Annotated in this window: 59 protein-coding genes, 7 tRNA genes, 1 pseudogene and 1 riboswitch (1 of these 68 only partly in view); of the genes and pseudogenes, 56 read left to right on the top strand and 11 right to left on the bottom strand. The window is 40.2% G+C overall.

Translation table 11 applies throughout. The features are described from left to right. The 10 genes from N8M93_RS02405 to N8M93_RS02360 all read left to right on the top strand — a co-directional run. On the top strand, window positions 1–210 hold the final stretch of the coding sequence (locus N8M93_RS02405; RefSeq protein ID WP_261129485.1) for a Na/Pi cotransporter family protein. 1422 nt of this gene lie to the left of the window's left edge; 210 of the gene's 1632 nt are visible here — the last part of the coding sequence; its start codon lies beyond the left edge, outside the window; it ends in the stop codon at window positions 208–210. Between the two features lies 1 nt (window position 211). Beyond that, window positions 212–694 carry a DUF456 domain-containing protein gene (locus N8M93_RS02400; RefSeq protein WP_261129484.1) on the top strand — a complete coding sequence of 161 codons (483 nt, stop codon included), beginning with the start codon at window positions 212–214 and terminating at the stop codon, window positions 692–694. Window positions 695–828: 134 nt separating this feature from the next. Next, window positions 829–903 (top strand) — tRNA-Asn (locus N8M93_RS02395). A gap of 1 nt (window position 904) precedes the next feature. Then, window positions 905–981, top strand: a tRNA-Met gene (locus N8M93_RS02390). Between the two features lie 17 nt (window positions 982–998). After that, window positions 999–1074: transfer RNA gene (locus N8M93_RS02385), tRNA-His, on the top strand. A gap of 31 nt (window positions 1075–1105) precedes the next feature. Then, a tRNA-Ile gene (locus tag N8M93_RS02380) sits at window positions 1106–1182 on the top strand. Window positions 1183–1192: 10 nt separating this feature from the next. Beyond that, window positions 1193–1285: transfer RNA gene (locus tag N8M93_RS02375), tRNA-Ser, on the top strand. Between the two features lie 261 nt (window positions 1286–1546). Further along, window positions 1547–1623 (top strand) — tRNA-Met (locus N8M93_RS02370). A 133-nt stretch (window positions 1624–1756) separates the two neighbouring features. Then, window positions 1757–1832: transfer RNA gene (locus tag N8M93_RS02365), tRNA-Phe, on the top strand. A 321-nt stretch (window positions 1833–2153) separates the two neighbouring features. Next, entirely contained in the window at window positions 2154–2765 is a 612-nt protein-coding gene (locus N8M93_RS02360; protein WP_261129483.1) for a superoxide dismutase, read from the top strand. Between the two features lie 428 nt (window positions 2766–3193). On the opposite strand, the gene N8M93_RS02355 is transcribed toward N8M93_RS02360, so the two are convergent. Next, a complete protein-coding gene (locus N8M93_RS02355) occupies window positions 3194–3529 on the bottom strand; it encodes a hypothetical protein (protein ID WP_261129482.1) in 336 nt (111 codons plus the stop codon). A 120-nt stretch (window positions 3530–3649) separates the two neighbouring features. Here N8M93_RS02355 and N8M93_RS02350 point away from each other — a divergent pair, with 120 nt between their 5' ends. The 7 genes from N8M93_RS02350 (at window position 3650) to phoU (ending at window position 11788) form a co-directional block, all read left to right on the top strand. Next, on the top strand, window positions 3650–4912 hold the full coding sequence (locus N8M93_RS02350) for an MFS transporter (protein WP_261129481.1): 1263 nt from the start codon (window positions 3650–3652) through the stop codon (window positions 4910–4912). A 107-nt stretch (window positions 4913–5019) separates the two neighbouring features. Then, complete coding sequence (locus tag N8M93_RS02345; protein ID WP_261129480.1) at window positions 5020–7053, top strand: penicillin-binding protein 2; 2034 nt, start codon at window positions 5020–5022, stop codon at window positions 7051–7053. A 300-nt stretch (window positions 7054–7353) separates the two neighbouring features. Then, window positions 7354–8307 (top strand): PstS family phosphate ABC transporter substrate-binding protein, encoded by a 954-nt coding sequence (locus tag N8M93_RS02340; protein ID WP_261129479.1) that lies wholly within the window; start codon window positions 7354–7356, stop codon window positions 8305–8307. A 134-nt stretch (window positions 8308–8441) separates the two neighbouring features. Continuing rightward, entirely contained in the window at window positions 8442–9374 is a 933-nt protein-coding gene (gene pstC, locus N8M93_RS02335; protein WP_261129476.1) for a phosphate ABC transporter permease subunit PstC, read from the top strand. Between the two features lie 2 nt (window positions 9375–9376). Then, window positions 9377–10261, top strand: a complete 885-nt coding sequence (pstA, locus tag N8M93_RS02330; RefSeq protein ID WP_261129474.1) for a phosphate ABC transporter permease PstA — start codon at window positions 9377–9379, stop codon at window positions 10259–10261. 89 nt (window positions 10262–10350) lie between these two features. After that, window positions 10351–11115, top strand: coding sequence for a phosphate ABC transporter ATP-binding protein PstB (gene pstB, locus N8M93_RS02325; RefSeq protein ID WP_261129672.1), 765 nt, complete (start codon window positions 10351–10353; stop codon window positions 11113–11115). A gap of 13 nt (window positions 11116–11128) precedes the next feature. Further along, window positions 11129–11788, top strand: coding sequence for a phosphate signaling complex protein PhoU (phoU, locus tag N8M93_RS02320; RefSeq protein ID WP_261129473.1), 660 nt, complete (start codon window positions 11129–11131; stop codon window positions 11786–11788). Between the two features lie 372 nt (window positions 11789–12160). On the opposite strand, the gene N8M93_RS02315 is transcribed toward phoU, so the two are convergent. Then, a complete protein-coding gene (locus N8M93_RS02315; protein WP_261129472.1) occupies window positions 12161–12646 on the bottom strand; it encodes a hypothetical protein in 486 nt (161 codons plus the stop codon). Window positions 12647–12659: 13 nt separating this feature from the next. Further along, window positions 12660–12863 (bottom strand): hypothetical protein, encoded by a 204-nt coding sequence (locus tag N8M93_RS02310; protein ID WP_261129471.1) that lies wholly within the window; start codon window positions 12861–12863, stop codon window positions 12660–12662. 329 nt (window positions 12864–13192) lie between these two features. Between N8M93_RS02310 and N8M93_RS02305 the strand changes: the two genes are divergently transcribed. The 10 genes from N8M93_RS02305 to N8M93_RS02260 all read left to right on the top strand — a co-directional run bounded on the left by N8M93_RS02305 (window position 13193) and on the right by N8M93_RS02260 (window position 23735). Beyond that, window positions 13193–13837, top strand: coding sequence for a DUF4912 domain-containing protein (locus tag N8M93_RS02305; protein ID WP_261129470.1), 645 nt, complete (start codon window positions 13193–13195; stop codon window positions 13835–13837). A gap of 11 nt (window positions 13838–13848) precedes the next feature. Then, complete coding sequence (locus N8M93_RS02300; protein ID WP_261129469.1) at window positions 13849–16632, top strand: 1,4-alpha-glucan branching protein domain-containing protein; 2784 nt, start codon at window positions 13849–13851, stop codon at window positions 16630–16632. Window position 16633: 1 nt separating this feature from the next. Next, window positions 16634–17851, top strand: coding sequence for an NDP-sugar synthase (locus tag N8M93_RS02295; RefSeq protein WP_261129468.1), 1218 nt, complete (start codon window positions 16634–16636; stop codon window positions 17849–17851). A gap of 197 nt (window positions 17852–18048) precedes the next feature. Next, on the top strand, window positions 18049–18198 hold the full coding sequence (rpmG, locus tag N8M93_RS02290; RefSeq protein WP_221565576.1) for a 50S ribosomal protein L33: 150 nt from the start codon (window positions 18049–18051) through the stop codon (window positions 18196–18198). 75 nt (window positions 18199–18273) lie between these two features. Next, complete coding sequence (locus N8M93_RS02285) at window positions 18274–18846, top strand: 5-formyltetrahydrofolate cyclo-ligase (RefSeq protein ID WP_261129467.1); 573 nt, start codon at window positions 18274–18276, stop codon at window positions 18844–18846. Window positions 18847–18876: 30 nt separating this feature from the next. Next, on the top strand, window positions 18877–19470 hold the full coding sequence (locus N8M93_RS02280) for a molybdenum cofactor guanylyltransferase (protein WP_261129466.1): 594 nt from the start codon (window positions 18877–18879) through the stop codon (window positions 19468–19470). A 553-nt stretch (window positions 19471–20023) separates the two neighbouring features. Continuing rightward, entirely contained in the window at window positions 20024–21397 is a 1374-nt protein-coding gene (gene nhaC, locus N8M93_RS02275) for a Na+/H+ antiporter NhaC (protein ID WP_261129465.1), read from the top strand. 174 nt (window positions 21398–21571) lie between these two features. Then, a complete protein-coding gene (locus N8M93_RS02270; RefSeq protein ID WP_261129464.1) occupies window positions 21572–21775 on the top strand; it encodes a hypothetical protein in 204 nt (67 codons plus the stop codon). 358 nt (window positions 21776–22133) lie between these two features. Further along, window positions 22134–23234 (top strand): Xaa-Pro peptidase family protein, encoded by a 1101-nt coding sequence (locus N8M93_RS02265; protein WP_261129463.1) that lies wholly within the window; start codon window positions 22134–22136, stop codon window positions 23232–23234. 324 nt (window positions 23235–23558) lie between these two features. Beyond that, the gene (locus N8M93_RS02260) at window positions 23559–23735 is read left to right on the top strand and encodes a hypothetical protein (protein ID WP_261129462.1); all 177 of its coding nucleotides are present in this window, start codon (window positions 23559–23561) and stop codon (window positions 23733–23735) included. 49 nt (window positions 23736–23784) lie between these two features. On the opposite strand, the gene N8M93_RS02255 is transcribed toward N8M93_RS02260, so the two are convergent. After that, a complete protein-coding gene (locus tag N8M93_RS02255; RefSeq protein WP_261129461.1) occupies window positions 23785–24660 on the bottom strand; it encodes a hypothetical protein in 876 nt (291 codons plus the stop codon). A gap of 93 nt (window positions 24661–24753) precedes the next feature. Between N8M93_RS02255 and N8M93_RS02250 the strand changes: the two genes are divergently transcribed. The 10 genes from N8M93_RS02250 to N8M93_RS02205 all read left to right on the top strand — a co-directional run bounded on the left by N8M93_RS02250 (window position 24754) and on the right by N8M93_RS02205 (window position 35116). Next, on the top strand, window positions 24754–25806 hold the full coding sequence (locus N8M93_RS02250; RefSeq protein ID WP_261129460.1) for a M42 family metallopeptidase: 1053 nt from the start codon (window positions 24754–24756) through the stop codon (window positions 25804–25806). 458 nt (window positions 25807–26264) lie between these two features. Next, window positions 26265–27725 carry a spore germination protein gene (locus tag N8M93_RS02245; RefSeq protein WP_261129459.1) on the top strand — a complete coding sequence of 487 codons (1461 nt, stop codon included), beginning with the start codon at window positions 26265–26267 and terminating at the stop codon, window positions 27723–27725. Between the two features lie 245 nt (window positions 27726–27970). Beyond that, complete coding sequence (locus N8M93_RS02240) at window positions 27971–28162, top strand: YqgQ family protein (protein WP_261129458.1); 192 nt, start codon at window positions 27971–27973, stop codon at window positions 28160–28162. Between the two features lie 15 nt (window positions 28163–28177). Then, complete coding sequence (locus tag N8M93_RS02235) at window positions 28178–29143, top strand: ROK family glucokinase (RefSeq protein ID WP_261129456.1); 966 nt, start codon at window positions 28178–28180, stop codon at window positions 29141–29143. A gap of 481 nt (window positions 29144–29624) precedes the next feature. Beyond that, window positions 29625–31499, top strand: coding sequence for an LTA synthase family protein (locus N8M93_RS02230; protein WP_261129455.1), 1875 nt, complete (start codon window positions 29625–29627; stop codon window positions 31497–31499). A gap of 517 nt (window positions 31500–32016) precedes the next feature. Continuing rightward, window positions 32017–33207: a M14 family metallopeptidase gene (locus N8M93_RS02225; RefSeq protein WP_261129454.1), complete on the top strand. Its 1191-nt coding sequence runs from the start codon at window positions 32017–32019 to the stop codon at window positions 33205–33207. Between the two features lie 155 nt (window positions 33208–33362). Beyond that, complete coding sequence (locus N8M93_RS02220; protein ID WP_261129452.1) at window positions 33363–34250, top strand: N-acetyltransferase; 888 nt, start codon at window positions 33363–33365, stop codon at window positions 34248–34250. A gap of 89 nt (window positions 34251–34339) precedes the next feature. Beyond that, window positions 34340–34546, top strand: a complete 207-nt coding sequence (locus N8M93_RS02215) for a hypothetical protein (RefSeq protein WP_261129449.1) — start codon at window positions 34340–34342, stop codon at window positions 34544–34546. Further along, entirely contained in the window at window positions 34546–34917 is a 372-nt protein-coding gene (locus N8M93_RS02210) for an HIT domain-containing protein (protein ID WP_261129447.1), read from the top strand. Before N8M93_RS02215 ends, N8M93_RS02210 begins: the two co-directional genes overlap by 1 nt. Further along, window positions 34904–35116: a hypothetical protein gene (locus tag N8M93_RS02205; protein ID WP_261129445.1), complete on the top strand. Its 213-nt coding sequence runs from the start codon at window positions 34904–34906 to the stop codon at window positions 35114–35116. Before N8M93_RS02210 ends, N8M93_RS02205 begins: the two co-directional genes overlap by 14 nt. Before the next feature lie 168 nt (window positions 35117–35284). Here N8M93_RS02205 and N8M93_RS02200 read toward each other — a convergent pair whose 3' ends face one another. Further along, window positions 35285–36808, bottom strand: coding sequence for a BCCT family transporter (locus N8M93_RS02200; protein WP_261129443.1), 1524 nt, complete (start codon window positions 36806–36808; stop codon window positions 35285–35287). An 860-nt stretch (window positions 36809–37668) separates the two neighbouring features. Here N8M93_RS02200 and N8M93_RS02195 point away from each other — a divergent pair. From N8M93_RS02195 to N8M93_RS02185, 3 genes are read left to right on the top strand one after another with little or no spacing between them, the layout of a single operon-like run. After that, complete coding sequence (locus N8M93_RS02195) at window positions 37669–38373, top strand: phosphate ABC transporter ATP-binding protein (protein ID WP_261129441.1); 705 nt, start codon at window positions 37669–37671, stop codon at window positions 38371–38373. A gap of 6 nt (window positions 38374–38379) precedes the next feature. Beyond that, window positions 38380–39150, top strand: a complete 771-nt coding sequence (locus N8M93_RS02190) for an ABC transporter permease (RefSeq protein WP_261129439.1) — start codon at window positions 38380–38382, stop codon at window positions 39148–39150. A gap of 12 nt (window positions 39151–39162) precedes the next feature. Then, entirely contained in the window at window positions 39163–39465 is a 303-nt protein-coding gene (locus N8M93_RS02185; RefSeq protein WP_261129438.1) for an MTH1187 family thiamine-binding protein, read from the top strand. A 54-nt stretch (window positions 39466–39519) separates the two neighbouring features. On the opposite strand, the gene N8M93_RS02180 is transcribed toward N8M93_RS02185, so the two are convergent. Then, window positions 39520–39705 carry a DUF2759 domain-containing protein gene (locus N8M93_RS02180; RefSeq protein ID WP_221565548.1) on the bottom strand — a complete coding sequence of 62 codons (186 nt, stop codon included), beginning with the start codon at window positions 39703–39705 and terminating at the stop codon, window positions 39520–39522. A 129-nt stretch (window positions 39706–39834) separates the two neighbouring features. Next, window positions 39835–40311: a hypothetical protein gene (locus N8M93_RS02175; protein ID WP_261129437.1), complete on the bottom strand. Its 477-nt coding sequence runs from the start codon at window positions 40309–40311 to the stop codon at window positions 39835–39837. A gap of 119 nt (window positions 40312–40430) precedes the next feature. Between N8M93_RS02175 and N8M93_RS02170 the strand changes: the two genes are divergently transcribed. Together N8M93_RS02170 and N8M93_RS02165 are read left to right on the top strand one after the other, a co-directional pair. Beyond that, window positions 40431–41072 (top strand): MBL fold metallo-hydrolase, encoded by a 642-nt coding sequence (locus N8M93_RS02170; protein WP_261129436.1) that lies wholly within the window; start codon window positions 40431–40433, stop codon window positions 41070–41072. Then, window positions 41069–42187, top strand: a complete 1119-nt coding sequence (locus tag N8M93_RS02165) for an SAM-dependent methyltransferase (protein WP_261129435.1) — start codon at window positions 41069–41071, stop codon at window positions 42185–42187. The genes N8M93_RS02170 and N8M93_RS02165 overlap by 4 nt, the downstream gene beginning before the upstream one ends. 223 nt (window positions 42188–42410) lie before the next feature. Here N8M93_RS02165 and N8M93_RS02160 read toward each other — a convergent pair whose 3' ends face one another. Further along, entirely contained in the window at window positions 42411–42656 is a 246-nt protein-coding gene (locus tag N8M93_RS02160) for a DUF2626 domain-containing protein (RefSeq protein WP_261129434.1), read from the bottom strand. A gap of 225 nt (window positions 42657–42881) precedes the next feature. Between N8M93_RS02160 and comGA the strand changes: the two genes are divergently transcribed. Genes comGA through N8M93_RS02115 form a run of 9 tightly spaced genes read left to right on the top strand, consistent with a single transcriptional unit; the run spans window position 42882 to window position 47633 of the window. After that, window positions 42882–44018 (top strand): competence type IV pilus ATPase ComGA, encoded by a 1137-nt coding sequence (comGA, locus tag N8M93_RS02155; protein WP_314728250.1) that lies wholly within the window; start codon window positions 42882–42884, stop codon window positions 44016–44018. After that, window positions 44005–45036: a competence type IV pilus assembly protein ComGB gene (gene comGB / locus N8M93_RS02150; RefSeq protein ID WP_261129433.1), complete on the top strand. Its 1032-nt coding sequence runs from the start codon at window positions 44005–44007 to the stop codon at window positions 45034–45036. The genes comGA and comGB overlap by 14 nt, the downstream gene beginning before the upstream one ends. Window positions 45037–45055: 19 nt before the next feature. Further along, window positions 45056–45370, top strand: a complete 315-nt coding sequence (comGC, locus tag N8M93_RS02145) for a competence type IV pilus major pilin ComGC (RefSeq protein ID WP_261129432.1) — start codon at window positions 45056–45058, stop codon at window positions 45368–45370. Continuing rightward, window positions 45336–45803, top strand: coding sequence for a competence type IV pilus minor pilin ComGD (gene comGD / locus N8M93_RS02140; RefSeq protein ID WP_261129431.1), 468 nt, complete (start codon window positions 45336–45338; stop codon window positions 45801–45803). Before comGC ends, comGD begins: the two co-directional genes overlap by 35 nt. A 43-nt stretch (window positions 45804–45846) precedes the next feature. Next, window positions 45847–46116, top strand: coding sequence for a hypothetical protein (locus N8M93_RS02135; RefSeq protein WP_261129430.1), 270 nt, complete (start codon window positions 45847–45849; stop codon window positions 46114–46116). Continuing rightward, window positions 46082–46543, top strand: a complete 462-nt coding sequence (gene comGF / locus N8M93_RS02130; protein WP_261129429.1) for a competence type IV pilus minor pilin ComGF — start codon at window positions 46082–46084, stop codon at window positions 46541–46543. Before N8M93_RS02135 ends, comGF begins: the two co-directional genes overlap by 35 nt. After that, on the top strand, window positions 46540–46920 hold the full coding sequence (comGG, locus tag N8M93_RS02125) for a competence type IV pilus minor pilin ComGG (protein ID WP_261129428.1): 381 nt from the start codon (window positions 46540–46542) through the stop codon (window positions 46918–46920). Before comGF ends, comGG begins: the two co-directional genes overlap by 4 nt. Next, complete coding sequence (locus N8M93_RS02120) at window positions 46920–47420, top strand: shikimate kinase (protein WP_261129427.1); 501 nt, start codon at window positions 46920–46922, stop codon at window positions 47418–47420. Before comGG ends, N8M93_RS02120 begins: the two co-directional genes overlap by 1 nt. 36 nt (window positions 47421–47456) lie before the next feature. Next, window positions 47457–47633 (top strand): YqzE family protein, encoded by a 177-nt coding sequence (locus N8M93_RS02115; RefSeq protein ID WP_261129426.1) that lies wholly within the window; start codon window positions 47457–47459, stop codon window positions 47631–47633. A gap of 114 nt (window positions 47634–47747) precedes the next feature. On the opposite strand, the gene N8M93_RS02110 is transcribed toward N8M93_RS02115, so the two are convergent. Together N8M93_RS02110 and N8M93_RS02105 are read right to left on the bottom strand one after the other, a co-directional pair. Beyond that, window positions 47748–48545, bottom strand: coding sequence for a YqhG family protein (locus tag N8M93_RS02110; RefSeq protein ID WP_261129425.1), 798 nt, complete (start codon window positions 48543–48545; stop codon window positions 47748–47750). Beyond that, window positions 48523–50202: a DEAD/DEAH box helicase gene (locus tag N8M93_RS02105; RefSeq protein WP_261129424.1), complete on the bottom strand. Its 1680-nt coding sequence runs from the start codon at window positions 50200–50202 to the stop codon at window positions 48523–48525. Before N8M93_RS02105 ends, N8M93_RS02110 begins: the two co-directional genes overlap by 23 nt. A 253-nt stretch (window positions 50203–50455) precedes the next feature. Beyond that, window positions 50456–50545: riboswitch (glycine riboswitch) on the top strand. Window positions 50546–50810: 265 nt separating this feature from the next. Between N8M93_RS02105 and gcvT the strand changes: the two genes are divergently transcribed. From gcvT to gcvPB, 3 genes are read left to right on the top strand one after another with little or no spacing between them, the layout of a single operon-like run. After that, window positions 50811–51905 carry a glycine cleavage system aminomethyltransferase GcvT gene (gcvT, locus tag N8M93_RS02100; protein ID WP_261129423.1) on the top strand — a complete coding sequence of 365 codons (1095 nt, stop codon included), beginning with the start codon at window positions 50811–50813 and terminating at the stop codon, window positions 51903–51905. A 19-nt stretch (window positions 51906–51924) separates the two neighbouring features. Further along, complete coding sequence (gene gcvPA / locus N8M93_RS02095) at window positions 51925–53268, top strand: aminomethyl-transferring glycine dehydrogenase subunit GcvPA (RefSeq protein WP_261129421.1); 1344 nt, start codon at window positions 51925–51927, stop codon at window positions 53266–53268. After that, on the top strand, window positions 53265–54728 hold the full coding sequence (gene gcvPB / locus N8M93_RS02090) for an aminomethyl-transferring glycine dehydrogenase subunit GcvPB (RefSeq protein WP_261129420.1): 1464 nt from the start codon (window positions 53265–53267) through the stop codon (window positions 54726–54728). The genes gcvPA and gcvPB overlap by 4 nt, the downstream gene beginning before the upstream one ends. Before the next feature lie 315 nt (window positions 54729–55043). On the opposite strand, the gene N8M93_RS02085 is transcribed toward gcvPB, so the two are convergent. Further along, complete coding sequence (locus N8M93_RS02085; RefSeq protein WP_261129419.1) at window positions 55044–55421, bottom strand: rhodanese-like domain-containing protein; 378 nt, start codon at window positions 55419–55421, stop codon at window positions 55044–55046. A 192-nt stretch (window positions 55422–55613) separates the two neighbouring features. Here N8M93_RS02085 and N8M93_RS02080 point away from each other — a divergent pair, with 192 nt between their 5' ends. Together N8M93_RS02080 and N8M93_RS02075 are read left to right on the top strand one after the other, a co-directional pair. Then, window positions 55614–56447, top strand: a complete 834-nt coding sequence (locus tag N8M93_RS02080) for a biotin/lipoate A/B protein ligase family protein (RefSeq protein ID WP_261129418.1) — start codon at window positions 55614–55616, stop codon at window positions 56445–56447. Window positions 56448–56820: 373 nt separating this feature from the next. After that, a pseudogene (locus tag N8M93_RS02075) lies at window positions 56821–57612 on the top strand (ribonucleotide reductase N-terminal alpha domain-containing protein); the annotation flags it as partial. Window positions 57613–57671 lie beyond the last annotated feature (59 nt).

The following is a 57671-nucleotide window of genomic DNA, read 5'->3' as shown; positions in this document are numbered from 1 at the left end:
GACAAGGAAAAAGCACGTAAAGTCGTTAAAATGGAAGATGCAATCGATAAAATGGAAAGAACATTGCGTAAGCAGCATATTTTACGCTTGAATGAAGGTAAATGCAGTGGCGCTGCTGGTATCGTCTTCGTTGATATCATCAGTAACCTTGAACGTATCGGAGACCATGCAGTGAATATCGCTGAGTATGTTTTAGGAGAAGATCAATAGCATGGCGACCATTGCCTGGCTGGTAATCGGAGCTTTATTTGTCCTTTCATTCATAGGACTTATATATCCGGTTTTACCAGCCTCTCTTTTTCTTATTACTGGTTTTCTTGTCTATGGATGGATGTTCAGTTTTGATCCATTAGGGTTATGGTTCTGGATCATTCAGGGAATACTGGTTCTTCTTTTATATGCCACTGATTATGCAAGTAACTATTTTGGTGTAAAGAAGAGGGGCGGAAGTAAGCATGCGATTTGGGGAAGTACGATCGGTATTATCGTCGGTCCATTCATCATTCCCATAATAGGGATCTTGATCGGTCCCTTTGTCGGTGCGATCGTAGGAGAGTTGATTCACCAAAAAGGTGATCTTAAACAAGCGATTCGTGTGGGTATTGGCTCTCTATTAGGATTTATCGGGGGGACAACAGTAAAGTTTATCATCCAACTCGGTATGGTCATCTATTTCTTTTTCCGTGTCTTATAAATTCGTATTGCATACAGGGACAGAACATGATATATTATTTCTTGTCCCTGTTTTGCTTTACTTGAAGAACGTCAAAAAAACATTGACAAACAGGGTGAAAAATGTTATTCTAAATCTTGTCGTTAAATTATTATTCCACAGTAGCTCAGTGGTAGAGCTATCGGCTGTTAACCGATCGGTCGCAGGTTCGAGTCCTGCCTGTGGAGCCATGGCGGTGTAGCTCAGCTGGCTAGAGCGTACGGTTCATACCCGTGAGGTCGGGGGTTCGATCCCCTCCGCCGCTACCATTTAATAAATTCGCATGGCGGTTGTGGCGAAGTGGTTAACGCACCGGATTGTGGTTCCGGCATTCGTGGGTTCAATTCCCATCAGCCGCCCCATCAACCCATCTTTACAAGTACATAATCCTTTGGACCCTTAGCTCAGTTGGTCAGAGCAGTCGGCTCATAACCGATTGGTCGTAGGTTCGAGTCCTACAGGGTCCACCACTTAACCAACGGAGGTATACCCAAGTCTGGCTGAAGGGAGCGGTCTTGAAAACCGCCAGGGGTGTAACAGCCCGCGGGGGTTCGAATCCCTCTACCTCCTCCATTTTTATTTTATAACATAGAATATCTTTTATCGTCGCGGGGTGGAGCACGTAGGAATAAGCTGCGTAGCATACGCTTCAGCGAACCGATCGAGTAACAGCTTGTAAAGTCTAACTGAGATCGGGTTGAGGAACGCTTTGAGTTGTCCCGACGCAGCTAGGATCGTCAGTGTAAGCTAGTAGAGGAAGGGACATGTAGGAACAACGTTTTTTAAACTTCAGCATCATTTTGGACAAACATCCGTCCATATACTTTTTATCGTCGCGGGGTGGAGCAGTCTGGTAGCTCGTCGGGCTCATAACCCGAAGGTCGTAGGTTCAAATCCTATCCCCGCAACCAAATTAAGTTCATTGCACAACGTCGATTAATCATACTTTCTGAACATATGGAGTGCCTGGAGGGTGCAAACAAATTAAGTTCATTGCACAACGTCGAAAAAGTAACGAAACCGATGGACAACATAACTACATATGGCTCGATAGCTCAGTCGGTAGAGCAGAGGACTGAAAATCCTCGTGTCGGCGGTTCGATTCCGTCTCGAGCCACCATCTTTAAACTTCTTGTGATTAAGGAGTTTTTTTATTTTTGTAGTTATTTTTGTATTTCTGTAGTTATTTATTTGTTTTTGTAGTTCTTCCCTTCATTTTTGTCGTTAATTTCAAATTTTTGAAATTTTCCTCTGATTTTTGTAGTTTTTGAAAATTACTACCTCAAAAAGTCTCGCCTAGAATGGTTTTTGACGTTGAAATAGCCTATCCCATCCTATACAGTGTTTTAAAATTGAATCCACTGGGTAATTTTGATATTGTAAGTATAAAGGCACAGTAAACGTGCTTGGGACTACATATTACTTAAAGGAGGAGATTCAATTGGCAAAACACGAACTACCTGCACTACCATATGAGTTCAATGCTTTAGAACCACACATCGACGAAGAAACAATGAAAATCCACCACGGTAAACACCACAACACTTACGTTACTAAGCTGAATGCTGCACTTGAAGAACATGCAGATCTTCAAGACAAAGGCATCAATGCTCTTGTCAGCAACTTGGACGCTGTACCAGAAAACATCCGTACAGCTGTACGTAACAATGGTGGAGGACACGCCAACCACACAATGTTCTGGCAAATGTTAAGCCCGAACGGTGGGGGAGCTCCTAAAGGCGAAGTAGCGGATGCGATCAATTCTAAATTCGGAAGCTTCGAAAAGTTCCAAGAAGAATTTGCAGCTGCTGCAGCTGGCCGTTTTGGATCAGGCTGGGCATGGCTAGTAGTAAATAACGGTGAGCTTGAAGTAACAAGTACTCCAAATCAGGACACTCCTTTAATGGATGGAAAAACTCCTGTACTGGGTCTTGATGTTTGGGAGCATGCTTACTACCTTAACTATCAAAACCGTCGTCCAGACTACATTTCAGCCTTCTGGAATGTTGTTAACTGGGACGAAGTTGAAAAACGTTACCAAGAAGCTAAGTAAATTTTCATTAAAAAGCACCCCGTTCTGGGCAATTAACCAGACGGGGTGTTTACATTTCATTTAAACAGGCTGGGACAAACTATAACTGCCAACAGAAAAGACGAAAAATAAAATAGATTGGAGAAAATGAAAGACGAAAAGCGTAGACAACATCCGTAGACTCCTGCGGGAACAGCACGAGTCGAAGACCCCGCAAGAAAGCGATTTGTGCTTTCTGAGGAGGCTGAGGTCGTGCCCGCGGAAAGCGAAGGATGTTGACGAAGCGGAACCTTCATTTATTACCACTGAAGAAAACCCGGACAAATTGTTCGGGTTTTCTATTGAACAAAGTTCATTTGTCCCAGCATCTTCATTATAAGCGCAACTATAGCTCACCCTCCGCCAAAGGCTTGGCTTTGCCAGATTTTCATTATTTCACTAATCTCTTCTCAACGTAAAACATTGGACAAATGAACGAGTTTGATCTGATGATTCTTCTTCAAAAACCCTTCAATAACGGAATCCAACAATCCATTCCCATCTTCATAATCCTCATTTGTTGTAACTACAAATTGACTACCGGTATTGAAAACCACAATTGTTTCATTTCCGACCTGGTACACAACTTCCCGCACTGATTGTTGTTCAGATAAATCACAGTTTATCTTTCCACTATAGTCTCTAACTATTTCCGTTATCATTTGCTGTAGATCTTCTAAATGATCATATCCATTTGAACCGAAAATCAAATATTCGTATATTTTTCTCCACTCCTTTTCACTCATTTTTTCCAGTGATCCAGACGATTACACGGAGCTTTTCCGAATTAACCCAAATACTTTATTGAGAATAACGTGATGGGTTTAAGGAAAACTAGGGTTGTGAGTAAAGGGGAGTCGTTTCTTATGAAGGCATTGCAAAAAATGATCGGAAACATTGAAGTAACAAAAGACCTGATGATCCTCTTGATCATCGGAGGATTATATGCACTGAGCATCGCTTTATCCAATACATTCGTCAATGTTTTCTTATGGAAACAATCAGGTGAATTCATCGATATTGCGATCTACAATTTATCCATTGTCATATTCCAACCCATCACATTCATATTCGCTGGACGGTTAGCTAAGCGGATCGATCGTGTCATTGTGTTACGATTAGGAGTTATCAGTTTGTCGATATTTTACTTAACCGTCTTGTTATTGGGTGCACAGGCAGAACAATTGCTCGTTCTTCTTGGCGGTTTGCTCGGGATTGGGATGGGGTTTTATTGGCTTGCGTTCAATGTTCTGACTTTCGAAATCACAGAGCCTGATACAAGAGATTTTTTTAATGGATTTTTAGGGCTCCTTACATCCTTTGCGGGAATGGTAGGACCATTTTTAGCCGGTTGGATCATTACAAAGATGGATAAATTGATTGGTTATAAAACAATCTTCGCGATCTCGTTGATTTTGTTTTTTGCTGCAGTCATAATGAGTTTCATGCTGAACCGTCGAACAGCAAAAGGAATTTTCTCCTTCGTAAGGATCATCAAAGAACGTAAAAAAAATCCGAACTGGAATCGGATATTATACGCTCATTTTTTTCAGGGATTACGGGAAGGGACCTTTATATTTGTAATCGTTGTCTGGGTATTCATTGCCACGAACAGCGAACTGGCCCTGGGTACCTATGGGTTGATCAACTCTGCCGTATCATTTATAGCTTATTATGTAGCTACCCGCTATATAAAAACAGCGCAACGAAAAAAAGCGATGTTAGTAGGCGGTATCATCTTGTATGCCGCATTAGTTTTGATCGTATTCGAATTGACCTTTGCGAAGCTGTTGATGTATGGTGTGATCATATCAATTGCGTATCCCATACTCCTTGTACCGTATGTATCTTTGACATATGATGTGATAGGTAGAAGTTGGAACGCAAGAGAAATGCGCATCGAGTATATTGTTGTTCGAGAGCTTTATCTAAATTACGGAAGGATCACTTCCATCGTGTTATTCATACTTGCGATTACACTGTTTGATGAGCAAAAAAGCATACCATATTTACTGCCGATCATCGGAATCGGCCATACACTCATCTATTTCTGTGTCCGGAAAGTCAGATTGGCTCCTGTTCCAGAGGAAACAGTCGTACTATCGAACGAAAACGGTTCGAATGTATAAGTTATTCTTTTTTTTAAAATAGAACTGCGATACAATATAATGGCGATTAATGTCATAAAAAGGCACCTTATCCAGGTGTCTATTTTACATATTAAAGGAGAGAGGATATGGAGGCGAAGAAGAAAAAGAGAAGCCACGTTCCTTTTCGCTTGAACATATTGTTTTTAGCGGTTTTTTTATTGTTCACAGCCTTGATACTAAGATTAGGGGTCGTACAGATCGTCCATGGTGATTCGTTCAAAGCCGAAGCAGAAAGGCAAGAGAATGTAACTGCAAAACTGGATGCACCTCGTGGGAAGATGTATGATCGATACGGACGTGTAGTAGTAGATAATAAACCTGTGTTTTCGATCACGTTCACACGGACAAGTAATATGAAACCAGATGAAATATATGAAATAGCAAAAAAATTATCTAAATATATCGATAAGGATACAGAGAAATTAACAGAACGGGATAAAAAAGATTTCTATCTTTCTTATAAAGCAGACTCCTTAAAGATCTATGAAAAGTTATTGACGAAGAAAGAAATGGATCAATTGAATGATAAAGAACAATATCGTCTCGTTATCGATCGTCTAAAAGCTGATCAGTTGAATCTTACAGATGAGGAAGAGGAAATCGCGGCAATCTGGCGAGAAATGATAAGGGGATATGCTCTTACACCTCAACGTGTCAAGGTAGATGTTCCTCAAAAAGAAATCGCAGTAATCAGTGAGCACCTTGATGATTTCAATGGAACAATCGATATCAAGCCTGATGCTCAAAGAGACTATCCCTACGATCAAACCCTTAAATCGATTTTTGGTAAGGTAGGTCAAATTCCTAGTGAGTTGATAGATGGGTATGTGTTGGAAGGTAGCGATCGTAACGACTTGGTTGGGACCAGTTTTCTTGAGGAACAATATGAAACAGTTCTCAAAGGCACGAAGACAAAAATCAACTATGTTACAGATAAGTCTGGGAATCCGATTGGCAGACCTATTGAAGACACAGGGTCTAGAGGACATGATCTCACGCTGACGATTGATATGGAGCTTCAAAAAAGAGTCGAAGAAATAGTTGAAAAAGAAATTCTCGATGCTCGAAACAAATATACATCCAATAATCGATTGAACAGCTCATACGTTGTAATGGCCAACCCTCAAACGGGTGAAATTTACTCAATGGTGGGTAAGGTTTTAGAAGATGGAAAGTTTAAAGATGCTCCATTTGGTAATGTATACAATCAATATCCAATGGGTTCCACAGTTAAAGCAGCTACGGTTTTAACTGGATATAAGACAGGTGTCATCCAACCGGGAACAGTATTGTATGATACGCCATTGAAACTTCCGGGTACACCTATCAAGAAGTCGTATCGGAATATGGGATATGTAAATGATCTTGAAGCGCTTCAGCAATCTTCTAACGTTTACATGTTCCGCATCGCAATGAGAATTTCAGGTTACGATTACGATAATAAAAGAGGATTCAATAACCGTACGAAAGCATTCAATACGATGCGCTATAACTTCAACCAATTCGGACTTGGGGTACCAACAGGAATTGATCTCCCGTACGAGGATGATGGTTACAATGGGGGAGCCCAGGCTCTTGGTAACCTGATGGATATGGGTATTGGGCAATTCGATACTTATACACCTATGCAAATGGTCCAGTATATCTCTACAATAGCTAATGGAGGATACAGGATGCAGCCCCACCTATTGAAAGAGATAAACAAACCAACTGCAAGCTCAGATCGACCAGGTGATACGGTTTATGAATTTCAACCTAAAATATTGAACCGTGTCGATTATAAACAAGATTGGATTGAAAGGGTTCAACAAGGTTTATATATGGTCATGAATACCCCTAAAGGGACGGCAAGTTCTTACTTTAAAAATACGAAAGGATATGAAGCTGCTGGGAAAACAGGGACAGCACAATACGATGGTGATTCTTACTTATTATCACTTGTCGGATATGCCCCCCATGATAATCCAGAAGTAGCGTTCGTCGTTGTCAGCCCTTATGCTGAAGAGGGTGGCATCAATAACAAAATAGGCCGGCAAATATTAGATGCTTACTTTGAACTAAAACAAGAAGGGCACAAGGAAAATCTGATTGAAAAAACAGAGGATAACCCATCTGAATAACAATAGAAAAAAACAATAAATTGATATTTTTAATAAAGGATCGTTCAACATTCTTTAATCTCAGTTCTATAAAACATGAACAGAGGTTTGCGGAATATTATGAACGATCTTTTCCTTTTATCTCAAGGTTTCAACTTATTCCGACACACCTTTACAAAATCTTAACATTCAATTTATATATCCTTAATAGGCAGGAGATACTATATGCAATGTAGGGCAAATGCCCAAGGGTTTTATGAGAAATCATACTTTTTTCTTAAAAAACCTTACCCATAAAACAAAAACAGGGGGATTTCAAAAATGAAAGCATTCAAAAAAAGCTCATTCTTCATGATGCTTGCAGCATTGCTTGTCGTTGCTACAGCTTGCGGAAACGGAGGCGAAGGGAGCGGCAGTGAAATGGAAGGAAGCGTTGTTGTCGATGGATCTGGAACAGTATATCCATTGATGGCTAAATTAGCTGAAAATTATATGGTTAATGAACAAGAAAACGTTTCTGTAGAAGTAGGAAGAGCCGGTTCAAGTGCTGGATTTAAAAAGTTCCTTGCTGAAGGCGGCGGAACTGACTTGAGTAATGCTTCACGTAAAATCAAGGATGAAGAAGTAGCTCAAGCTGAAAAAGCTGGAATCAACTATAAAGAATTGAAGCTTGCATTGGATGGAATCACCATCGTAGTGAATAAAGAAAATGATTGGATCGATGATCTGACTCAAGAAGAAGTTATTGATATTTTCCTCGCTAGCGGAAATAAAGAAAAATGGTCAGATGTCCGCAAGGATTTTCCAGATCAACCAATTAAAGCTTATGGACCAAATGAAAACCACGGAACTTATGAATTCTTCTACGAAAAAATTCTTGGAGAAAAACCTATGAGAGATGATGTAAGTCTTCAACAAGAATACTCTACTCTTGTAGACATGGTATCAAAAGATAAAAATGCAATTGCATACTTTGGTTATGGTTATTATGAAAGCAACAGTGATAAAGTGAAGGCGGTAAAAATCGATTTTGGTGATGGACCGGTTGAACCTTCTGTTAAAACAATCAAAGAAGAAGGTCCTTATGGACCGTTCACTCGTCCAGTATTCACATACTTGAACGTCGATCAAGCTAAAGAAAAGCCGCAAGTATTAGACTTTGCGATCTACGCAATGGAGAATGCTGGTAAAACTGCCAAGGAAACTGGATTTGCTCCATTAAGTGATGAAGAGTATAAAAAAGCAGTTGATGATCTTAAGAAATTGAAAAAATAAATTTTTATCACTTATACAGGAGAATCCTGGGAGATGAGGGGTCGTTTGTACTTCTCATCTTCTTGGATTGTTTTTTGTGTGATTAGTTGAAATTCCCTGTTAAATAGAGATGTTCAGAGTGAAAGGGGTCCGAAATGGAAAAGAAATTGAATATAAACGAAATGATTAAAGAAAATCGACAGTCAATGAGTTTTACGAGAATTTGGGAAAAGCTTATTCCGAAAATGTTATTATCAATTGCAATCATATCCATTCTTACTACCATAGGTATTGTATCAACATTATTGATTGAAACGATCGCTTTTTTCAAAGAAGTACCGTTTCTTGATTTCTTTACTGGAACGAAGTTGAAACCATTAGGGGCAGATGCCCAATTCGGTGTCTTGCCATTATTGACTGGAACACTCATATCAACAATCATTGCGATGTTTGTCGCTATACCAATCGGCTTGATGACAGCCGTATTCTTGAGTGAATATGCATCAGATAAAGTCAGAAGAACATTAAAACCGTTGTTGGAAATTCTTGCAGGGATACCGACAATCGTATATGGTTTCTTTGCATTCACATTTGTTACACCTTTATTAAGATCAATTATTCCTGGATTAGAGCCTACAAACATCCTTAGTCCGGGTCTTGTCATGGGAGTAATGATCATTCCTATGGTCGCATCATTATCAGAAGATGCCATGAGTTCTGTACCATCTGAAATGAGGCAAGGGGCACTTGCGCTTGGAGCTACAAGACTTGAGGTTACATGGAAAATCGTCATCCCTGCTGCGATCTCCGGTATCGTTGCATCTTTCGTCCTCGCCATTTCACGTGCGATTGGGGAGACGATGATCGTAACGATTGCAAGTGGTAGTTCGAAAAATTTCACATTTGATATCACCCAATCCATGCAGACGATGACAGCTTATATCGTAGAAGTTACAGGTGGCGAAGCACCAGCAGGGTCGACTTTATATTACAGTTTATATGCTGTTGCGATGACGTTGTTTGTCTTCACGTTGATCATGAACTTGATTGCACAGTATATTTCTCGTAGGTTCAGGGAGGAATATTGATTATGAAATACGTTGACACGAAGCAAGTACAGAATCGGATGAACTTCAGACTTGCTACTAATAAATTATTCAAATCGTTGTTCTTCCTTTCAACAATGTTCGGTCTTGTAGTACTGGTTGTTTTAATTTATCGAGTGTTTTCACAAGGGATTCAAGCGATCGATTTGCAGTTTTTAACAGGCAAATTGTCAACCTTCGCTGAAAATGCCGGAGTGATGGGACCACTTTTAGGTTCATTCTGGTTAATGTTGGTGGTTGCCCCATTAACCATGTTCCTTGGCGTCGGAACCGCAATTTATTTAGAAGAATACGCCAAAAAAGGACGTATTCAATCACTCATACAAACGAATATTGCGAATTTGGCTGGAGTTCCTTCGATTGTATTCGGTCTTTTAGGCCTCACTGTCTTTGTTAAGGGCTTTGATTTAGGAAGTATAGTCTTAGCAGGTGGCCTTACGATGTCACTTCTAGTCCTACCGATCGTCGTAGTTGCAAGTCAGGAGTCAATCCGTGCTGTCCCACAATATTTAAGAGAGGCTTCATACGGTATGGGGGCCACCAAATGGCAAACAGTGAAAAATGTTGTTTTACCTGCATCACTGCCGGGAATTTTAACAGGGGTAATCTTATCTCTTTCCCGTGCCATAGGAGAGACAGCTCCACTTGTTGTGTTAGGAATACCAGCACTACTTATTCCTTTCCCAGACAGTGTTTTCGATAAGTTCACTGTTATGCCGTTGCAAATATATTATTGGACGATCGATTCTGCGCTTGTCGATGAATATGCGAATTTAGCCGCAGGAGCTATTGTTGTACTATTGATGCTCCTATTCTTAATGAATTCGATCGCGATCATCATTCGGAACAAATTTCAAAGACGATTATAATTTGGAGGTATTGAACTATGGCTAGTATTACTGTTGAACAGAAAAAAAATGCCCGTAAATCCCAAAAGGATAATTTAACTGATTCTTCAATGATGAATAAAAAGACAGTTTTTGAAACGAAAGATCTGAATCTCTGGTATGGTGATGATCATGCATTAAAAGAAATCAATCTTTCAATACCTGAAAATGAAGTGACTGCAATCATAGGACCTTCTGGCTGTGGTAAGTCTACATTCATCAAAACATTGAATCGAATGGTTGAAATGGTTCCTATCGTCAAAATATCCGGAGCGATCAAGTATCGTGAAAAGAATATTTTTGAACCAAAATACCGGGTAGAAGAATTGCGGACCCAGGTCGGGATGGTTTTCCAAAAGCCGAACCCATTTCCGAAATCCATTTATGACAATATCGCTTATGGACCTCGTATCCATGGAATCCGTAACAAGAAAGTTCTTGATCAGATTGTCGAGAAAAGTTTACGTGGTGCTGCAATCTGGGATGAAGTCAAGGACCGTCTGAATGAAAATGCGTATGGTCTTTCTGGTGGGCAACAGCAGCGTATCTGTATTGCACGTTGTCTAGCGATTGAACCGGATGTCATCTTGATGGACGAACCTACATCTGCACTCGATCCGATTTCAACTTTGAAAGTAGAGGAATTGGTACAAGAGTTGAAGAAGGATTACAGTATCGTCATCGTTACACACAATATGCAGCAAGCAGCGAGGATTTCAGATAAGACCGCCTTTTTCTTGAACGGTGAAGTTGTTGAATTCTCAGATACAGATGCATTATTTTCAAATCCAGAAGATAAAAGAACCGAAGACTATATCACTGGTCGTTTCGGATAGGGGAGTGTAGTGAATGGTTGTGAGGGAAAGTTTCCAAACTCAATTGGACGAATTAAGAGAAATGTTGGTCGAATTAGGGCAACTTGCAGAGAACGCTCTTGAGGAAGCGATCGATGCTTTGAAAAATCAAGATGTCGACAAGGCGTTGCGTATTATTGATAATGACTATCGCATCAATGATTTAGAAGAAGAAATCAATGATAAGGCGATTCTTCTGATTGCGAAGCAAGCTCCTGTCGCAAGTGATTTGCGCCGCATCATCGTATCAATTAAAATTTCTTCCGATATTGAGCGGATTGCAGATTTTGCTGTAAACATTGCAAAATCAGTCATCCGTATTGGAAAAGAAGAATTGATCAAACCTTTGGAGGACATTCCAGCATTGGCCGAAACAGCGAAGACTATGCTGACTGAAGCAATTCAAGCTTATGAGGACGAAGATATCGTTCTTGCGAAGAAAATGGCAGATAAAGATGATTATGTAGATGAGAAGTATGGAGAGTTGATCCAGGAGATTCTTGGTATGATGAAGCAATATCCAGATTCAACGAACCAGATCATCCAGCTGAGCTTCGTCTGCCGTTATATCGAGCGTACTGCAGACCATGCAACAAATATTGCTGAAAGTATCGTATACCTTGTAAAAGGAAAACATTACGATTTGAATGAATAGAATTTCTTATATAAAGAGGCTGTCTCCAAAGTTGAGCTTTGGTTGCGGCCTCTTTTTTTGTAAAGTACCTCCTGAAATTAGAGGACAACTGTTCCGTTATCTGTGACAAAATGGGTAGATCTCAAAAAATAGAGGACAACTGTTCCGCTATTCGCGTAAAAATGGACCTTGTTTCAATGTTTTTGGGCCATTAATGTCGCTGGTGTCCTCTAAATTTTTAAAAACGGGGATTTGGGATGAATAAGGTCTCTCATGTCCACTAATAAATACATACAATGAAGCTCGGTCGTTCATAGATCACCATCATTCTTTAATCAAGCCAATCAAAAAAACAGGTGATTCCCTGTATGAAATCACCTGTTTATCTTCTTGTTATGGAGAAGTGATGACCTTTGCGATTTCAGCAATGGTCATTTTGCTGTTCACTTCGTAATTTCCGAACCTCACTTTATTTTCCATGTTGTTGGCACGGAGATATTTTAATAGCTCATCGCTGTTCTTTATGATTTTTTGACTTTCTAAATAATCTGTTACTTGACCAGTTGAAGTTCCTTTTGAAATCACTACTGTTGTTTTTATAACAGGTTCTTCTTCAGGTTTTTCCTCTTTTGGTTCTTCTGTCGCACTTTTATCATCCGTATTCTGTTTACCTTCCAGTTGATCCAACTTGGCTTGATCGACTGCTACAAGACCTTCATTTTCAAGATATTCGTTCACTTCTTCATATGTAATTTCTTCACTGTTTTCTGCCTTCGCTTCAGAGTCGATATTATCTGATCCAAGGAAATGTACAACTGCCAGGATGCCGGATGCAGCTATGAGTCCAGCACCAAAACCTCTTAAACCACTATTAAACATGCTGATGACTCCTTTATTTGATCTCTCTTTTGTCTGTAATCAACATTTCTTCTTCTAGTACCTTGACTTTCTTATTGATTTGGTACAGTTCTTTCATTAGTTGGATCGAAACATTCTCAAGCTGAGTTTCAATTTGTTGAGTCCTGTTCTGCTTGAAGAACGATAGAATGATTAAAACGATGCCGGTAACCAATAGTGCCAATATTGTAAATTCCATACTGCTCCCCCTAAAAAATGATCTCACTTACTTTTATATCACAGACTTTGTCGAGGGGGTAGCACTTTTATAAAATCTAATCCTAAATTCCTATTAAAATTCGACAAATTCAACCGAATATTTCAAGTTTGGGATTAGTTCGAGGGCTAAAAAGAGAAGAAAATGGCGGACTATGTTATGCATGCGTTTACAAAAATAAAATAATCCCCCTTAGAAATTGATACGATTAGGAACCGCAAAATTCTACATTTTACGCTTATTGATGCGGATTTCAAGCGGTGATACGATGTTGAAAACTATTAAAAAAGCTGTGGTAGGAGGCAAACATGGTGGAAAAAATATTAGCCTTGAAGAAAAAAGGATATACCATCAAACAAATCGCACAAGAAATGGACAGTACCGTTGGGAAGGTCCAATACCGTTTGCGAAAATTACAATCACAACAACACACTTCTGTACTAAAAAAAGAAAAGGAATTTGAGGCTAATCAAGTTCGTCCAATCTCGGATATCCCCTTTTCATATGAATTGGATCGTATTGTCCTTCTGCCTCAGGGGCCAGAAGCCCTCTACATTTATTGGGATCTTCAGTCCTCTACTCGACATATGGTCTCCCACCATTTTAGAAAACCATGGTCAGAGTTGGATAAAAAATTGAGAGTGTACGATGTAACTGATTTGATTTTCAATGGCCATAACAGTCACTCGAACATGGATATCATTCTGCCTGAAATGACAGACAACTGGTTTCTCAATGATTTGGAAGCGAATCGTACGTTCATCGTCGATTTCGGCATCCAACCACATTCTAGTGATTTCTTTACGGTATTGCGATCGGCACCAATAGAAACACCTAGAACTGAAAGTGATTCTAAAAGACAAGATGCTGTTGAAAAGTGGAAAACAGGAGATTGTCGATCACCTGAGTGGTTTGAACAATTTTCAACTTATTCGATTTACAGTTTATTAAAGTGAGGGGAATAGACTTGAACAGTTATTTTTCATTGGTATTACATGCACATTTACCATTCGTATTACATAGAGAACCGCACCGTATTGAGGAAAGATGGCTTTATGAAGCCGTATCCGAAAGTTATATCCCTCTTATTTGGGGATTGGAATCATGTTCCCCTGGATCGGAATATACGATTTCCTTTTCACCCCCCTTGCTAGAGATGCTGGCAAACAGCACCTTCCAGGATCGGTATTTAACACATTTACGCACCACTCAAGAGCTTTTGATAAAAGAAAGAGAACGTGCTACAACATTTGAAGAAATCAGAATCGTAGAATTTTATATCTCACGGTTCAAAAATATCAAAGAGACATTCCTTGAATGGAATAGTGACCTTATTTCCGCCTTCGGATATTTCATGAAAGAAAATAAAGTAGAATGCATCACCACATCTGCCACACACGCGATTCTTCCTTATATTCAAACTGAACAAGGCCTACGTTCTCAAATCCGAAGTGGATTGGATTGCTTTGAGCGTCATTTTGGTTTTAAACCAGATGGCTTCTGGCTGCCGGAATGTGCATTTTCCCCAGGAATTGATAAGGTGCTGTATGAAGAAGGGGTACGTTATACATTCGTGGAGGAGGAAACGATCAGAAAGCTCGATCCTGAAGTGCAAGGCATCGATGTTCCAGTCTTTTCGCCACATGGAATCGTCTTATTCCCACGGAGCAGCAGTATTTCTAAAAAAGTATGGGATGCAAAACTTGGATACCCTGGTGATCATGATTATCGCGAATTTTATCGGGATGTCGCTTATGATCGTGATCTTGAGTATATTGCCCCCTATATCCATCCCGATCGGATACGGATTGACACTGGACTGAAATACCATCGTATTACAGGAGAAACAGACTGTAAGGATTATTATGACCGAAAAAATGCTATGGCTAAGGCGAAACTTCATTCTGAAGATTTCATCCAGGATGTTTCTGAAAATATAAATCGATACAAAGGGCATAAGGCTACAATTGCGCTAGCAGCGTTTGATGCGGAGTTATTCGGTCATTGGTGGTTTGAAGGTCCGGAATGGCTTGAAATGGTGATGAAAGAAGAGAATACAACTATTCATTGGATTACGCCGAAAGAATTCATCCTACGCCATTATAAAGAATTGACTACACATCATGCATGTTTTTCAACATGGGGACGGAACGGGTTTGGTGAGGTATGGCTTAATGAATCCAATGCGTGGATCTATAGACATCTTCATGCGATGGAACATGAACTGATCAAACAAATGACGATTCATAAAGAACCGGACTCTCTAATACGACGGGCTTTGAATCAATTGAATCGCGAATGGCTTCTCGCAACGGCTAGTGATTGGGCTTTTATTATGGATCAGCAAAGTGCCTCTGAATATGCTGTCTCTAGAATGAAAGAACATGTTTCGGCTTTCCATGAAATCGTTGAAAGAATGAGAGAAAAGCGATTATCCGAAAGTTTTCTACAAGAAATGGAAGAGCGATACCCCTTTTATCAGTGGCAGCAGGCGCAACAATTGACCTCTCCACATGATGAGTACATCTTGACGAAATCATCTTCAAAAAAGGAGGATCATGACCTTAACATTCTGATGTTGTCATGGGAATACCCGCCGATGGTGGTCGGAGGCTTGGCGCGGCATGTCTTTGATCTATCGAGGACACTTGTTAAACAAGGACATCAGGTTTGTGTAATCACCTGTGGGGTTGAAGGATACCCGGAATATGAAATCAATCAAGGCGTGCATGTCTATCGTGTGAATGGCGCACAGCCTCAACATGATGACTTTTATCATTGGGCAGGAAGTCTAAATCTGGCAATAGCTAAATTAGGGGTGCAATTAGCTGAAAAAATTCCATTTGATTGCGTCCATGCTCATGATTGGATTGTCAGTGTAGCCGCGAAAGGATTGAAACAACAACTGGGTATTCCGTTATACACGACAATCCATGCAACGGAACATGGCAGGAATAAAGGCATCCATAATGATCAACAAGCTGAAATTCATCATAAAGAATGGGAATTAATGTACGAGTCGGAGCATATTATTGTTTGCAGTGCATATATGAAACATGAATTGCGAGCTGTGTTTAAAGTCCCTGATCATAAGCTTACAATCATTCCGAACGGTGTGGAAAATAGTTTGATCGAAACGAAATCCCAGTTAGAAAATTGGAAAGATAGATTTGGAGGGGAATCATGCTTTTACGTTTTTTCGCTTGGAAGGATGGTGCCGGAAAAAGGCTATCAGACGATTATTGAAGCAGCAGCTTTATTGAAAAATGAATATCCCCAAATCAAATTTATCATCGCTGGAAAGGGACCGATGCTTGAAGAATACCAACGGAGAGTCGTCCATGAAGGGTTATCTGATCAAGTCCATCTAGTCGGCTTCGTCTCCGATGAACAGCGAAATCAATATTTACAGGAAGCGGATGCCCTCATTTTTCCGAGTCTCTATGAGCCTTTTGGAATTGTAGCACTTGAAGGTATGGCAGCAGGGACTCCCGTTATAGTCAGTGACACCGGAGGATTGAGTGACATCATTCAACATGGGGAAAACGGCTTGAAGGTTTATCCTGGAAATCCGCAGAGCATCTATGATCAAATCATCCGTCTATACAACGAGACGGATCTTGCACATCGAATTGTCCTTAAAGCTCAAAAAGATATCGTAACGAAATATAGCTGGGAGGAAATCACAAAAAATACTGTTGATGTTTTGAGTAATACCAATAAGAAACTGATGATGGCAGGAGTGAAGTGAATTGAAGGCAGTCATTATGGCAGGCGGTAAAGGTACCCGGTTACGCCCTTTAACATGCAATTTACCAAAACCGATGGTTCCGATCCTTGAAAAACCAGTAATGGAATATACCATTGAGCTTCTTAAGAAATATGGAATAACTGAGATTGCAGTGACTGTACAATATCTGCCCGAACATATCAAACAGTATTTTGGAGATGGCAGACGTTTTGGTGTAGATCTACACTATTTTGAGGAAACCATCCCTTTAGGGACAGCAGGGAGCATCAAAAACGCTGAAAGCTTTTTAGATGAGCGATTCATCGTCATAAGCGGTGATGCTTTGACAGATTTCAATCTGCAAGATGGAATCGAGTTTCATAACCAGAAAGAAGCTCTGGTGACGATTTTCATGAAGCAGGTTGAAAATCCATTGGAATACGGGGTCATCCTTACTGATGAAAATCAACAGATCATCCGTTTTTTTGAAAAGCCTCGTTGGAATGAAGTATTCAGTGATACTGTCAATACCGGTATTTATGTGCTGGAACCTGAAATTTTCGACTACCTTGCCCCTAGTGTGCCAACAGACTTCAGTAAAGAGCTATTTCCATTATTGATGAGCAAGGAAGTTCCATTATTCGGTTATTCTGCTGAGGGTTATTGGTCTGATATTGGTAGTCTAACACAATACCGAAAAAGCCATGAAGACTTTCTGGATGGTAAGATCAATTTCCCGATTCCAGGTAAGGAAATCATCTCTGGACTCTGGGTGGGTGAGAATGTACGGATCGAGCCTCAAGCATCGATCAATACTCCGGCTTATATCGGAGGTGGAACAACTGTCCGCCAACATGCGAAAATTCATCCCTATACCGTGATCGGGTCCCATAGTACGATATCATCTCGAGCTTCTTTGGAGGATTCGATAATATGGGAGGGTGTATACGTGGGTGTAAATGCTGAATTGCAAGGATCAACAATTGCAAACGGAACATTCATCGATGAAGGATCAAGTGTATTAGAGCATAGTGTAATAGGAAACCAGGTCCGAATTGGTAAAAGGGTAACGATTAATCCTGAAGTTAAAATTTGGCCGAAGAATCGTGTTGTGGATCATTCAACAATTGATACTTCCTTGAGAGAATTCAGTAAAGTCTCATTAGATAATAGGATGAGCAAGCGAGAAACGATTTTACTTTCTGCTACCAAGAGCCCTGTTTATCATAAGGAAATTTGAACCGGAAATTAATGAGATCATGCTGATTACTTTACCGCATTTGCCACTCCGATTATCTCTTGATTGATTTGAAGAATTTTGATATGATACTAAAGTGTCATTTAGTGTTTAAAATTAAACATGTTTAGCGCTCGGTCATCTCTTCGATGATCGTTTCATACGCGTGAACATTGAAGATGGTTTGGAGGGAAACGAAAATGCGCGTACAAGTAACATTGGCTTGCACAGAAACTGGTGACCGTAACTACATCACTTCTAAAAACAAACGTACAAACCCAGATCGTATGGAGCTTAAGAAATACAGCCCACGATTGAAGCGCCACACTCTACATCGTGAAACGAAGTAAAACAGCAGGACATCATCCTGCTGTTTTTTCTATATTTGCTCTTTTAAATTCAAATGGTGGATTAGGTGATTTGAGATGAATACAGAAAAGAAAGAACGAAGGAAATCGACTCAGAAAAAGTTAGCAGGACTCTCAAAATCCTCAAAACACAGTGATGAAGAAAAATTAAGGCAACAATTATTCGAACTTGATGTTTGGGAAAGATCGAAAACGGTAGGGTTGACCGTTTCAAGGGGAAATGAGATCGATACCTATCCGATCATAGAAAAAGCTTGGCAACAAGGGAAAACAGTTGTCGTCCCAAAATGTAAGGCTGCAGATCACTCAATGGATTTCAGGAAGCTGACGTCGTTTGATGAACTTGAAACGGTATACTTTGGACTTAAAGAGCCGATCGTTTCAAAAACGGAAGTGGTTGAACCTAGCAGAATCGATTTATTAGTAGTACCTGGCCTTTTATATGACCAAGAAGGCTTTCGAATTGGTTTTGGCGGTGGGTATTATGATCGGTATCTCAAACGTTATACAGGGGTGACCCTATCACTTTTACATACTGTCCAATTGACTGACAGAGTTCCAAGAGAATCATTCGATCAACCAGTTGAAATCCTAGTGCTCCCTGATAAATTGATTGATACTAAATCATAGTGGAACAATTGGAGAAAAAGGGGGGAGAGGATGAAATCTTCGTTCGCCGGAATCGTACTAGCAGGTGGAGAGTCAAGACGGTACGGTACACCAAAAGCATTGGAAGAAATTGAGGGAAGGCCATTTTATAAAATTGCATTGGAAATACTTCAGCCCCTTGTAGACCATATTGTTATGGTCGCTCATCCTTCCCTTCAGTCCTCCATTGATGAACAGGAAGGCGTAACAGTGATATTGGATGACCCTGAATTCAGAGGGCAAGGACCGCTTGCTGGAATCTATTCTGGAATGAATGCTTATGAAGCTACGAATTATCTAGTACTTGCTTGTGATATGCCATTGATGAAGCAACAGGTCTTTCATCAATTGGTCAGTCTTCATTTTTTATTAAAAAACGATTGCTCCATAGTACCGGTTACAAGAAATCGGCTTCAGCCTTTAGCAGCGCTATATCCCGCAGCAGTCAAGCCTGTTCTCTTCGACCTGTTGATCAGTGAAAAAAGACGATTGACCGATTTGTTACAGCGTGTAGAGTGTGCTTATATTTCATATGATTCACCTGAAATGACCAGGTGCTTCCGGAATATAAATACACCTGCCGATTACAAAGGAATGTTTGATTGAACACTTTTTCAGTCCAACTGAAAAAGTGTTTTTTACAATTTGAGAAAGTATAATTAGCGAGCATCCTGGAGCGGAAATCATCGACTTTTAAAGAAAACTTGGCGAGACCAAGCCTTTTGTAGGTCAAGCCTTAGTTGCCCTTATACTGAAGAAAGCATTTTATACTTTCTTTAAGTGCAAGAGCAATAAAGTTTTCGATGAAAACAGCCTTTGAAAAATTCCTTGACGGCTGGTAGAAAAGGTTTTATAGTAGAAATACATTCATACTTGAACGCACAAAAGCATAAAAGTGTCGAAGCGGAATTAGTAGTCAGTCCTCTTCAAACATCAGAGACTTGGCGGTGGGTGAAAGCTAAGGAAAGGGACAAGAACGAAATTACATTCGTGGAGCTCATAGGTGACATGACCTTTATCAATGAAGAGTTGATGCTGTTGAACACGTCAAGCAGGGTGGTACCGCGATGATTTCGCCCCTGTGGACTGGGTCGGCAGCTTTTTTCTTTGATTAATGGTTACTATAAATATAAGGGCAGAAAAAGGGAAGGACATCCATATGACAACCAAGAATAACGTAATGTTTTCATTCATTTCATTGATTTTACTGGTAGGGATCATTTTATACTCGATGCTTATTTTAAAAACAGAACCACATATCCCTTTACTCCTTTCTCTCGTGTCAATTGCGTTCCTTGCAAAAGGTTTCGGATACAAGTGGGAGCAGATGGAGAAAGGGTTGATAGACGGAATTATTGTTGGAATCAAACCTGTACTCATATTGATGGTTATCGGCATGCTGATCGGAACTTGGATGATGAGCGGGACAGTACCAACGATGTTGTATTACGGCATCGACTTCATTAAACCACACTGGTTCACGATCAGTGCACTGCTTGTTACGATCATCGTTTCCAGCTTTACCGGGAGTTCTTTTACAACCATTGGAACAGTAGGGGTAGCCCTGATGGGGTTATCGGCAAGCTTAGGTATCCATCCGGGGCTAGCTGCAGGTTCTATTATCTGTGGTGCATGTTTCGGTGATAAGATGTCCCCTCTTTCTGATACCACGAACTTTGCACCAGCCGTAGCAGGAGTTGGGTTATTCAATCACATCAAACATATGATGTGGACGACAATACCAGCACTGCTTATAACGATTGTCATATTTCTAAGTATGGGTACCGGTGCAGACGGAGTCGATGGATTGAACTCGATTAAGCAGGTACAGGAAAATTTGACTCAATCATTTAATATCAGTGGTTGGACATTACTTTCACCACTGGTCGTCATCGTTTTAGCGCTGATGCGTTTTCCGACGATTCCGGCGCTGATCGTTGGGGTCATTACAGGAATTATTACTATACTGTTTGTCCAAGGGCAATCATCAGGTGCAGCGATTTTTACCATGCTGCAAAATGGAGTTGAAATGGAAACTGGTGGAAAGACGGTTGATGAAATAGTCAATCGTGGTGGAATCCAATCGATGATGTGGTCTGTATCACTCATTTGGATTGCATTGGCGCTAGGCGGATTGGTCCGGGCTCTAGGGATACTTGAGACATTTGTAAGGTTAATGGAAAGAAAAATTAAAAGTCGGGGAAACATCATTGCTACGACTGCTGTTTCCTCAATAGGAGTCAATGTATTTACGGGAGAACAATATTTATCGATATTGATTCCAGGACAATCTTTCAAACCTCATTTCGAAAAACAACAACTAGACTTAAGGAATTTGTCACGTACATTAGAGGATGCAGGAACCCTCGTGAATCCTTTGATCCCATGGGGAGTGAGCGGTGCATTTTTCGCATCCACTCTTGGGGTTGATGTAATCAGTTACTTGCCTTATGTATTTTTCTTATTCCTATCCCCGTTATTTACAATTCTGCTTGGTTACACTGGAATCGGTATTGGAAAGAAAACGGCTTAAGGATTGGAGCAACATTGACAGCTGCCTGGAATGCATATCCAGGCAGCTTTTATGTTTTTATTCATCGATTTATTAAGTTGATAGGACTCTGAGAGTAATACTTTATATCATCGCTTTCATAAAATCAGATTAAGACATAATGTGTTGGACCTTACTAAAGAGAGGGCTGATTTTATGGAAATTCTATTCGGTTTTCTGTTGTACATTGTGCCGCTTCTTATTGTTTTGTATGTTTTATATAGTTTATCTTTAATTAAATCAAAATTGGACTCGATCATGAAGCACTTTGAAATCGAAGAATTTCAAGAAGAAACGGTTTCTGATGAAGAAATCGAAAAGGTACTTGAAGAGCATACGGATGAAGAGTCAAGCAGGTAATACGAAGATGGATTTAATCACGTCAATGTTTTAAATCCTGCTGAAAAGTGAACAACCTATTAAGGATGAAAAAGGAGGAATAGACATGAGATTGATCAGCAGCTTGATTCGCTTAATCACATTTATTCCGCGCTCACTTTTCAGAGGTTTACTACCGAGACGCAGACATCGTTTATGAATCATACAATTTGAAAACGTAACTTTTGGGACACCTTCTTTAAACTTTGTATGGAACATTGCATCGTTATAGGGGTGTCTTTTACTTTGATTAATAGCTTTACCAAGTTTTCTTTATTGACTAACATCCGCTAGAAAGGTATGTTTCCAATAGAATACTATTTAAAGGTTGTGGTCTACAATGGAACAGCGATTAGAACAATTCTCCAAATGGTTGCAGGATACAGAGCAAACTTTTGCATTTGTCCATTCTTCTGCAAACGTATTTTATCTTTCGAATTTCAACTGTGAACCCCATGAGAGATTGTTAGGGATTTTTATTTTCCCAGATCATGAGCCGTTCCTGGTTTGTCCGGGAATGGAAGTGTCTCAAGCAAGGGATGCAGGATGGAATTATGAAATCATTGGTCATGGAGATGCAGATGATCCATGGAAAATGATTCAATCAGCACTAACAGATCGAGGTATCACCAATGCTGATCATGCCGCTATAGAAAAAGAAACACTCTCTTATGCACGGGCGGAACAAATCATGAACATATTCCCTTCTGTCTCATTAAATAGTGCAGAAGATAAACTTCACCAACTTCGTCTTATAAAAGATGAAAAGGAATTAGCAATACTGAGAAAAGCAGCTGAACTAGCTGATTTTGGGGTTGAAACAGGAGTAAACGCATTACGGGAAGGTTGCACAGAAATGGAAGTCCTTGCGACGATCGAATATGAATTGAAGAAGAAGGGAATTCGGGAAATGTCCTTCTCTACAATGGTCTTATTCGGTGAAAAATCTGGGCAGCCTCATGGAAACCCAGGGAATCGGAAGCTTAAAAAAGGTGATTTGGTCTTGTTCGACCTTGGTGTCGTGTTAGACGGGTATTGTTCAGATATTACAAGAACAGTTGCGTTTCAGGAGGTCAATGATAAACAAAAAGAAATCTACGATATTGTCTTGAAAGCGCAACTCGAAACACTTGAATTGTCAAAACCGGGAATCCGCTTGGGTGATCTGGATAAAAAGGCGAGGGATATTATCACCAATGCAGGTTATGGTGAATTCTTCCCTCACCGGATCGGCCACGGCATCGGAATTGATGTGCATGAATATCCTTCTATGAGTGAAAACAATGACAATCTCTTAAAAGAAGGTATGACCTACACGATCGAACCAGGGGTCTATTTACCAGATGTAGGCGGGGTCCGTATCGAAGATGATATTCTCGTTACCTCAGATGGGTATGAAACCTTGACCAAATTTCCTAAAGAACTTCAAATCATCAGATAAAGGTACGAGGCTGGGACAAAACCATAACTGCCAACAGAAAAGACGAACAATAAAATAGATTGGAGAAAATGAAAGACGAAAAGCGTAGACAACATCCGCGTAGACTCATGCGGGAACAGCACGAGTCGAAGACCCCGCAAGAAAGCGAAGGTTGTTGACGAAGCGGAACCTTCATTTATTACCACTGAAGAAAACCCGGACAAATTGTTCGGGTTTTCTATTGAACAAAATTCATTTGTCCCAGCCTCGTCTTAATCATCCTTAAAAATTTTGCATAAATTTGCCTCAGTTATCAGATAGTATAGATGAAAGGTGGTTTGGATGATGAGATATGGTTTAGTGAAATGGGTTTTACTGATTCTTGGTGCATTTTTAATGTATCAAAATCGATACAAGCTGTTAAATTTGATTCTTGGTATGAAACTTTTACGTACGATTGCTATCCGCGGATTTTTAAGAATTCCTGGTATCCGTGATAAAATGGTTCAAGATATGTTTTAAACGAGAGGGAAACGAGTTTCTTCTTATTTAATAGCCGTTATGAGATTCCTTATGGATTGATGTATTGAATAAGCTGGACATTCTGACCTGATTTTGTTTCTGTCAACACCATCAAATGTGTCAAATCTTTACTGATCAGAATAAGAGGCAAACTGCTGCCGATCGGAGATTCAATTTCTCCATCTGGGGATTTGACGCCAAGAAAATAATTCTTATAAATGCCTTCCCATAAACCGCCGATCACTTGGTCGGTTTTTTCTTTTGATAGACCTGGAAGGGGAAGTTTTGAATAATCATAGAGTTTTGTCAATGGAAGGACATAGTAATTTTCAATGGAAACATTGTAGTGACGTATTAAATTATGCCATACGACTTTAAGCTGTTGGTTTGTTGCATGATCTAGCATTTTTTTATTGTTGAGATCTTCTTCGTTTTCTGGAGTTTTGAATGACTCCAATGGTTGGAGAGGAGTATCGATGACATAGAGTTGATCATAACTCATGGTTTGTGCACTTTTTATGATATCATTCGGGTAATGTAATTCTGCATGGTGGAAACTGATCGCCTCGAAATGACCACTATCTTCGTTCGTGACAACTTTTTTCTGTTGGAGAGTATCGGTGTTTTCTACCCATTTAGACATAATATCTTTCAACATCCCATCCTCATATAACAACGATATATCTTGTCTCAAGTACGCCTCTTTCCCGAGAGTTGAATTCACCTTCCACTGGATTTCATATTCATCCTCATCCTTTTCTTCCAGTAAAATGACTTCCGTATCTGCAGATGTGAAGGTAACGGAAGGATCAATCGGAAAATAGATAATACTTTCTTTTACTTTGGATGTTTGGTTATTATACATATAGAGGGACGTTGCGGTAACTGTCACTAATATGAGGAAGATCAAGATTTGTTTTTTCATATCCGTTTAAACCTCCATGGACATCCTATCCATATAAAATATGAACCTGTCCGGAAGTTTAGAAGGAAATAGTTTTGAGGGGGAAAAGAAATTATGAATCAGAAAGTCAACACAAAGGAGATCATGGAATTAATCGAAGGCCTTGTCTCAATTCCAAGCCCATCTGGAAATACCAATCAAGTCATCACGCATGTAGAGGACTTTTTCACTAAACTCGGGTTGGAAACAATCCGGAATCATAAGGGTGGTTTGCTCGTTACTCTGCCTGGGGTAAATGCTGATCGTCATCGATTTTTGACTGCACACGTCGATACTCTCGGCGCAATGGTCAAAGAGATCAAACCTAATGGAAGATTGAAACTCTCGATGATTGGTGGGTTCAGGTGGAATCATGTTGAAGGTGAGTATTGTCAAATTGAAACAGCGGATAACAAGCGTTTTTCAGGTACGATCCTTATGCATCAAACATCTGTACACGTGTATAAAGAAGCAGGTGATGCAAAACGTGATGAAAAAAATATCGAAGTCCGTATCGATGAACGTGTCAATTCGGAAAAGGATGTAAGAGAATTAGGTATTTCAGTAGGTGATTTTGTTTCCTTTGATCCACGTGTCGAAATCACAGATAGTGGGTTCATCAAATCCCGTCATCTTGACGACAAAGCTAGTGTAGCTTTGTTGATGCATGTCATCAAGCTCATAAAAGAAGAGGGATTGCAGCTGCCATACACGACCCATTTTTTGATCTCCAACAATGAAGAAATCGGATATGGTGGAAACTCTAATATCCCTGAAGCAACAGAAGAATATTTAGCCGTGGACATGGGCGCGATTGGGGACGGTCAGGCTACAGATGAATTCACGGTGTCAATTTGTGCAAAAGACTCCAGTGGACCTTATCATCTTGGTCTGAGAAAACACCTTGAAAACCTTGCAAAAGAAAACCGAATCGAATACCAGATGGATATCTATCCTTACTATGGATCAGATGCTTCAGCAGCTATTAGAGCTGGTTTCGATGTGAAACATGGTTTGATCGGTCCTGGTATTGATTCATCTCATGCATTTGAACGGACCCACGAAACATCCTTGTTACATACAGCACAATTGATTTATTACTACCTGAAATCTGATATGAATGCTTGATTGATGATAAAGAGGCTGGGACAAAATCATAACTGCCAACAGAAAAGACGAACAATGAAATAGATTGGAGAAAATGAAAGACGAAAGCGTCGACAACATCCGTAGACTCCTGCGGGAACAGCACGAGTCGAAGACCCCGCAGAAAGCGATTTGTGCTTTCTGAGGAGGCTGAGGCCGTGCCCGCGGAAAGCGAAGGATGTTGACGAAGCGGAACCTTCAATTATTACCACTGAAGAAAACCCGGACAAATCGTTCGGGTTTTCTATTGAACAAAGTTCATTTGTCCCAGTCTCTTTTTTGTGCCCTGCTATGCTAGAGAGTTCATGTTGTACTCCACGACACTCCTGCGGGTAGCCCGCAGAGGGTAAGTGATTTTCACGATATTCAATAATTCAAACCCTGTCCTAGTATGTAATACTTGAAATTGGTTAATGATGGTAATTGAAAGGATGGGAAAAATGTCTCGACATAAAGAAACACCACCAATCAAAGATTATGACTCGACAATTACTTATATAAAAGATGAATTGGGAATCGACAAGAGCTTTGACCAGATCCATCTAGAGCTGGAGTATGCTGGCCGGCGCATGAGCCTTTTTATGATTGATGGGTTTGTTAAAGACGATATCATGCACTATTTGATGAAATTATTATCAAGACTTGACCCAGAAGACCTTGACCCCGATCCCTTAACAAAATTGATGCGGACTCATCTTCCATATATGGAAATAGAAGAACAGGAAGATTTAGAAAAGGCGATTGATTTCTCATTAGGTGGTCCAAGTCTGCTGATCGTTGAAGGGATCGACACTGTAATTGTGATCGATGCTAGGACCTATCCTGTTCGCGGTCCATCAGAGCCTGATCTGGAAAGGGTTGTGCGAGGATCACGGGATGGGTTTGTAGAAACGATCATCTTCAATACATCCCTTACAAGAAGACGGGTACGAGATCGTTCCCTACGCATGGAATATATGAAAATCGGCAGGCGGTCACAGACGGATATTTGTATCTCATATATAGAGGATATTGCAGATACGAAAATAGTCGAAAAGATTAAAGATTCATTATCAAAGATTGATACGGATGGACTTCCGATGGCTGAAAAGACAATCGAAGAATTCATTTGCGGTCAACATTGGAATCCTTATCCTTTGGTCAGGTATACAGAACGTCCTGATACTGCTGCAGTACATCTTTATGAAGGACATATACTCGTCTTTGTCGATGGATCCCCAAGTGTCTTGATTACACCTGCAACCTTCTGGCATCATCTGCAGCATATGGAGGAATATCGACAAAAACCTGTAGTAGGCGCTTATCTTCGTTTTGTACGTTTTTTTGCTGTATTACTGTCGATTTTTTCGCTTCCTCTCTGGTATCTGTTCGCTATCAGTCCAGAGATGATGCCTGCTCAACTCACTTTCATCGGACCTGAAAAAATTGGGGATGTGCCATTGTTCATCCAACTCATACTGATCGAAATCGGATTGGATATAATGAGAATGGCGACTGTCCATATACCATCCTCGTTAGCAACTGCATTAGGGTTAGTTGCAGCGATATTGATTGGTCAAGTAGCTGTGGATGTTGGTCTATTCATTAATGAGGTCATATTGTACATTTCGATTGCAGCAATAGGATCATTTGCTACTCCAACTTATGAATTAAGCCTGGCAAACCGTTTGACACGATTGATGCTTCTGATTTTGACAGGACTATTCGCCTTGCCAGGATATATAATCGGAACGACTTTATGGATTATCTTGCTATCAAGGCTTAAATCCTTCCATATTCCTTACCTTTGGCCATTCATTCCATTTTCATATAAAGGATTCAGGGACGTACTCATCCGTTCACCGATTCCACTCAAGAATAGAAGACCAACCGTATTACATCCCAAAGACCCTGATCGTTAGAGGAGCGACTATGCTTCTCTATTTTTTTACATGTAAAGAAAGTAAAATACTTTCTTTAATATAAGCACAACTACTACTAAGCCTGCCGCCAAAGTCTTGGCTGTGCAAAGCTTTCTTTATCATGCCGCTGACTTTCATCAGGATTTGACCCACTTTTTAAATTGAATAATAATGATATAATACGGTTGGGTGAAAACAACGGATTGCTGTGAAGTGAACAGATTATCCAGGGAAGTGAGCATATAATGAAGACAGTCTTGGATGTACAACAATTTTTAAAACGCTTTGGCACATTTATTTATACAGGGAACCGGATGGCGGATTTAGAACTTTATCATTCTGAAATACAAGAATTGTACCAGAATGGCATGATCAGTAACGAAGAATATCGTAATGCAATTCTAATCATAAAAAGTGAACAAAATAAATTGAATTAAAGGATGATACATATTATGGACAAACTTTCGATAGGAATCGACCTGGGCGGAACAACCATTAAAATGGCCATTGTAGATCCAAAGGGGAATATTGTAGAGAAATGGGAGATCCCAACTGATACGAGCAACAACGGCAGGAATATATCCCAAGACATTGCAGATTCACTGAAAATGAAGTTGGAAAATGCAAACTTGGAATTGAAAGATATAGAGGGCATTGGAATAGGTGCACCTGGCTTTATCAATATGGAAAACGGTTTTGTCTATCATGCAGTGAATGTTGGATGGGAGAACTATCCACTGAAGGATGACTTGGAATCGAAGACGGGTCTTGAGGTCATTGTAGATAATGACGCGAATATCGCTGCACTTGGCGAAATGTGGAAAGGCGCTGGAAAACAAGCATCTGATCTGATTTGCATCACTTTAGGAACTGGTATCGGGGGTGGAATCATTTCAAACGGTACCATCCTTCATGGAACGAATGGGATGGCCGGAGAAATCGGCCATATTACGTCGATTGTTGATGGTGGCGCTGATTGCAATTGTGGCAAGAAGGGTTGTCTAGAAACAATCGCATCCGCAACAGGCATTTCCAGGATTGCCATGGAAGGTCTTGATCAAAATCCAACTAGCGTGCTTAATAAAACCCTTGGTAAGGGGATGAAGGTATCAGCTGAGGATGTATTTAACGCAGCCGGTAAAGGGGATGCATGGGCTATTGAAGTGATTGATAGCATCACCCATCACCTGGGACTTGCAATCGCAAACATGGCAAATGTGATTAATCCCTCGAGAATCGTCATTGGTGGCGGTGTATCCCGTGCAGGTGATCTATTGATGGTTCCTTTGAAAAATGAATTCAGCAAGTATGCACTTCCTAGAGTACAGGACGGTGCTGATTTTGCAATTGCAAGTTTAGGAAATGACGCTGGGGTCATCGGTTCTGCCAGACTTCTGTCTTTAAAAAGCCAGAACTGACATCAATATCCACCTAAACAAGAATAGAAAAACGAATACTATACAAATTCAGAAAAGGGTCATCAGTGACTCTTTTTTTTCATATAATGGCTTGGCCGGAAAAGTAGCGGGCGTTAACGATAGTAAAAAAGTCATGACCCAAACCCCTTTTAGTCCGATGTAACCAGTGGTTGTACATAAAAATATGAACAAAGTGTGAAGTTACTGTAAATTCCTTATTAAAGTAAAACTTTTTTCTTATTTGATCGTCTATAGGTTTAGCGGTTATTACAACAGGGGATAGTTAATTTAGCGTGAGAATCGACATTTTACAAATTCTTGAAAAAGGTTAAATTTCACTTGAAAAATGAACAAAAAGGGAGTAATATAACAATCATGTGAAAAACGAGTGAAGATAAAACATGTTAGAAAACAATAATAATTACGAGAATGATAACAAAACAAAAAGATAAGTTCATCTTGTCGAGGAGGTAGCTGTACGATGCTGAAAAACACCCTATCAAAATATCAGATTATCATCATCACAGGTGTTTTACTCTGGTTGAAATCGTATCTGGTTTATAAAATTTCGTTTGATCTAAAAATAGAAAATGCAGTACAAGAAATTATTCTCTTGATCAACCCATTAAGTTCAGTGGTATTCATCATGGCTTTTGCCTTATTCTTTTCTGGCAAAGCTCGAAATATCGCTATATTGTTCTTGAATTTAATTGCGTCATTCATATTATTCGCCAACATGGTATATTACCGGTTCTTTAATGACTTCATTACAATACCGGTATTGTTCCAGACAAGCAATATGGGTGACTTGGGCAGCAGTATCACTTCATTAATTTATCCGTATGATCTTTTATTATTCGCGGATATCATTATTCTTGCTGTATATATGAAAATGCGTAAGATTGAGGCACCAAAAATGTCGTCTAAAAAAATCGGCCTCGTTTTCGCATCGAGTTTGATCATTTTCATCGTGAACGTGGGTATCGCTGAAACAGAACGTCCTCAATTGTTGACACGTTCTTTCGACCGTGAAATGTTGATCAAAAATATCGGTGCATATAACTACCACGCATATGATGCGATTATACAATCCAAGGCTAAAGCACAACGTGCAATGGCTGACGGAAGTGAAATTGCTGATATTGAGAACTATGTTAAAGCTGATTATAAGAGCCCGGATCCGGAAATGTTCGGAGCTGCAAAAGGTAAAAATGTCGTTGTCATTACTCTTGAGTCAATGCAGAATTTTGTGATTGATAACAATCTGGAAGGGAAAGAAATCACGCCTTTCCTTAATGAATTGAAAGAAGATGAAGACACGTACTATTTCCCTAACTTCTATCATCAGACAGGGCAAGGGAAAACGTCCGATTCTGAGTTCTTATTAGACAACTCAATGTATCCTTTACCAAGTGGAGCCGTATTCTTCACTCATTCACAAAATGAATATCAGGCTACACCAGAATTGTTAAATGAGGAAGGATACCATACAGCGAACTTCCATGCGAACAACAAAAGTTTCTGGAACCGTGATATCATGTACAGTTCGCTTGGTTATGATGAGTTCTACTCAGCATCGAAATATGATATAAAACCTGAAGAATCAGTTGGTTGGGGAATGAAAGATGAGTTCTTCTTCCAGCAATCAGTGGATCATATGAAAGAATTACCTGAACCTTATTATACGAAGTTCATCACACTGACAAACCACTTCCCATTCACTTTAGAACAGGAAGATGAATTCATTCCTGAGTGGACGTCTAACGATGGAACTGTAAATCGTTATTTCACAACAGTCAGATATACGGACGAAGCTGTCAAGATGTTCTTCGATAGCTTGAAAAATGAAGGTATGTATGAAGATACAGTATTCGTGCTATACGGAGACCATTACGGTATATCAGAAAACCATAACAAAGCTATGGGAGAGTACCTTGGAAAAGAAATAACGCCATTCGAATCGACACAATTGCAACGTGTGCCAATGTATATCCACATCCCAGGTGATGGTAATGGTAAAGAAATGGATACTGTTGGTGGTCAGGTCGACCTTAGACCGACAATCATGCATCTGCTAGGAAAAGATACGAAAAACACAATCCAATTTGGATCTGACTTGTTCTCTAAAGAACGTCAAGACTTTACAGTACTACGTGACGGAAGCTTTATCACAAAAGATCACGTATTCACAGATAACACATGTTATGATAAAGAAACTGGGGAAAAGACAGAGAAAACAGCGTGTGAACCATATATGGAAAAGGCGAAAAAAGAGCTTGATTACTCTGACCGCATCATCTATGGCGACTTGCTCCGTTTCTTCGATCCAAAGACAGGAACAATTAAAGAAGAATAGATGCTGATAAACCGTGTCAACTAATGTTGGCACGGTTTTGTTTTTCTAATAGATTGTTGCTTTTGAATTATTTTTAAAAACTCTCCTTGTACAAGTTGATTGGAGAGCAAGGCTACGGGATCAAGCGGGACAGGTGAGACCATTCAATATCGTAAGGCTAGGCTACGAGTGGGCTCACCACACGCTCCTCTGAAAGCGAGCAACCTGGAGCGGAAATCAACGACTTTTAAAGAAAACCAGACGAGACCAAGCCTTTTGTAGGTCGAGCCCTAGTTGCCCTTACGAATACAGCCTTACATAAAGAAAGTATAAGTATAACTAATGGCTCAGCCTACGACCTAAGGCTTGTCTTTGCCAATTTTTCTTGAACTATACTGCGTTTGATCTCTACCACAGTTTTTAAACTGTGGTAGTTTTGTTTAAAGCGATGCTTGGCACAAAAAGAACATAAATGATTCATAACTGAGAATTGTTGCCATATATATGGTGGGAGAATGGTTAAATGGAGGGAAAAGAAATGAAGGTGAGAATACGAAAAGGAGATACATTTTGGTATCTTGCCAAATTGTTCAATGTGCCCCTCCGGCTTGTACTCGATTCAAACCGTGCAACCGATCCTTCAAGTTTACAAGTCGGAACAGAAGTTGTAATACCAGCATACAAGACGGAACAATATACGATACAAAAAGGAGACACCTTTTATAAAATAGCCCAGAGAAGGAAATTGGCGCTTGATGCTCTCACTATCATGAATCCTAATACATCTCCAAGTAACCTTCAAATTGGACAAATCATCACAATTCCCTTAAGAGTAGTTACACCTTATGTAAACCCGGAAATGAATTATGATTGGTCAACCATGATGAAAAATCTGTATTCATTAAGAGCAGTCTATCCTTTTATAAAAGTGAAATCCATCGGGAGATCAGTGTTGGGTAAATCCATTCCTGAGATACAAATCGGAAATGGAGAGAAGAAAGTACACATGAATGGAGCTTTTCATGCCCAAGAATGGATCACAACATCTGTAATAATGAATTTTCTGAATGACTACTTATTAGCCTTGACCAACCAATGGACAATTCGAGGATTGAAAATGTCCCCTTTTTATGATGGTGGTACTTTGTCAATTGTTCCGATGGTTAATCCGGACGGTGTCGATCTAGTATTGAATGGTCCTCCTGATAGTGACTATTATCGGGATTTCGTATTAGAGCTTAATGATGGGAAAAAAGATTTTTCAGGATGGAAAGCGAATATAAGAGGGGTAGACTTGAATAATCAGTTCCCTTCAAAATGGGAAGTTGAAAAGCCACGGAAGCCACAAGCACCTGCACCTAGAGATTACCCTGGAGACAAACCATTAAGTGAACCTGAAACGATCGCTATGGCAGAATTGACACGTAAGGGGGATTTCGATCGTGTCGTTGCTTTCCATACACAGGGAGAAGAAATCTATTGGGGGTATGAGGGGTTAGAGCCGCCTTATGCAGAAACGATCGTCAATGAATTTGAACGAGTCAGTGGTTATAAACCTGTGCGGTATATCGACAGTTATGCAGGTTATAAAGACTGGTATATCAAAGAATGGAAACGGCCTGGATACACAGTTGAATTAGGGGAAGGTGTCAATCCATTGCCGCTATCCCAATATGATGAAATTTATCAAGAAACTTTAGGAATCATGCTCGCAAGTTTATATATGTAATCCAGTAAGGACTGTTCAACCATTGAGTTCCTCGATTCAGTGGGTACAGTCCTTTCATGTTTTTAAAATTTCTTCCATGTTGATTTTTAACAAAATCAAATTTTTATGGAAAAACATGTTAAAATTATCATGGAGGAGTGAGGGGGAGGATTTTTTTGATTCAAGTAAGGAAAGCAGTTGAAAACGATCTTGAAATCATTTCTTCATTCATCGCAGATAGGAATAGATTCAAAGAACACCATATTGGTTATTGCGGGGTTGATGTTGCTGAAATCAAATATTCTTTGAAGCATGATTTTGATGACATTCCTTTTGAAGACAGCTTTGTCGTAGCGAGTAAAGGACAAGAAGTTGTAGGTATTATAGGAATGGATATTGATTTACAAGAAAAACATGGTGAGGTATGGGGTCCTTTTATAAAGATGCAAAAGAAAGAATGGCAAGCAGTTGCAGAGGACATGTGGAACTACCTTATGAGGCAGACAGGAAAACATGTTAAGAAAATCAGTCATTTCAGCAACGTAGAAAATGAATTGAATTTTGCTTTTGCTGAAAGTCTTGGATTTAAAAAACGAGGTGAACATACAGTTCTGAGGATTTCACCTGATCAAATTAGGAAAGATATTGAAAACACATCAATTACAGAAATGACCAGGGATTATATTGACGAAATGGTAAAGTTGCATGAGAGTTATTTTCCGAATGCGTATATTGATGGAAAACAAATTATTGGGATCCTGAATGCAAACAATAAGGTGTTCATATGCGCAGAACAGAACACTTTAAAGGGCTACATATTTGTTGAAACAAACCCTGAAGTCCAAGAAGGGTCTATTGAATTTTTTGCCGTTGGTAATGAATACAGAAAAAATGGGATTGGAAGGAGTTTATTACTCCATGCTTTGAAATGGATGTTTATGAACGCGGGGATGGCACATATACAATTATGCGTTAACAGTGAGAGTAGCGGCGCGATAAATCTTTACAGATCCATAGGCTTTGAAGTAGATGATGAACTAAACTACTTTGATAAATTTCTATAGAAATGTCAGTTCACTGTTCTATCTATGTGATAGATGAAACATTTCCTTACATCAAACGTAATGAAAGAAGGAAGGAAGGGTGATACATCATGGACGATATTTGGATTCTTTTGATTGTCATTTCCGTATTCGCATTGCCGATATTGTGGGGAATGATCCGATCGAGATTCAATACGAATAAGTTTTACGGGGATGAATTGAATAAAAAGAATTTCAAACGGAAGCCAGAAGACGCAGCTTACGAAAAATCATCTTCAGCTTCACTTGGTCAGAATAATAATCAGAACAACCCATAATGGAAGACGTCATTTATCAAGAAGGAGACAGAAGAAATGACACAGGATTTTATTGTGATGAAGTATTAAGTGGGAAAACCGATGTGAAGAAAGTTTATGAGACAGAGAATGTATTAGCCTATCATCATACGCGACCTGCCTACCAAATGCATATTGTGTGCATACCTAAAAAACATATTCTTTCGTTGACCGCCGTGGAAGAAAGCGACACAAAAATTTTTACAGAATTGATGAATGGTGTTAAAGTGGTTGCATCTTCAGTTGAACAAGAATTTGGTGCATGCAGGGTGATCACCAATCTTGGGGATTATCAGGATTCGAAACATTTGCATTGGCATATCGTTTCAGGAGAACGGATTGAATTGGAATGAATCTGCAAACCGAGAAAAATTCTGGCGGATTCGTCGCGCTTGCATTTGCAAAAAAATAACTTTGACCATCTCAGGCATCATATCCGACAAACCCGATAACTGGGCTGAATTACACATAGGAGATGTAGCGCATCAAAAAGCAATGTTAAATTTGTTGGGAGGGGTAAAGCAAATGAAGTTTCCAAGTATCAACAAATGAATCCAAATGTCCATATCAGTGTCATACCTTTTGCCTCCCATCTTGTCCATACACAGAAAAAAGAAATATATATTCAGTTTCTTGATGAATCTTTAACCAGCACAAAATAGAAAAACGGCGTGCATCTGCTGTAATTTCAGCATGAGCACACCATTTTTTTAAAAAGAATCAAGGTCGACTTAATGACTTTTTCAATTTCTTCAGTTTAAGTTGTTCTACTTCAGCTTTGTCTTTCCTAATCGCCTTGAAGAATGCGTATATCATGAGCAACATGATCAATGAAAATGGGAATGCAGCTGAAATCAATGCGTTCTGTAATGCTTGAAGACCCCCTGTATACAGGAGTACAGCGGCGATTCCTGATTGAGCGATCCCCCATACAAATTTCACCCTTTTAGAAGGGTTCAAGGCACCGTTCGTTGTCTGCATGCCTAGAACAAATGTAGCAGAGTCCGCCGAGGTGATGAAGAAAGTCCCAATCAACAACATCGCGAGGATCGACAAAATGACCCCGAATGAAAACTGGTCGAACACACCGAATAAGACTTGTTCATCTGGTAGTGATGCAATATCTGCACCGTTTTTCTGAGTATCAATAGCTGTCATCCCAAAGGCAGAAAACCACAAGAAACTAACAAGTGAAGGGACAAGTAAGACCCCTGATAAAAACTCGCGGATTGAACGTCCCCGAGATACACGGGCGATGAAAATCCCTACAAAAGGAGACCAAGCAATCCACCATGCCCAGAAGAAGACGGTCCAATCCATCACCCATTGTTGTTCTTCGCCGTTTTCTGGTGATAGCCTGAAGCTTTCTGTTGCAATCGTCTGAAGGTAAGTCCCCATCGTATTCGTAAATGTATTCAAAATATAGAGCGTTGGCCCGATTATCAAAATGACGATGAATAACAGAACTGCCAGCCCCATATTAAGGTTACTTAAGTATTTGATTCCTCTGCTTAGGCCTGTATAAGCTGAAATCATGAACAGAATGGTCACGACTATGATAATAACCAACTGGATCCAAAATTCTTGCTCAAGGCCAAGCAGGTACGTAAGTCCCCCGTTAATTTGAGCAGCACCGAACCCTAAAGTGGTGGCGACACCCACAATTGTGGCAAATACTGCAATAACATCAATCGCAGTCCCCAGTCCGCCTTTCATCTTATCACCAAAAATAGGCTCAAGCGTCGCACTGATCAATCCCGGTTTTCCATGACGGAATTTGAAATAAGCAAGGATAAGGGCGACTATCGCATAAATCCCCCAAGCGTGCACTCCATAATGGAAAAACGATATCCTCATAGCATCCTGAATGGCTGCGGCTGTACCAGGCTCCGCTGCCGGAGGAGTTTTCATATAATGCGAAATGGGTGCAGCTGCTCCATAAAACACAAGTCCTATCCCCATACCAGCACTGAAAAGCATGGCAAACCAGGTTGAATAGCTATAATCCGGCTTCTCGTTAGGTTTTCCTAGCTTAATCTTACCGTATGGACTAAAGATCATATATAAACAGAAGATAACGAATAATGAAACGATCAATAAATAATACCAACCAAAATGAACGGAAATATACGTTTGAATCGCTCCGGTAATTTTCTCCAAATTTTTAGGCGCAAACGAACCCCAAATGGATGCGAATAGTGTAATGGCTAATGTAATCCAAAATACTGATGTAACTTTCTTCATGAATTTCTCCTTCCAATATCTTTTGTTTTTTAGGCAGTTTTCGCAAACTTTGCTGCTCTTGCACTTAAAGAAAGTAATTTCTTCAGTATAAGGGCAACTAAGGCTCGACCTATAAAAGGCTTGGTCTCGCCAAGTTTTCTTTAAAAGTCGTTGATTTCCGCTCCAAGTGCTCGCTTTCCGCGGGGCGTGCGGTGAGCCCCCTCCTCATCTTGCGGCCTCAGGAGACTCCTTTTCAAGGAAGCATTTGTGCTCCTGCGTCTACAAGAAAGTCCTGTCGAAGCGAGCTTCCTCGTCGCATGCCTTACGAGGAGATTATTCAGGTAGTAGGCACGCTGATCCCGCAGGACGAGGAAAGCTTCGGCAGCGTTACATCGCGCGAAGAAAATGCGAATTTCATTTTCGAGGAGTCTCGCATTTTGCTCTCTAATCAACTTGCACAAGGTGTTATTTAAAAAATGACTCAAAAGCAACAATCTTTTACAAAAGAGCATTTTTAAAAAAGTAGCCGGAATTACTCAGTATATAAGACTTATACCCACTAGTCCAATAAACAATGTGGTGTTTTCAACATAAAATCAAAAAAATTGTCATGTTTCGTCGATAAATAAGGGGTTTTAGTAGTTTGTGCTGAATCCGGGAGAACTATCCTTGAGAGTATGTTTCAGGGCTTTTCTTATCTTTTGATTCCACTGAGTTTTTTGTTTACATTTAAAGAAAGCATAAATACTTTCTTCGATATAAGGACAACTAAGGCACAGCCTGAGCTAAAGTTTGGCTGTGCCAAGTTTTCTTTTTGGTTTGTAAAGAAACAGTTTCAGGTAAAGACTAGTAGAGATTAAAGAAAATGGAGTCGAAGGCATATGGATAGGAATCAGGAGATCATAAGGTGTGAAGTGGTATCAACCGACCATTTGAAAGATCTTTCATTCGGACTCGAAATGCAACAAATTACAACAGTGGTTGGACCATCTGGAGCAGGAAAAAGCAGTTTGTTATTCTTATTGAACCGATTAGAAGAACCTGCTTCAGGTGACATTTATTACAAAGGACAGAACATTAAAGCATTACCTGTGACCAAGTTACGATGTGAGGTAGGGATGGTTTTCCAGTCTGCCTATCTTTTTGATGGAACCACAGAAGAGAATATTCAATATGGACCGAAACTGCAAGGGGAACTACAAGATTGTGATGTTGACCGATTGCTTGATCTGGTTGACTTGCCCCGATCATTCAAGACTCGTCACGTCACCTCATTATCAGGAGGAGAACAGCAGCGGGTAGCTATTGCAAGGACTTTTGCCAATAAACCATCCGTCTTACTGCTTGATGAAGCGACCAGCGCATTAGACATCAAAACAGCCGAGCATATCGAAGAACTCTTATTCCGATTGCGCGATGAAAAAGGGGTTACGATCATGATGGTTACCCACAATCTAAAGCAAGCAGAAAGAATGGGAGAACAGACCTTATATCTTGAGGATGGACGACTTGTTGAAAAAGGCATTACCCTTGAAATGTTTGAACATCCTGAAACACAACAATTCGGTCAGTTTTTAAAGGAGTAGGGTACTATGGAAGGCTCAGAAATTTCAAATCTATCACTATTGTTCATCATCATATTCGTCATCATTCCAGTATCCCTTTCCTACTGGTTTTCACTTGATTTATCGAAAACAATCATATGGTCATCCATCCGAGGAGTTGCTCAGCTTTTCATCATCGGGTATGTATTGACCTTCTTATTTGATCTACCTAGTTGGCAGGGAATCGGTTTATGGGTCGCCGTCATGGTTGTTGTTGCTACTATTAACGCAGCGAGAAAAGGGAGGAACATCCCCCGAGTGTATCCAGTTGTATTCACGATCATTGCCCTGACAGAAATAATCATTTTGTCATTATGGTTATTGTTCGGATACATACCCTTTTCAGCCGAAAAAGTGATTCCCATTAGTGGGATGGTGATCGGCAACAGTATGATTGCTATAGGCCTTGCTTTGGAGCGGCTGCAACATCAGTTCAGAGAAGAAAAGGGCCGTGTTTTAGCAGCTTTATCTTTAGGCGCGACTCCGAAACAATCGTCTCTACCGATTGTCCGGAAGACATTGAAGGCGGCTATGATCCCGAATATCGACGGGCTGAAAACAATTGGTCTCGTCCAGCTCCCAGGGATGATGACAGGTTTGATTTTAGGCGGTGTTTCCCCTTTAGATGCAGTCCGATATCAGATTGTCATTTCGCTTAGTATCTTCGTTTCAGTAGCGGTTTGTGCGATGATGGTGACCATATTGCTTTACAGATATTATTTTAATGATAAAATGCAACTGATCGATATTAATTCTTAGAGGAGGGTTACAATGGCAATCGTGGATGTAACAGTTGTACCGCTAGGAACGAAAACTCCGAGTATGAGTGACTATGTTGCCGAAGTCCAGAAAGTCCTTGATGAGAATAGTGACAAGATCAGTTATCAGTTGACCCCGATGAGTACTTTGATTGAAGGAGATCTCGGTGATTTATTCGATGTAATCCAACAAATTCACGAAGTACCGTTCAAAAATGGCATCGAACGGGTTTCAACCAATATCCGTTTAGATGATAGACGGGACAAGCAAGTGAAGATGGAAGACAAATTAAAATCAGTCGAAGAAAAAACGTGAAGAAAGAAAAAAAGATTGACCGAATTCCGGTCAATCTTTTTTCGAGTAGACGGTTTAGTGTCCGCCGCCCCAACCACCAGTGTGGAAGATATCGATTACAGTCATCACCGTAAACCATCCGAACACTGCTGCAGTCAAGAAGGCAAAACCTAACGCAATGATATTTTTCCTTTTAAGTTCTCTAAATAACGCCCAGAGTGCGAAAAGGGTTACCAGGCCAAAGATGATTGCCAATGCCATAACTTTCCCCCCTTATGTTGTTGTTTGTTAATATTACTATAACCTGTTTTTCCGATAACAATCTATGTAATAGAATGATTGCCTATCTTATTGTACCTGTTTTTTTTTTGATTGTCGAGATTGCATTACTTACAAAAGTGTGACGGAAACATCGTAAGCAGAAGCGATTTGCTTGACCAGGTCATCTTGTTGACGATCGGCAAAATAAATGATTGGATTGACTGAATCATCGAGAGCGACAATATGTTCCTCTAATTGAAGCATCGCCATTTTAGTCTGCTCCCCATTACCTTCATCCATACGGAAGGGGACCGCCATTTCTTTATACAGATATGCGTGATTCGAAGAGGATACGAACCCGTAATCTTTATTGAATGTTGTTGTAGGTGATTGTAGAGGATAGAGGGCATACGCTTCTTCAAAAAGATCATCTTCCTTAAAAAGAGCTTGAAGCGCTTCATATTCGGATTCAGATTGTACGATGCATAAGCGATCATCCCGATCAACAATATTGGCTGTACTCGCAATTTTGTGAACGAATTGGCTTATGAAACCAGGGGGATGCCCCCTTAACTCCCGATGCTCAACACCATAAACGATTTGCATAGTCCCCTCACTTTCCATACACCAATAAAATTGGTATTGTATGAATGGAATATTACTTTAGATATGAATTTCCTTTAGTGTAGAATAAAATAAGAAGATTGGCAATGGAGGCGATACATATGGAATGGAAACAACTTACTGTAGGTCCTGTACAAGCAAACTGTTACCTATTATGGAATGGGGAAAAGGAAGCATTGATCATCGATCCAGGAAGTGAAGGGGATCGCATAAATCAAGAGATAGAAACACTTGGTTTAAAGCCATCTGCTATTCTGCTTACTCATGCCCATTTCGATCATATCGGCGCATTGGATGAGGTTCGTTCAAAGTGGAATATCCCGGTATATCTTCATCAAGAAGAACTTGATTGGTTAGGGGACCCTGACCTCAATGGTTCTAGTTTCTTCCCTATGGTCCAATCAGTTGTCATGAATGAAGCAGACCATGTCTTGAAGGGGGGACAAAATCTAGAGATAGATGGTTTTTCATGCAAGGTCCTTTATACCCCGGGGCATTCACCTGGAAGTGTTTCGTTTTATTTTAAAGAGAGTGATTTGGTGGTAAGTGGCGATACCTTATTCATGGGGAGTATCGGCCGTACCGATTTACCAGGCGGTGACCACAAACTTCTGTTGAAAAGTATCCACAATCAGTTGCTGACATTGGATGAAGAGACCCAGGTTCTTTCTGGACATGGTCCATCAACGACGATCGGGGAAGAAATGGATTCGAATCCATTTTTGAATGGCTTTTCATTATGACAAATGATCAGATGTCGATTGAAGAATTTCTTTACGAGAAAATTCAATCAACAAAGCATAACAGGATCAGTTATGCTCGTTTTATGGAGACAGTCCTATATCATAAAACGGGATATTATCAAAAGGAAGAAACAAAAATCGGAAAGGATGGCGATTTCTATACGTCAAGTTCCATCCATCCCGTGTTTGCATGGGTATTTGCCGATTATTTTGATGCTTATTGTAAAGAAAAGAATCTCCCTATTCATATATGTGAAGTAGGAGGAGGGGATGGTTCTTTTTCCAAACAGGTACTGGATTATTTGAAAAAGACCAAACCAGAACGATATTGTGACATGTTCTATTCTTTCATTGATGTAAGTGATGATCATTTGAATAAAGCTAAAATGAACCTAGCCCTGCATGAAAGTGTCGAATTTCATTCATCACTTGAAAAATTCAAACAACATAACGAGGCTTTTAAAGGAATCATTTTCTCCAATGAACTTCTGGATGCATTTCCTGTCCATGTTGTAGAGCAGCGAGAAGGGAAACTTCATGAGGTCATGCTTACGATGGATGAGAATCGAGTGATGAAGGAATTGGTGATACCAACGGAGTGCGAAGAGATATTGAAATGGTTCGAATGGAGCGGGATAGTCCTACCTGAAAACCATCGTTTCGAGGTACCATTAAAAATGATGGAATGGCTTTCTGAAATAGCCGGGGTACTTTCAGAAGGGTTATTGATTACTGTTGATTATGGCTACAAAAACGAAGAATTGTTGGATCCTGCTCTTCGAAACGGGAGCTTGAGGGGGTACCTTGATCATCAACTTATCGAGGATCCACTTTTACACCCGGGAAAGATGGATTTGACAACTCATATCCAACTCGATTCGTTAGTTGAAAGAGGAGAGGAAATGGGGTTGTGTAAGCATTATCTAGGTAAACAGAAAAATTTCCTATTGGAAAATGGATTATTCGATCATTTAGTCGAGCACAATAACCACGACCCATTTTCTGATGAAAACAGGCTGAATCGGGCAATCCGATCCTTTGTGACCCCAGGGGGCATCAGTGATGCGTTCCATGTATTAATTCAAGAGAAATGTAATTCAAAAAAAGCTGACTGATAAGTACTGTACAGAGGGAGTCTTAAGAATCCTTGTTTGAAAAGATTCGGAAGTTATTTTCCGGAAAATCGTTCATTTATAAAAATAACGGACACCAGAGCTTTTATTAATCTCAGTAAAACAGCTCTTTTGTTCCCAGATAACGTCTCGGGTGTCCGTTAGCAATTCAAAAAAGCGCAATAAAAAAAGATGGACTGGATTGTCCATCTTTTTTATGTGCAGATTAATGTCCGCCTGAACCAGGTGTCATCATGAAAGTGGTCCAGTACGTGAAACCGATAAAGAAGACTGTTAAGTAGGCACCAAAAATATAAATATACATTCTTTCAGATAAGTTAAGGTATCCAAGTGCAACAAACATTACCGTTTGTCCTACGAACAGAAGGGAAAACGCCTGCATGTCACCAACATAAGCCATTACAGCGATGACTGCCGTCCAGAATCCCATCATGCGGTACATTCTTGCCATATGTAATCCTCCTTTGCAGCAATGATCATTACGAATAGATAAGTACAATTAACGATTTTCCATCCAAAATAAAATGGACTCTTTTAGTATTATAAATCAAATGAATGAAAAAAGTAAATTACAATTGCTATGGCAATTTTGTGTCGATGCTATAAATTATACCAAGCTACATATAGTATAATGGCAATTTGAAAAAATATACAGGTTTTTGAATTTAAAAAGAGGATACTTATTTATAATGTCGAACTAGTCATATACTTCCCGAAAGAAGGTGGTTTTATAGAAATAAACGTCGAAACAAAGAGTGAAAAATTAGTATTACAAGCTATTTCAATGCGTGCGACCGATTTACATGTTATTCCGAAGCGTCGGTCAGCTACCATTCAAGCTAGAATCGACCAACGATTATTCACCCTCGAAGAAGTGCCGTTGAATCAAAGTGAACGCCTCATATCCCACTTCAAGTACTTAGCAGGAATGGATATCGGTGAAAGGCGAAAGCCCCAGAACGGCTCAATTCATCATTATCTCCCCGTAAATGGTAATATCCATTTAAGGCTTTCTACTTTACCATCAGCTTACAATGAAGCTCTAGCTATCCGAATCCTGCCTCAGAATGATGCAAACATCTACTCAAATCTCTCAATTTTCCCAAATACACTCAGAAACATTTACACCCTTCTCACCCAACCACAAGGGTTGATTTTATTTGCAGGTCCAACTGGGTCTGGAAAAACAACACTCCTCTACTCTTTATTGAAAGAATCCCAACACCAGATGAAACGACAGGTCATCACACTGGAAGATCCGATTGAAAAAAGAATGGAAAGCTTGTTGCAAATTGAAATCAATGAACCAGCAGGGGTAACCTATTTAGATGGGTTCAAGTCGATTTTACGTCACGATCCAGATGTCATCATGATAGGAGAGATACGAGATGAAGCCACGGCTCATTTAGCGATAAGAGCCTCACTTACAGGTCATCTCGTATTATCGACACTTCACGCCAAAGACACAATTGGATGTCTCTATCGTCTACTGGAATTTGGATTGAAATTTGAGGATTTGAAGCAAACGTTACTTGGAATCGTTTCACAAAGGTTATGTGATATTACTTGTCAATATTGTAGTGGTGAATGTTCTTTTTATTGCATGCTGAGGAGGAAGAACCGCCGGATGGGAATCTATGAAACCTTATATGGAGACATGCTAGAAGAAACAATGGCAGCCATTGAAAACAAGAAGGATCAACTTAAACATTTTCCTCAACTGCAAGATTATCAAATTCGTGCGATGGCAATGGGATTTACACCAATGCAGCCATTTAGCATTAAGAAAGTAAGCCGTTATGAAAAGGTTTAAATGGAATAGCACCCAGCAAGCAGTATTTCTGAAAAATCTCGGAACCTTACTTGTTAAAGGGTATTCGATTTCCGAATCACTGACGTTACTTAGCCTTCAAAATAAACGTGTTGTATCCGTTACGGTCAAAGCGATCAAAGAAGACCTTGTAAAAGGAAAACCGTTATTCGAGTCCCTTGAAAGGCAACGGATTCCGTCAGATATATTAGGTTACCTTTATTTTGCATCTGAACAAGGAAATCTTTCATTCGGATTACTTGAAGGAAGTTCAATTCTTCAAAAACGTGAAGAGTTGAAGAAATCACTCCTGCAAACAATCCGTTATCCTGCAGTCCTTCTCGGAACTTTGAGTGTAATGATGTTTTTCATGCTAAAATTCTTGTTTCCCCAGTTTTCGAAGCTTTTTCAATCAGTAAATCTAACCCTCCCTGCCTACACCCTTTTTTTGATTACTTTTCTAGAATTCATCCCAGTCCTCATCTTTCTGACTCTCACATTGTTCATGCTGCTGTTTATCATCATCCATTTTCGCTACAAACATAAGAGCGCGCATGAAAAAATGTGCTTCTGGTTACGGTTTCCTTTCGTTCGTAACGTTTTGAAGATTGTTTTGACACAATATTTTTCTTTTCAATTAGGTCATTTGTTGAAAGGTGGATTGTCTTTGACGAACGCGCTGCAACTGTTTGAACAACAAAGTTTTTCGATATTCTTCCAGGAAGAAGGCACGATTCTTAAAGTCGATTTGAGAAAAGGAAAATCTTTGAGTGAAGCTTTTGAGGAAAAACCTTACTTTTTACCTGAGCTTGCCCAGGTGACATTCTTTGGCCAATCGAATGGGAAATTAGGTGAAGAATTGGTTCTCTATAGCGAAATGTTACTTGAGAATGCTGAGGAACGGTTGAAAGGGTTATTAACGCTCATTCAGCCTGTCATGTTTACATTGATCGGATCGATTGTGTTGATGCTTTTCCTGTCGGTGATGATTCCTGTTTTTCAACTCTTTCAATCACTTTGAGAAAGAAGGGAGTAGTACTATGGTTGGTCAAAGTTCGAATGAAAATGGATTTACATTGATCGAAATGTTGATCGTCATACTGATCATTTCGATCCTGTTGTTGATTGCCGTCCCGAACATGGCGAAGAACAATGATGTCGTAAAAGATAAAAGCTGTGAGGCTACCGTTCAATTGGTCCAGAGTCAGGTGGCAGCTTATCAAGTCGAAAATGAGGAATTGCCAACAAATCTTGAAGATTTGGCACAATATATTGATTCTGATCAAATTACATGTCCAGGAGATTCAGAGGTCTTAAATTATGATCCAGAAACCGGAAAAGTCAGCAGACCATAATGAAAAAGGTTATACAATGATCGAGCTTTTGATGGTTCTGTCGATACTTGTTGTCATGACAGGGGTAGTTATCATCAACATGATTCCGATGAAAGATAGCAGAGAGGTTGAACAGTTCATCCAACTGCTGACGTCTGATCTGCATTACGCTCAACAATATGCTTTAACAGAACAAGTCAAAGTACAGATCAAATTCAATAATGCCAGTGAACAATACACACTGGATATCGACTCCAGGCATAAGGAAAAAATCAAAACTATCCAGTTTCCGGAAGGTGTTTATTTTGAAGATTTGACCTCAAGTTTAGAACTGGAGTATGGAGTGAATGGGACGATCCAAAAAGGAGGTACGATGTTGTTACGTACCAAAAAAGATACCTATAAAATCGTCTTTCTTCTCGGAAAGGGCCGCTTTTATATTGAAAAGTTGTAATGGTTTCACCCTTATTGATGCCATGCTTGGGATGAGTATATTTATGGTTACGGTATTTTGGATTGCTCCTCAACTTACCGGGGTTTATTCAGAAAGGGTTTCCATCAAACAGGAGGAGTTTGCGATTGAAAAATGCCATACTTTACTACAGGAATGGAAACTTAAGAAGTCAGAGCCCAAAGAATCAGTAGTAGAAATTAATGGGATAGAATATAGCGTCACCTCGAACAAGTTGTCGTCAGACCATATTGAAATATGTTTAGATTGGACTGGAGCGAATGGACGAGAAAAGTCAATTTGTGGTCAAGCATGAAGGTGGTTATACACTTTTGGAAATGATTATTTCTTTATCCATTTTTCTCACATTGGCAGCGTTGACTCCTTTGATGTTTTCTGCGATATTTTCAACAAGTGGACAACCTTTGCATCATCAGGAAATCAGTTTGTTTTTTGAACAAGCCGATAAAGAATTGCAAGGATCAATCAGTGCTGAAAAGCGTTGGAATCGGTTAAATTTGATGCAGCCTGATGGAAACGAAATTTCCTATGAGAAAAATGGTGATCGTATTGTTCGTAAGGTAAATGGGGCTGGGTTTGAGATCATCTTACAGGACATCCAGAGTTTTAGGACTGAGAATGATCCGTATTCGGTGGAACTGATTGTCCAGACCAGTGACGATTTTTTCACACATAAAGCAACTCTCATTGAACCTTTCCTCAATCAAAGGAGGACCCCATGAAACAGGAAGGTGGTTACATGACTGCTTTCTCTATCATCATCTCTTTGATCCTTATATCGGTAACGATTTATAATATCAAAATCTTGGAGAGCGAAAGACAGTTTCATGTAAAACGTCTCATTTGGTTTAAAGCTGATGTTACATTAGAATTAGCAAGAGATGAAGTTTTCAACGACCTTCTTTCCGGAAACATACAGGCAGACGATCAGGGTTCATTAAGTTTTGACTATGGAATAGTGGATTACAATGTCACCCTAATGCCTGACGATATTTATGCAGTACGTTTTGATTTACGTTTACACAACAGTGGAAGAAAGACAGGTTTATTGTATTATAATTATGTTAACCGAGAAGTTGTACAATGGAAGGTGGTATAGTGAAAGCAATCTATTTAACAGGATTCATGGCATCAGGAAAAACATCAGTAGGAAAAGAATTAGCGGAAAAAATGAATGTCCAGGTCATTGATTTGGACAACTATATTGAAGAGAAATTAGCCTGGGCGATTCCTTCTATTTTTGAACGTAAAGGAGAAGTCTATTTTCGAGATGAAGAGCAGCGTGCACTTCAAGAATTGCCTACATCTGATGTCATCATCACTACAGGTGGGGGAGCGGTTTTAAGGAAAGAAAATCGAACGCATATGAAGAGAAATGGATATGTCATCTATTTAGAAGCAGGAGTCGATACGATTTATGAGAGGCTTTCACAACAAGAAGGACGCCCCCTCGCAAAAGGAAAAACTAAAAATGAAATTCAACAGTTGGCTGAGAAAAGACAACCATATTATGAGGGCGCTGATTTGACGATTCAAACAGATGGAAAGTCAGTCGTCGAGATTGCAGAAGAAATTGTTGCATGGATAAAAACACTCTAAATTGTCTAAAATGAGTAATAAAAACGGGTGATTTCGGTGTCGACGAATGATTTCGTAAAATTCCTGACGCAACAATTTGTACGGTATGTAGATCAACCCAAGAAAGACCGGGTAGAGCAGAGAAAAACACGTAAAGAGCATAAACCGCCCCTTTCCGTAAAATGGTTCGGTTTATTACCGATGGCGATTACAATGTTCATAAAACGAAAATGAAAAAATGAGGGATTGGCCATCTTGGTCTCTCCCTCATTTGCATTGTCGAATTCTTTTGCGTTATTTGCCAGCAATTACCGCCATGTTCAAGCAACTAATCGTACCGAAAGAGCTCTAATTCATCATCGTACTATTAGACAGATAGAACATGCCGCCGTTGATGATTTGTACGACTGCTTTAGGTTCATAAAGGTCTTTCAGCGCTTGTTTTTCCACGTGATAACTTTCTGGTAGTTCTTCAGCATCCTGATAAAAGTGATCCAACAGTTCTTCATCTTCCTGCCACCGTTTTCTGGCATCGATTGACCATTGTGGATCATCGGATTCAATGACGTGGTCGATGTATTGTTCGATTCGTTTGATTCCACTTACAGGTTTGATCAATGAACTCATCGTGTAACAATAGTCTGGAATTTTCGGGGTCAGAGGTTTAGATTCCAGTAATCCCTGAAATTCACTGACCATCATTCCGTTGATCAGATTTAAACCGATCGAATGGAGAAAATCCTTCTTTCGATCACATTGATAAGAGACCTTTATATTCAAACCTAGCCAAGGTACCAATGGGACATAAGAACTTTCATTCTGTAAGACGTTTTCGAAAAGCCGGATATATGAACCGAGCTGACGAGTCGATTGGAAAATCTGATGCAACCTCGGTGACCCGAAGTGGATGAATTCACCGTCTGTATCCTCTTCTGATTGTTCTGTTTTCAGCATCAGTTTCATCGGATTCGGCTCTGCCCCTGTCAACTCTTGATAATGCCAATAAAAAGGACGGTTCATCAATAGCTTATCCAGTTCAATCGTCAGCTGAACATGAAGCATGTGATTGTCTCTGCGTTCAATGATTTCACATTCATTTGCTGTGAAATAACGATCCAAAAATTCATGAATGTCCTTCTGAAGCATAAGCATCCCCCTCATCATTGGAATAGGTCAATAGTGATGTCAAATTATCCATTTTAATCTTGATTTCACCCTCTGTGTCAGATTCATAAAAGATATCACGTATGTGTTGTTCAATGTTTTTCATCCCGACACGTGAGAGGATTTCATCCAAGTCTCCGATTACATTTTCAAATAGATTGATTTTTTCATATAAAAGTCTGAGGATATGTTCTTCAATTGTATTTTCAGTTGCAAAATTGTAAATATAGACATCATGTTCTTGACCGATCCTATGGATACGACCGATCCTTTGCTCGATACGCATCGGGTTCCATGGCAGGTCGTAGTTGATTATATGCTGGCAAAATTGCAGATTGATCCCTTCACCACCTGCTTCAGTCGCAATAAGAACCTTAGCATGGTTTTTAAAAAGATGAGTCATCCAATCCTTTTTGTTCCGTTTGAAGCCTCCTCGAAATGGAACAGAACTGATGCCATGTTGTTGGAGGTACCATTGTAAATATAATTGCGTTGCTCGGTATTCTGTAAAGATGATCACTTTATCATCAATGGACTGGATGATTTCGAGTGCTTTCTCGGCTTTTGAATTGCGATCGACATTCTCGATTTCATGCATCAATGAGATCGCGGTCTGTCTAGCATTTTCACTGATCCCCTCTTTTTCGGACATCGCCTTCAATGTCAGAAAAACCGCTTCACGACTACTGCAGACTTCCCGCTGTAAGGTGATTGTGGAAAACGCATGTTGTTGTTCATATGCTGTATTCGCTCGAGCTTCAGTGATGGATTCATAGAGTTTACGCTCGGTCGGTGAGAGTGTTATAGGAATTGTTTTGACAATACGTTTCGGCCATTTCAAGCCAGTATCTTCACGTCTGTTCCGTACCATGACTTTATTGATCAGCTGCTTGAGTTTCACCTCATTTTGAACATCGTATCTTCCAGATCTGTATGCTTCATCAAAGTACTCTTCATTTCCAAGGTGGCCCGGCTTCAATAATGAAACAAGATTAAAAACTTCCTCGATACGGTTCTGAATCGGTGTTGCAGTCAAAAGAAGACAATACTTCTTTTTTAAGTGCTGAACGAATTCATAGTTTTTCGTCTTCTTATTTTTCAGCTTATGAGCTTCATCTATGATGATCAGATCATAGTCCTGATCCAAAACGATTTCACGATGCGGGCTTCTCTTTGCAGTATCGATCGAGGAGACCACCACATCATATTGCTCCCACACATACGATTTCTTTTGAGGGACAGCAGGAATGAGGAACTTCGTATTCAATTCATGTGTCCATTGCAGAACGAGTGAAGCTGGAACGAGGATCAAGATTTTCTTCGCTAACCCACGAATCATATATTCTTTTGTGATCAAGCCGGCTTCAATCGTCTTCCCAAGACCGACCTCATCTGCCAGGATTCCTTTTCCATTCATATCTTCTATGACTTTTCGTGCAACCTCCAATTGATGAGGAAGTATTTGGACATGGGGAATATGCTTGGGCGCTTGCAGCCCAAGAAAATCATCGATCACTAAACTTTTTTCCGCTTCTAAAGCAAGTTTATAAAGCTCCCAATTTGCCCATGGACCATCTTCGTCCAAGCGTTTAAGGAAATCTGTGCTCCAGGATTGATCATGCTCGATATTAAAAGTCATACACGAAAACCCTTTCCGAATGTTAAATTAGGTTGATTATCGAACGAATCATAATGCTTTTGTATGTATTGTTCGTTTATTTTAAAAATAGAACGCTTTCATGGAAAAGATAATTGCGATTATACGTTCTTCGATGATAAGATATAACTAGATTCATACTTAGTATGAACAAGCGAACCGAGAAATATAATAGCTGTTATAGATTTCGTCTTTATAGAGTGTGAAATTCTTAAGTTCAAACACATATTTGCGAGTGAGGACAAGGGGAGAGACTACCTTTATGGTAGCGCCGAAGGAGCAAGCTTAACGTGAATCTCTCAGGCAAACGGACTCTTGTTTGACGCAGCTCTGGAGAGTGCTTCAATTGTGAAGCCACCAAAGGGGAAAGTCGCGGAACGTTCTTCTGCGATCAAACTTTCAGGTACGAGGACAGAGAGGGCTTGTTAAAAAGTCTTCTTTGTCCTCTCTTTTTTTCATTTGAAGAAAGTATGAATACTTTGAAAGCGTCATTTTTAACAGGTTGTAAATGTTTGACTTATTGAATGAGAAAGCAAAGGGATAAATCTATCAGCTGAATGACAAATTTTATAATAGAAGGAGAGATGCTCATGTCATCCCTACAGCGAACACCACTGTTTGAGCTGTATAAAGAATATGGAGCGAAAGTAATTGATTTCGGTGGTTGGGAATTGCCTGTCCAATTCTCAAGCATCAAGGAAGAACACGAAGCAGTACGGACTAAAGCTGGATTGTTTGATGTCTCCCATATGGGTGAAATCACAGTTAAGGGTGAGGACGCTGAAGGTTTTCTACAATATGTAATGACCAATGATGTTTCGAAGTTGAAAGAAGGCGGCGCTCAATATACCGCAATGTGCTACGAAGATGGCGGTACAGTTGATGACCTTCTTGTATATAAGCGTAGGGAAGATGAATTCCTTTTAGTTGTTAATGCTGCAAACATTGAAAAAGACTATGACTGGCTTTTGAAGAACCAGAAAGGGAATGTTGAAATTCAGAACATTTCGAATGAAGTTGCTCAATTAGCATTACAAGGACCACTGGCAGAGGAAGTACTACAGAAGCTTACAGAATATGATTTATCTCAAATTGGTTTCTTCAAGTTTGCGGAAGACGTGGAAATCGACGGTACGAAAGCATTGGTATCCCGCACAGGCTACACAGGTGAAGATGGTTTTGAAATCTATTGTGACAGTGAAGATGCTGCCAAGCTATGGAAAACCATTTTAGAAGCAGGTAAAGAAGCTGGGGTTCTTCCAATCGGACTCGGTGCACGTGATACTTTACGATTTGAAGCTAGGCTTGCTTTATACGGTCAAGAGCTGACAGCTGAGATTTCACCTTTGGAAGCAGGGATCGGTTTCGCAGTCAAGCTGAAAAAAGAAGCTGATTTCATCGGTAAGGATGCGTTGATCAAGCAAAAAGAGGATGGACTTAAACGGAAATTGGTCGGAATCGAAATGATAGATAAAGGGATTCCACGAACACATTATGACGTTTTCAAAAATGATGAAAAGATCGGCGAAGTCACCACTGGTACGCAATCTCCTACACTAGGTAAAAACCTTGGGTTGGCTTTGATCGATTCGAAGTACACAGAGCTTGGAACAGAAGTCGAAGTCCAGGTCCGTAAACGACGCCTGAAAGCAGAAGTCGTAAAAGCACCTTTCTATAAACGTTAATCATGAGGGGGAATAAAAGGTGAAATTTCGTTACCTACCAATGACAGAGCAAGACGAAAAGGAAATGTTAGCAGAAATCGGAATTGATTCGATTGATGAACTGTTCAATGATATTCCTGAAAATGTACGGTTCAAAGGCGATCTGAACATCTCAGAGGCAATCCCTGAGAACGATTTGATGAAAAAGATGTCTGGACTAGCTGCTAAGAACGTAAATACAAAGGACTATGCTTCCTTCCTTGGAGCAGGGGTATATGATCACTACATCCCGTCGATCGTCAATCACGTGATTTCGCGTTCTGAATTCTATACGGCTTACACACCGTATCAACCTGAAATCTCACAAGGGGAACTTCAAGCGATCTTTGAATTCCAGACGATGATTTGCGAGCTGACCGGAATGGAAGTTGCCAATTCTTCTATGTACGATGGACAAACAGCCCTCGCAGAAGCAGCTTTCTTAAGTGCTGCTCATACGCGTAAAAAGAAGGTTGTCGTATCGAAAAGTGTCCATCCAGAAGCATTGAGTGTCCTTCATACGTACGCGAAAGGGCCCAACCTTGAAGTAGTGGAAGTTGAAGCTACGAATGGGACGACGGATTTGGAAGCACTAAAAGGTGTTATTGATGGAGATACAGCTTGTGTCATCGTCCAATATCCGAACTTTTACGGGCAAATCGAGCCTTTGAAGGAAATTGAAGAAATCGTTCATCAAGAAAAAGCAATGTTCGTCGTATCCAGTAATCCGCTATCATTGGGCGCACTTAAGCCGCCTGGAAAACTTGGTGCAGATATCGTCATTGGTGACGCTCAGCCATTCGGTATTCCAGCTGCATTTGGTGGACCGCATTGTGGTTATTTTGCGACAACAAAGAAATTGATGCGTAAAGTACCAGGACGTCTAGTCGGCCAAACGACCGACGAGGAAGGACAGCGTGGTTTCGTTCTTACGCTGCAAGCTCGTGAACAGCATATCCGTCGTGACAAAGCGACATCCAATATCTGTTCGAACCAGGCATTGAACGCGCTTGCTGCATCGGTTGCAATGACTGCTTTAGGTAAAAAAGGGATCAAGGAAATCGCTGTACAAAACCTTCAAAAAGCACATTATGCAAAGAAAAAGCTTGAAAAAGCGGGTATGGAAGTCCATTTTAAAGGTGCCTTTTTCAATGAACTTGTCATAAAAGTCTCCAAACCGGTCAAAGAAGTGAACAAAGCGCTTTTGGAAAAAGGATTTGTCGGGGGTTACAATCTCGGACAATATTACCCGGATCTTGATCAGCATATGTTGATCGCTGTTACGGAACAGCGTACGAAAGAAGAAATCGATACATTTGTAAAAGAATTGGGGGGAGTCCAATGAGCCACGAAAAGAATCAAGCACTCATTTTTGAACTGTCTAAACCAGGACGTGTAGGATATAGCTTATCTGCATTAGACGTGCCTGAAACTCCCATTGAAGAAATGATTGATTCAGAGTATCTACGGGATGAAGAGCCAGAACTGCCTGAAGTATCTGAACTTCAAATCATGCGCCATTACACAGCATTATCGAAGCGTAATCATGGTGTAGATTCCGGCTTCTATCCACTTGGATCTTGTACGATGAAATATAATCCGAAAATCAATGAAGATGTAGCTCGTTTTCCTGGATTTGCTCATATTCACCCTTATCAGGATGAAGACACAGTACAGGGTGCGATGGAAATGCTATATGACCTGCAAACTTCACTTGAAGAGATTACAGGGATGGATGAAGTCACCCTTCAACCAGCAGCTGGCGCTCATGGAGAATGGACCGGCTTGATGATGATCCGTGCTTATCATGAAAAAAATGGCGATCATCAACGGACAAAAGTCATCGTACCAGATTCAGCACATGGAACCAACCCAGCTTCCGCTACGGTTGCAGGATTTGATGCTGTAACGGTCAAGTCAGATGAAAACGGTCTAGTCGACCTGGAAGACTTGAAACGTGTGGTAGGCGATGACACTGCAGCGTTGATGCTCACAAACCCGAATACGCTCGGTCTTTTTGAAGAGCACATTCTAGATATGGCGCGGATTGTCCATGAGGCAGGCGGAAAGCTATATTATGATGGTGCGAATATGAATGCGATCATGGGCAGAACACGTCCAGGGGACATGGGCTTTGACGTTGTCCACTTGAACCTTCATAAGACGTTCACCGGCCCTCACGGCGGTGGCGGTCCTGGATCAGGTCCAGTCGGCGTAAAGGAAGATTTGATTCCATTCTTGCCTAAACCGATTTTAGCGAAGACTGAAGATGGCTATGTATTTGATTACAACCGTCCAGAGTCGATCGGACGTGTGAAGCCATTCTACGGGAACTTCGGGATCAATGTCCGTGCCTATACGTACATTCTGACGATGGGTCGCGAAGGATTGAAAAAGGTCAGTGATTATGCTGTTTTGAATGCGAATTATATGATGCGCAAACTTGCGCCGCATTTTGTCCTTCCATATGAACAGCATTGTAAGCATGAATTCGTCATTTCCGGTAAGCGTCAGAAAAAACTTGGTGTACGGACGTTGGATATGGCGAAACGCCTCCTGGACTTCGGTTATCATCCACCGACCATCTATTTCCCTCTCAATGTGGAGGAATGTATGATGATCGAGCCGACAGAAACCGAATCGAAGGAAACGTTGGATGAGTTCATCGATGCGATGATCCAAATTGCGAAAGAAGCTGAAGAATCTCCGGAGGTCGTGCAACAAGCGCCTCACAACACTGTCATCAAACGTATGGACGAAACCACCGCTGCACGGAAACCGATCCTACGATACGAAAAGCAATAATGAAAAAGGAACAGGCCTTCTCCGGTATGCTCGGAGCGGCTTGTTCCTTTTCTAATTTCCATTTAAAGAAAGAATTAATATTTACTTCAATATACGCGCCGATTTTAACTTATTCCGGCCGATTCAGAAGTTAATCCGGCGACTTTTATGTGTAATCCGGCGGAATGAGAGCATGATCCGGCTACTTTTCATCGGAATCCGGCCAAAGGTTACTTTTTACACTTTCTCACATCTAAGGTCTAAGTTATTTAATAAAAAAAGGCTGTCCTTAAAAGATTTTGGACAACCCTTAACCAATATTCTATCTTTGCAAATCTATTTTCCTTTTTTCACTTTACCGTTCCATTTTTTGAATCCGCCTTTAAGGTTATAAAGGTCCTTGATGCCTTTTTTTCTTAAAACAGTAGCAGCCCGGACGGTACGCATTCCGCTTTCGCAGTACATGTAGACAGGCTGATCATTACGGATTTCTTTATGACGCATACGGAGCTGTGACAACGGAATATTTCTCGCTCCGAGAATATGTCCATTTTCATATTCTTTCTGTTCCCGAACATCGATCAGCTGAGCTTTACGATATCCGCTGCGAAATTCCTCTTCTGTTAACGTCTTCAAATGTCTGCGTTGGTAAAGTCCAGCGACGATCATATATACGATGATAGCTGCTGGGAGTGCCCAAAAAATCCATTCCATTTCATCTTCCCCCTAGAAACTTGAACTTTCTACCATTCTCTAAAATGATACCATGTCCATTATATACAGGAATTTTCTTATTCGCAAAACTAAGTTTTAAAATTCAATGAATTGTATGTGCTCATAGGTTTCTGTTAAACTATGAAAGGTAAAAATGTATGATGAATGGATATGGAAAGAGGCGTACATAGCATGAAAGAACAATGGTATTTTATCGATTCTGGTGCATGTTCACCAGCTTATAATATGGCGCTGGATGAAGCGTTGCTGGACTGGCACAGTAAAGGGGAAATTCCACCGGTGGTCAGGTTTTACGAGTGGAATCCTGCAACACTTTCTGTCGGTTATTTCCAAAAGGTAGAAAAGGAAATCAACCTTGATGCAGTCCGTGAACACGGGTATGGTTTGGTGCGGAGGCCGACCGGAGGCAGAGCGGTCCTTCATGACAAAGAGCTGACCTATAGCGTCATTGTCTCGGAGGAACATCCAAAGATGCCGCAATCGGTCACGGAAGCATACCGGGTGATCTCGGAAGGTATTTTAGGTGGATTCCGCAACCTGGGTCTTGAAGCATATTTTGCGGTACCAAAAACAGAAGAGGAAAAAGCAGGACTGAAAAATCCTCGCTCAGCAGTCTGTTTCGATGCCCCATCCTGGTATGAACTCGTCGTTGAAGGCAGAAAGGTTGCTGGAAGTGCACAGACAAGGCAAAAGGGTGTAATCCTACAGCATGGGTCGATCCTACTTGATATTGATGAAGACAAATTGTTCGATTGCTTCAAGTTTGCAAATGACAGAGTAAGAGAGCGGATGCAGAAAGCTTTCGGTAAGAAGGCAGTCGCAATCAATGATCTTCGTGATGAAAGAGTGACGATCGAGGAATCCAAGAAAGCTTTCAAGACGGGATTCGAACAAGGGCTCGATGTGGAATTCATACCACTTGTCCTTTCGGAAGAACAAAATCAATATATTGATGAGATCATTGAAAAGCGCTATGCAAATGATGAATGGACATTTAGACGTTAACTGAAAACTGTGACCAAAAACTGGTCGCAGTTTTTAATTTTTTTATTGGAAAAAAGAAGGATTTTTGAAAAGTTCAACAGACATCAGAGGCTCAAAAAAGAATGAATCTCGCAACTGAGTAAATTTCTCTTTTTCGTATATCTGATATACCATATGGACATTTTTCGCTCGTTTTCTACATATTTTATATGTTTTTGATTTTGACAAGATTAAGATCATTCGTTCTCGTTCACACAATATATTGTATTATTTTAAAATAATGTACACTATATATTGATGTTTAGTGTTTTGCTGTGCTATGATTTGGGTAACCTAAAATTGAAACTACTTAAAAGAATAGAAATGAAAAATTATATCATGAGGAGGATCCTGGATGGCGATTGTAACAGGGGAGCAACGACATCATATCAACATTGATCGGTTGAATGAGGACATTGCTAAATTCGAGCAGGTGCATCCGATCACACCGGACATGCATACGACTCACAAAGGGGTATCAAGATTGGTGATGTTGGATCGGTATTCGTTCAAGGATACTGAGAAAAGAACATTACGTGAAGGCGACTTTGTCATCCTGACTGTGAAGGATGATCCGAAGTTTCCGGCAAGAGGTATAGGATACATCGTTTCCATCGATCGGGAACAAAAATCAGCAGAGGTTAAAGTGGATGAAGATTACCGCGGAGTTCTCGATAAGCCAGACGAAATGGAGACGGGAACCGTAAAAAGATCTCTTGATACGATTGATAAACCATTAGAAATCTATTATGAACAGATCGCTAAACGAAATGCGACAGGACTGGCTTCGGTAGAGAAAACGGAAGATAAGAAACAGGAATCATTCGAGAAGTTCTATCATGAACTTGTGAATTTGAACTTTGTTCCTGCGGGCCGTGTCTTATACGGGGCAGGAGCAGCTACGGACGTAACGTACTTCAACTGTTATGTGATGCCATTCGTCCAAGATTCAAGAGAAGGAATTTCAGACCACCGGAAGCAAGTGATGGAAATCATGAGCCGGGGTGGTGGAGTCGGAACGAACGGATCGACACTCAGACCGAGGAACACGCTCGCAAAAGGTGTGAACGGAAAGTCATCCGGATCGGTATCGTGGCTCGATGATATTGCAAAGCTAACTCATCTTGTTGAACAAGGTGGATCCCGTTAACCAGCTCCAAACGGCGGGATTAAAATCTCGTGAATTGCTGGAACACCCTAAAGCCT

This window comes from Bacillus sp. Marseille-Q3570, assembly GCF_946151055.1.
Taxonomy (GTDB): domain Bacteria; phylum Bacillota; class Bacilli; order Bacillales; family Fictibacillaceae; genus Pseudalkalibacillus.
This window is presented reverse-complemented; position numbering and strand designations above follow the sequence as displayed.

Excerpts from the sequence above, each read along its gene's own strand:
- N8M93_RS02400 (WP_261129484.1), top strand. The coding sequence starts at position 212 with ATGGCGACCATTGCCTGGCTGGTAATCGGAGCTTTATTTGTCCTTTCA.
- N8M93_RS02355 (WP_261129482.1), bottom strand. The coding sequence starts at position 3,529 with ATGAGTGAAAAGGAGTGGAGAAAAATATACGAATATTTGATTTTCGGT.
- N8M93_RS02350 (WP_261129481.1), top strand. The coding sequence starts at position 3,650 with ATGAAGGCATTGCAAAAAATGATCGGAAACATTGAAGTAACAAAAGAC.
- N8M93_RS02345 (WP_261129480.1), top strand. The coding sequence starts at position 5,020 with ATGGAGGCGAAGAAGAAAAAGAGAAGCCACGTTCCTTTTCGCTTGAAC.
- N8M93_RS02340 (WP_261129479.1), top strand. The coding sequence starts at position 7,354 with ATGAAAGCATTCAAAAAAAGCTCATTCTTCATGATGCTTGCAGCATTG.
- pstC (WP_261129476.1), top strand. The coding sequence starts at position 8,442 with ATGGAAAAGAAATTGAATATAAACGAAATGATTAAAGAAAATCGACAG.
- pstA (WP_261129474.1), top strand. The coding sequence starts at position 9,377 with ATGAAATACGTTGACACGAAGCAAGTACAGAATCGGATGAACTTCAGA.
- pstB (WP_261129672.1), top strand. The coding sequence starts at position 10,351 with ATGATGAATAAAAAGACAGTTTTTGAAACGAAAGATCTGAATCTCTGG.
- phoU (WP_261129473.1), top strand. The coding sequence starts at position 11,129 with ATGGTTGTGAGGGAAAGTTTCCAAACTCAATTGGACGAATTAAGAGAA.
- N8M93_RS02315 (WP_261129472.1), bottom strand. The coding sequence starts at position 12,646 with ATGTTTAATAGTGGTTTAAGAGGTTTTGGTGCTGGACTCATAGCTGCA.
- N8M93_RS02310 (WP_261129471.1), bottom strand. The coding sequence starts at position 12,863 with ATGGAATTTACAATATTGGCACTATTGGTTACCGGCATCGTTTTAATC.
- rpmG (WP_221565576.1), top strand. The coding sequence starts at position 18,049 with ATGCGCGTACAAGTAACATTGGCTTGCACAGAAACTGGTGACCGTAAC.
- N8M93_RS02285 (WP_261129467.1), top strand. The coding sequence starts at position 18,274 with ATGAATACAGAAAAGAAAGAACGAAGGAAATCGACTCAGAAAAAGTTA.
- N8M93_RS02280 (WP_261129466.1), top strand. The coding sequence starts at position 18,877 with ATGAAATCTTCGTTCGCCGGAATCGTACTAGCAGGTGGAGAGTCAAGA.
- nhaC (WP_261129465.1), top strand. The coding sequence starts at position 20,024 with ATGACAACCAAGAATAACGTAATGTTTTCATTCATTTCATTGATTTTA.
- N8M93_RS02270 (WP_261129464.1), top strand. The coding sequence starts at position 21,572 with ATGGAAATTCTATTCGGTTTTCTGTTGTACATTGTGCCGCTTCTTATT.
- N8M93_RS02265 (WP_261129463.1), top strand. The coding sequence starts at position 22,134 with ATGGAACAGCGATTAGAACAATTCTCCAAATGGTTGCAGGATACAGAG.
- N8M93_RS02260 (WP_261129462.1), top strand. The coding sequence starts at position 23,559 with ATGAGATATGGTTTAGTGAAATGGGTTTTACTGATTCTTGGTGCATTT.
- N8M93_RS02255 (WP_261129461.1), bottom strand. The coding sequence starts at position 24,660 with ATGAAAAAACAAATCTTGATCTTCCTCATATTAGTGACAGTTACCGCA.
- N8M93_RS02250 (WP_261129460.1), top strand. The coding sequence starts at position 24,754 with ATGAATCAGAAAGTCAACACAAAGGAGATCATGGAATTAATCGAAGGC.
- N8M93_RS02245 (WP_261129459.1), top strand. The coding sequence starts at position 26,265 with ATGTCTCGACATAAAGAAACACCACCAATCAAAGATTATGACTCGACA.
- N8M93_RS02240 (WP_261129458.1), top strand. The coding sequence starts at position 27,971 with ATGAAGACAGTCTTGGATGTACAACAATTTTTAAAACGCTTTGGCACA.
- N8M93_RS02235 (WP_261129456.1), top strand. The coding sequence starts at position 28,178 with ATGGACAAACTTTCGATAGGAATCGACCTGGGCGGAACAACCATTAAA.
- N8M93_RS02230 (WP_261129455.1), top strand. The coding sequence starts at position 29,625 with ATGCTGAAAAACACCCTATCAAAATATCAGATTATCATCATCACAGGT.
- N8M93_RS02225 (WP_261129454.1), top strand. The coding sequence starts at position 32,017 with ATGAAGGTGAGAATACGAAAAGGAGATACATTTTGGTATCTTGCCAAA.
- N8M93_RS02215 (WP_261129449.1), top strand. The coding sequence starts at position 34,340 with ATGGACGATATTTGGATTCTTTTGATTGTCATTTCCGTATTCGCATTG.
- N8M93_RS02210 (WP_261129447.1), top strand. The coding sequence starts at position 34,546 with ATGGAAGACGTCATTTATCAAGAAGGAGACAGAAGAAATGACACAGGA.
- N8M93_RS02200 (WP_261129443.1), bottom strand. The coding sequence starts at position 36,808 with ATGAAGAAAGTTACATCAGTATTTTGGATTACATTAGCCATTACACTA.
- N8M93_RS02195 (WP_261129441.1), top strand. The coding sequence starts at position 37,669 with ATGGATAGGAATCAGGAGATCATAAGGTGTGAAGTGGTATCAACCGAC.
- N8M93_RS02190 (WP_261129439.1), top strand. The coding sequence starts at position 38,380 with ATGGAAGGCTCAGAAATTTCAAATCTATCACTATTGTTCATCATCATA.
- N8M93_RS02185 (WP_261129438.1), top strand. The coding sequence starts at position 39,163 with ATGGCAATCGTGGATGTAACAGTTGTACCGCTAGGAACGAAAACTCCG.
- N8M93_RS02180 (WP_221565548.1), bottom strand. The coding sequence starts at position 39,705 with ATGGCATTGGCAATCATCTTTGGCCTGGTAACCCTTTTCGCACTCTGG.
- N8M93_RS02175 (WP_261129437.1), bottom strand. The coding sequence starts at position 40,311 with ATGCAAATCGTTTATGGTGTTGAGCATCGGGAGTTAAGGGGGCATCCC.
- N8M93_RS02170 (WP_261129436.1), top strand. The coding sequence starts at position 40,431 with ATGGAATGGAAACAACTTACTGTAGGTCCTGTACAAGCAAACTGTTAC.
- N8M93_RS02165 (WP_261129435.1), top strand. The coding sequence starts at position 41,069 with ATGACAAATGATCAGATGTCGATTGAAGAATTTCTTTACGAGAAAATT.
- N8M93_RS02160 (WP_261129434.1), bottom strand. The coding sequence starts at position 42,656 with ATGGCAAGAATGTACCGCATGATGGGATTCTGGACGGCAGTCATCGCT.
- comGB (WP_261129433.1), top strand. The coding sequence starts at position 44,005 with ATGAAAAGGTTTAAATGGAATAGCACCCAGCAAGCAGTATTTCTGAAA.
- comGC (WP_261129432.1), top strand. The coding sequence starts at position 45,056 with ATGGTTGGTCAAAGTTCGAATGAAAATGGATTTACATTGATCGAAATG.
- comGD (WP_261129431.1), top strand. The coding sequence starts at position 45,336 with ATGATCCAGAAACCGGAAAAGTCAGCAGACCATAATGAAAAAGGTTAT.
- N8M93_RS02135 (WP_261129430.1), top strand. The coding sequence starts at position 45,847 with ATGGTTACGGTATTTTGGATTGCTCCTCAACTTACCGGGGTTTATTCA.
- comGF (WP_261129429.1), top strand. The coding sequence starts at position 46,082 with ATGGACGAGAAAAGTCAATTTGTGGTCAAGCATGAAGGTGGTTATACA.
- comGG (WP_261129428.1), top strand. The coding sequence starts at position 46,540 with ATGAAACAGGAAGGTGGTTACATGACTGCTTTCTCTATCATCATCTCT.
- N8M93_RS02110 (WP_261129425.1), bottom strand. The coding sequence starts at position 48,545 with ATGCTTCAGAAGGACATTCATGAATTTTTGGATCGTTATTTCACAGCA.
- N8M93_RS02105 (WP_261129424.1), bottom strand. The coding sequence starts at position 50,202 with ATGACTTTTAATATCGAGCATGATCAATCCTGGAGCACAGATTTCCTT.
- gcvT (WP_261129423.1), top strand. The coding sequence starts at position 50,811 with ATGTCATCCCTACAGCGAACACCACTGTTTGAGCTGTATAAAGAATAT.
- gcvPB (WP_261129420.1), top strand. The coding sequence starts at position 53,265 with ATGAGCCACGAAAAGAATCAAGCACTCATTTTTGAACTGTCTAAACCA.
- N8M93_RS02085 (WP_261129419.1), bottom strand. The coding sequence starts at position 55,421 with ATGGAATGGATTTTTTGGGCACTCCCAGCAGCTATCATCGTATATATG.
- N8M93_RS02080 (WP_261129418.1), top strand. The coding sequence starts at position 55,614 with ATGAAAGAACAATGGTATTTTATCGATTCTGGTGCATGTTCACCAGCT.